Source organism: Nocardia nova, from assembly GCF_002933465.1.
Classification (GTDB): domain Bacteria; phylum Actinomycetota; class Actinomycetes; order Mycobacteriales; family Mycobacteriaceae; genus Nocardia; species Nocardia nova_B.
Genome location: NZ_PSZE01000003.1, coordinates 345,398 through 398,039 on the forward strand (window position 1 = coordinate 345,398; position 52,642 = coordinate 398,039).

Sequence of the window (52,642 nt, forward strand, 5' to 3'; positions counted from 1 at the left end):
GGTGTTTCGGGTCCGCTCGGCGTGATCGGGGTGGTCTCCCGGGCCGACGAGATCGGCGCCGGCCGCATCGATGCCCTGCATTCGGCCCGCGAGGTCTCGGCCCGCTTCGCCACCGAACTGGAGCGAACCGGATTGTGCCAGGCGGTCATTCCGGTGGCCGGCCTGCTCGCCTTCGCCGGCGCGACGCTGCGGCAGCGCGAATTCGATGCCTTCGAGGCGCTGGCGCGGATCTCGGTGGACGACCTGAGCATCGCGCTGCTGTCCGCGGACCGATTCGCGCATCCGGAGTTGCCCCTGCCGGTGCCGGCGGAACTACGGGCCCATCTCGCGGCCCGGTTCGGCCTGTTCGGTATTCGCATGGCGGTGACGCTGATCCGGCTGGGTGTGCGCGACTCCACCACGCTGGCACGCGAACTCGGCGAGCGCAGCGGCGTGGAGGAACTGCGCACGGTGCTCGAGGTGCAGTTCGCCCAGCGAGCCGATCAGCTGAAGGCGCATTCGGCGTTGACAGCGGTGGCGCGGATCGTGGCAGCTCATCCGGGAACGCGCGCCGACGACCTGCTGCCCCATATCAACAGTCTGTTGGCGGATGTGCACGGATTCGCCGAGCTGCGGTTGCTCGGGCGGTTGCGCACCGATGAATTACCCCTGCCCGCAGACGATGCCACCGAGTTGTACCGGCTGGTCGGTGGTTCCGGCGTGGCGCCGCACCTGCGCCTGGGATTGCCCCCGGACGCTCCGGGCGGCGAATTGCAGGCACACGCGGTGGCGGCGGTGCGGAAGTGGCGTGGTCGGGCGCGCCATCCGCTGGCCGACCGATTCACCACCGAGGCCTGCCTGACCGCGGCGCGGAGTGCGGAGGGAATCGTCGACCAGTTGCGAGAACCGGAAACCACCCCGATGAGCCGCGTGCGTCCGCCTCGCGCCCGCTGATCCCTCGGAGCTTATCTGCTGAACCAGCGCCGGCGCAGCCCGCAGGAGTCGGCGCAGCGGGACCTGTACGGCATCTGTTCGACGGGCCGGCCGAACAGCGCTGAACGATCAGACGTGGAGCAGTGAACTCGACGGGTCCACAAGGATTTTCGCGTGGTGTTCGGGGCTGCCCAGAGCGGTGAAGGCGTTGTCGACGCCCGCCAACCCCACGGTTCCGGTGATCAGCGGGGCCGGGTCGACCTTGCCGTCGGCGATCATGTGCAGGGTGTCGCGGAATTCGCCCGGGTCGTAGCCGAAGGCGAAGCGCAGTTCGATCTCCTTGTTGATCGCCATCGCCGGCCGGAAACGGTCGGACTCCATACACACCCCCACCACGACGATGCGCGTCAGAGGCGGTGCGTCGGTGAGCAATTGGTCGATGATGCCCGGCACGCCCACGCATTCGAACACCACCGGCCCGCCCGGCGCCGCGTCCAGGCTGTGCGCGAGGCGGAACAGATACCACCAGGGCAGTTTCGGGATGCTGCGCAGTCGTGTCATGGTGTCGAAACCGAGATTGAGGATATCGGTGACCTCGGCGATGCGGCCCTTCGCGGGGTTGGCCGTCCACGGTGATTCGAGATTCGGATCCACCACCACATTGGCGCCGCACCTGCGCGCCAGGTCGCGGCGGCGCGGTGAGAAGTCGCTGGCGACAATGTTTTTCACGCCGGCGGCGCGCAGCATGCTGATGACCGCCAGGCCGATCGGCCCGCACCCCACCACGAACGCGGGCTGGTTGCGACCCACCCGCCCCTTGCGCACCGCATGCCAGGCGACGGCCATCGGTTCGGTCAGCGCCGCGTGGTCGGTGGCCAGCCCGTTGGGCACCGGGAACGTCATGGATTCCTGCACCACGACCTGTTCGGCGTAGCCGCCGGGCGCCCGCTCCGACAGTCCGGTGAGGTCAGGTGTGCGCCCGTTGCGCACGATCGGCAGTGCCACCACGCGGGTGCCCGGCGGCCAGCGTTTGCGGCAGTCGGGCCCGTATTCGACTATCTCCCCGACGAATTCGTGGCCGAGCACGACACGCTGATGGGAGCGCATGAAATTCCGGTAACCGGTGGCGGCGGCGAGGTCGGCCAGTTCGTCACAGTGCAGACGGGCGTGCAGATCGGAACCGCAGATCCCGCATCGCGACACCGCGATCACCAACTGGCCGGGACCGGGCTCCGGCGCCGGGATATCCGCGACTTCCAGCTTGCCTTGCGAACACACCACGGCCTTCATATCCGCACGGTACCGCGCGGGATGTACCGAATCAGCGGGATTGCGGAGGAACACCCGCGGACAAACTGTCCAAGTTTCCCAGCAGGTCGACCAGCAGGAATTTCACCAGCGGCGAGGTGCAGCCCCGCTCCGACACGCCGAGATGCGGATGCCGAGTCGCTACCATCCAGAGGTGAGCTCATCTAGGTCCGGAATGTCGGGTACGCCCGCGCCCGGCAGCATGCGGGCCCGCGATATGGACCGAGTTCACGCGCGCACCCTGCTCGACGCCGCATTCGACGAGGGCCAACTGGGCGCCGACGAATATCACGACCGGTCCGACCGTGCGGCTACCGCGAAGACCGTCGGCGAACTGCGGAATCTGGTCGACGACCTGCAACCGCCCGCCGGTGGTGCGCAATGGAAACAGCCGCCGGCCCCGCCGCGGCGAGCAGGCCGCTATCCGGCGCATATCCGCGCCCGCGACGCCGACCGAGCCGAAACCTGTCGTGCCCTCGACACCGCCCTGGCCGATGGTCAGCTCTCGGCGGAAGAACATCAGACCCTCACCGATCTGACCACGGCCGCCGAAACCCTGGGCGATCTGGCCGAACTGACCGCGGACCTGCAGCGCCCGGCCGAGGCGCCGATCGATCCGCGGGCGGGGGCGCGGAGCCGGACGGTGTTGTTCGCGGGCGCCGCGGCGGTGGTCGTGCTGGCCGCCGCGGCCGGCGGATATCTGCTGACGCATCGAGCCGCCCCGGAGCCCGCTCCGATCGCTGCCGCGGCGCCGCAGGTGATACAGCCCGCGGTGATCGAGACGCCCGACCTCACCACTGTGGCCGGCTTCGAGAAGTTCCGCAGCGACTATCAGGCGAAATTCGGGGACACCACCGTCGACGACCTGACCCTGTTTCCCGATTTCGCGTCGGTCGACCGCACCTCGGCGCGGCAGCCGAATCGGGTGGCCGCCTACACCTATCGGGGCGGTTTCATGGCCTCGACCGCCGTCACCACCCGCTCGGCCGACAAGCCGATATTCGACCTCGCCGCGGTGAACACGTCCGCGCTGGGTGATCTGATCGCGCGGGCGGTACCACTGCTGAAGGTCCCCGACGGCGCGGTGAGTCAGATCGGCATGGGTATCGACACCATCACCAAGGTGCCCACGATCAGCATCTACGTCGGGAATTCGTTCAACGAGAACGCACACCTCGAGGCTACGCCCGCGGGCGATCCGATTCGCGTCTACCCATTCCACACATAGGTGCAGCCGATGGGAACCTTCGACACATCCCGCCGAACGGGTGCGGCGGCCGGTGCCGCGAACAGCGGTCTGCGCGTGCGTGATTCGGATCGCGTCGACGCCTGCGCACTGCTGGACGCCGCCCGCGACGACGGTCAGCTCTCCGACTCCGAGCACGGGCGGCGCACCGCCGCGGCGATGCGGGCGCGCACCTTCGCCGACCTGGAGAAGGTCATCGGCGATCTGCAGATTCCCGCCAATATGGCCGATGCCCCCGTCGTGCGCCCGGCACGACGACGGCGTGCCAGACGGTGGGTACTCGCGGGCGGCGCGGTGGCGGCGGCGGTGCTGCTCGGCATGTTCTGCGGCTGGGTGAGTACCGCGGACGGTCCGCTCGCCGACCACACGCCGCCGGATATGACGACCGCCGCCGGTATCGAGGCGTTTCTCTCCGATTACCGTCAGCACTACGGCGATCTGCTCGCCGACGACGTGACGCTGATGCCGGAGAACGCCTCGATCTCCCGGCCCCGGCCGGGGGATCGGTCGACCTCCGAAAGAGCTTCCTACAAAGGCGAATTCGATACCTGGACGACCAGTAGCCGGGATCCGAAACTCGAGCCGGTCGACCTCGGCGCGATCGATGTGCCGAAATTGGCGGCCCTGCTGGCCGGAGCTCCGCGAACCGTCGGGTCGCCGCAGACGAAGGTCAGCCATCTGGTCATCGGTCGCGACAGCTCCGCCCCGGATCACCCGCCGACGATCACGATCTTCACGGAAGGCGCTCGCAGCGGGCATGTGGTGGTCGCGCCGTCCGGGGAACCGCTGGTGGTCTACAAATCCCAGCCGTGAGGCAGGCGACGTCGGCCGTCCGCTCCGGCGGGTTTGACCTGCGCGTCTCGGGTTAGCCGGGGAGTGAATCGCCGGGTCGACGAAAGTGGGGTGTCGTAGTTGAGCGCGAACGAAGATCGGATCGCCCGGGAACTGCTCGACCGAGCGGGGACCACCTATGCGGCCGAGGCGGGAATCACCCTCGCCGACAAACCCGCTCCGCTGTTCCAGCTCCTGGTGCTGGCCCAACTCATGAGCACCCGGATCACCGCCGATATCGCGGTCGCCGCCGCGCGCGAACTGAGATCGAGCGGCTACCGCACCCCGCGGCACGTCGCCGAGGCCGACTGGCAGGACCTCGTCGACGCGCTGGGGCGCGGTCACTACCGCCGCTACGACGAATCCACCGCCACCCGGCTCGGCGAAAACGCCGGGATTCTGCTCGACCGCTACCACGGCGATCTGCGGAAACTGGCCGCCGAAGCAGATCGGGACCCGGATCGGCTGGCCGAATTACTGCAGCAGTTCAAGGGTATCGGCCCGACCGGCGCCGAGATCTTCCTGCGCGAAGTTCAGGATGTCTGGACCTGGGTGCGCCCGCATTTCGACGACCGGGCTCGCAAGGGCGCCGATCTGCTGCATCTGTCGACCGATCCACAGCGCCTCGACCGCCTCGGCCGTTCCGGCCACGACGCGGAACTGGCCGCCGCGCTGGTCCGGGTGAGTCTCGACAAGGAGCTCGCCGACCAGGTACTCGCGGCCGCCGGCTGAACCTCGAATGGTCGAAACGACTGGTCAGCCGCGTATGGCGGGTCCAGGCCCGGCGAGCGCCGCGTGCTCGCCGCCGGGCCGGGAAAATTTTTCGTCCGGCCGGGAATGAACCGTCCGCCCCGCTCGTTGAGCTGATCGACGCAAGGTTGAGTGAAAGCGACTCAAGTCTCTGGTTGACTCCGATGGGATCGGGGTGCAGGATTGAGCCGACCACGCTCAGTGTTGCTGAGGACCGTGCTCCGTGCGGTGTCAGGGGCGAGGTCCGACCGGCACGAACAGTGCCGCGCGCAGGGTCGCCCCTGCACCACACACAGTTACATCACCTAGGAGGAACCACTATGGCTCGTGCGGTCGGTATCGACCTCGGGACCACGAACTCGGTCATCGCTGTTCTCGAAGGCGGTGAGCCGGTCGTCGTCGCCAACTCGGAAGGTTCGCGCACCACCCCGTCGGTCGTCGCGTTCGCCAAGAACGGAGAGGTTCTCGTCGGGCAGCCGGCGAAGAACCAGGCGGTGACCAACGTCGATCGCACCATCAAGTCCGTCAAGCGCCACATGGGCGAGGACTGGACCGTGGAGATCGATGACAAGAAGTACACGGCGCAGGAGATCAGCGCCCGTACCCTCATGAAGCTCAAGCGCGACGCCGAGGCATATCTGGGCGAGGAGATCACCGACGCGGTGATCACCGTGCCCGCCTACTTCGAGGACGCGCAGCGCCAGGCCACCAAGGAGGCCGGTCAGATCGCGGGTCTGAACGTCCTGCGCATCGTCAACGAGCCGACCGCCGCCGCGCTGGCCTACGGCCTGGACAAGGGCGACAAAGAGCAGACCATCCTGGTCTTCGACCTCGGTGGCGGCACCTTCGACGTCTCGCTGCTGGAAATCGGCGAGGGCGTCGTCGAGGTTCGTGCCACCTCCGGCGACAACCACCTCGGTGGCGACGACTGGGACAACCGGATCGTCACCTGGCTGGTCGACAAGTTCAAGGCCAGCTCGGGCATCGACCTGACCAAGGACAAGATGGCCCTGCAGCGTCTGCGTGAGGCCGCGGAGAAGGCCAAGATCGAGCTGAGCTCCTCGCAGAGCACCTCGATCAACCTGCCCTACATCACCGTGGACGCGGAGAAGAACCCGCTGTTCCTCGACGAGCAGCTGACCCGCGCCGAGTTCCAGAAGATCACCTCCGATCTGCTGGACCGCACCCGCGCGCCGTTCCAGTCGGTGATCAAGGACGCCGGAATCTCGGTCAAGGACATCGACCACGTCGTGCTCGTCGGTGGTTCCACCCGTATGCCCGCGGTCTCCGAGCTGGTCAAGGAACTGACCGGCGGCAAGGAGCCCAACAAGGGCGTGAACCCGGACGAGGTCGTCGCCGTCGGCGCCGCCCTGCAGGCCGGTGTGCTCAAGGGTGAGGTCAAGGACGTCCTGCTGCTCGATGTCACCCCGCTGTCGCTGGGTATCGAGACCAAGGGTGGCGTGATGACCAAGCTCATCGAGCGCAACACCACCATCCCGACCAAGCGGTCGGAGACCTTCACCACGGCCGACGACAACCAGCCGTCCGTGCAGATCCAGGTCTTCCAGGGTGAGCGCGAAATCGCCTCGCACAACAAGCTGCTCGGTTCCTTCGAGCTGACCGGCATCCCGCCGGCCCCGCGCGGCGTGCCGCAGATCGAGGTCACCTTCGACATCGACGCCAACGGCATCGTCCACGTCACCGCGAAGGACAAGGGCACCGGTAAGGAGAACACGATCAAGATCCAGGACGGCTCCGGCCTGTCCAAGGAGGAGATCGACCGGATGATCAAGGACGCCGAAGCGCACGCGGCCGAGGACAAGGCGCGTCGCGAGGAGGCGGAGACCCGCAACCAGGCGGAGTCGCTGGTCCACCAGACCGAGAAGTTCATCGCGGACAACTCCGACAAGGTGCCGGCCGAGACCAAGGAGAAGGTCGAAGCTGCCATCTCCGAGGCCAAGGAAGCGCTGAAGGGCACCGATATCGCCGCGGTGAAGTCCGCGGTGGAGAAGCTGGCCACCGAATCGCAAGCCCTGGGCCAGGCGATCTACGAGGCTTCGGCCGCCGAGGGTGGCGCCGCCGCCGACGGTGCGGGCAACGCCTCCGCCGGTGACGACACCGTGGTCGACGCAGAGGTCGTGGAAGAGCCGGAGAAGAAGTGACGGAACACAGCGGCGGGCCGCTCGACAACCACGGCCCGAAAGAGGAGCCGGTCACCATCGTCGACAACCGAAAGATCGACCAGGACGGGAAACCGTCCGCTCCGCGGGGTGATGTGAGCGAGGCCGCAGCCGAAAAAGACACAGCTTCGGCCTCCGCTTCGGCCGCCGAGGGCGACGCCCTCGCCGACAGCATCAGCGCTGAATTGTCGGAGCGCACTGCGGATCTGCAGCGGCTGACCGCGGAGTACGCGAACTACCGCCGCCGGGTCGACCGCGACCGCAAGGCCGCCATCGATTCGGCCAAGGCGGCGGTGGTCTCCGAATTGCTCGGTGTGCTCGACGATCTGGATCGTGCCCGTGCGCACGGCGATCTCGAGTCCGGACCGCTGAAGTCGGTCGCGGACAAGCTCTCCGACGCGCTGCAGAAGCAGGGCCTCGAGGAATTCGGTATCGAGGGTGAACCTTTCGACCCGACCCTGCACGAGGCCGTGCAGCACGAGGGTGAGGGCCACAACCCGGTGATCGGGGTGGTCATGCGTAAGGGTTACCGCTTCGGTGACCGCGTCCTGCGCCACGCGCTGGTCGGGGTCACCGATGGGGTAGCGGATCTGTCCGATTCGTCGGACACTGCGAATGCCGGCCGAGATGCCGACGGTGCCGAGTAACACACAGTCGCGCAACGTGACGGAAGGAGGAGATGCCCGGTGAATCGGGAGTGGCTGGAAAAGGACTTCTACAAAGAGCTGGGTATTTCCTCCAGCGCGACCCAGGACGAGATCAAGAAGGCCTACCGGAAACTGGCCCGGGATCTGCATCCGGACAAGAATCCGGGAGACACCAAGGCCGAGGAGCGCTTCAAAGCGGTCAGCGAGGCGCATGCCGTGCTGGCCGATCCGGAGAAGCGCAAGGAGTACGACGAGGCCCGGCGGTTGTTCGCCAGCGGCGGTTTCGGCCGCGGCGGCTACGCGCCGGGTGGCGGCTACGCCGGCGGTGGCGGCTTCTCCAACGAATTCAACCTGGGTGACATCTTCGGCGGCGCGGCCGCCGGCGCGGGTGACGGCGGTCTGGGGGATATCCTCGGCGGCCTGTTCAACCGCGGCGGCACACGGACCACGTCGCGCCCGCGACGGGGCAGCGATGTGGAGACCGAGACGACTCTCGGGTTCCGCGAGGCGGCTCAGGGCGTGACCGTTCCGCTGCGGATGACCAGTCCGTCGCCGTGTACGACCTGTCACGGCAGCGGCGCCAAGCCGGGCACCAGCCCGCGAGTGTGCCCGCACTGCAACGGAACCGGCGTGATCAGCCGCAATCAGGGCGCGTTCGGTTTCAGTGAACCCTGCGACGACTGCCGTGGCACCGGCTCGATCATCGACGACCCGTGCACCGACTGTCACGGCACCGGTATCCAGAACCGGACCCGCACCATCACCGTGCGCATCCCGCCCGGAGTGCGCGACGGGCAGCGGATCCGGCTGGCCGGCCAAGGCGAGGCGGGCCTGCGCGGCGCGCCCGCGGGCGACCTGTACGTCACCGTACATGTCAGCCAGGACAAGGTCTTCGGCCGCAACGGCGACGATCTGACCCTGGTGCTGCCGGTCAGCTACAGCGAATTGGTGCTGGGTACAACGGTTTCCGTGCCTACACTGGAAGGCAGAGTCGGAGTGAAGGTGCCACCCGGCACCGCCGACGGCCGGACGCTGCGAGTGCGCGGGCGCGGTGTGCCCAAGCGCGGCGGCGGCGCCGGTGACCTGCTGGTCACGGTGAAGGTCGCGGTACCGCAGAAGCTGGACGACGAAGCCACCGAGGCGCTGCGGCGCTACGCGGAGGCGGAGAAGGCCGGCGGGTTCGACCCGCGCGCAGGTTGGGCAGGTGCGTAATGAACGGTGATCCGAAGAATCGGGCAACCGGCACCGAGTACTTCATGATCTCGGTGGCGGCTCAGCTGGCGGGAATGCACGCGCAGACGCTGCGGACCTATGACAGGCTGGGATTGGTTACGCCGCAACGCACTTCCGGCGGCGGCCGACGTTATTCGTCCCGGGATGTGGAACTGCTCCGCGAGGTGCAGCGCCTGTCCCAGGACGAGGGCGTCAACCTGGCCGGGATCAAGCGGATCATCGAACTCACCAATCAGGTCGAGGCGCTGCAGCAGCGGGTGGGTGAATTGACCGCCGAGGTCGAACGCCTGCGCGCTGGGCACCGGCCCGATATGGCTCCGCCACAACGCAGTACCGCACTGGTGGTGTGGCAGCCGCGCAACAAACGGCGGTAGGCGGGTTCGGCTCCACATCGTTCGGCTCCACATCGTTAGACTCCGGGGCGTTCCACTACCGAAAACCCCGTGCGACAGCGCCCCCGAATCGGGGGCGCTGTTCGCGTATCCGGACCTCACTCCGGCGCTCAGCATGCACCCGGCAAATGTGCAAATCGCATATCGAGTCGTGCGCGACCACTCCCGAACACACCGAAATACATGGCGTGTCACGGTCTTTGAGTCGGTTTTCAGGGGGCTACACACTCCGGGATCTCGGTTCGGCCGAATTACCTCCCTGTTGTTCCATCAGTGTGGCCCGCGCCCGGCAAACCTCGCCTACACTCGATTTCCATCGGCTGCGCCGCGTGTCCGGCGGCACCGCGCTCACCGGACCGGCCCGTGTTCGACGTGCGAAATGGGGTTGTGGACAGATGGATTCGCGGACCGTCGCGCTGATCAGAACGACGTTCAAGGCGGTTGCCGCGGAGGAAGGCGGCCCGGAACAGCTCGCGCGCTCCTTCTACGCCATTCTGTTCACCGAACATCCCCATATTCGCGACTTCTTTCCCGCCGCCCTGGAGGCGCAGCGCGACCGGCTGGTCAAGGCCATCGGTTATGCCGTGGATCAGCTGGAAGAACCCGAACGTCTCCTGCCCTTCCTCGCTCAACTCGGCCGCGATCACCGTAAATACGGTGTCGTCGCCGAACATTATGCGGCGGTGGGCCATTCGCTCAAACGCGCGTTGCGGGCGCACACCGGCACCGAAATGTGGACCGACGAGGTCGATCAGGCCTGGGATGCCGGGCTGGCGCTCATCGCCGAGACGATGATCGGCGCGGCGGAACAGGAGACCACACCCCCGGTCTGGACCGGAACCGTGGTCGAACATCGCGAGGTGCTCTGCAACCTGGTGGTGGTCCGATTGCAGTTGGATCAGCCGATGGCCTATGCCGCCGGCCAGTATCTCAGCGTGCAGATACCGGCACGCCCACGGATGTGGCGCTATCTGTCGCCGGCGATACCGTCCAATCCGCAGGGCGAGATCGAATTCCACATTCGTAGCGTGAGCGGCGGCTGGGTGAGCCCCGCGATGGTGTCACGCACCGTGGTCGGCGATCAGTGGTTGCTGGGCGCGCCGCTGGGCGGGCTCGGAGTGCCGCGCAATACTCGCCGCACGATGCTGATGGTTGGCTGCGGCACCGGCATCGCCCCGCTGCGCGCGCAACTGCTCGCGATGAGCCGGCGCCGGTCGAATCCGAAGGTGCACCTGTTCGTCGGCGGCCACCACCCGTGCGACCTCTACGACCTACCGACGCTGAGCACCCTCGCCGTCGGCAACCGCTGGCTGACCGTCACCCCGGTTACCGAGAGCGACGACAACCCATGGTGGCACTACAACCCCGACGAGCCCCCCGTGGATCTCCCGGCCATCGAACCCCGCCGAACCGGGCAGATCGGCAGAATCGTCGCCGAGAGCGGAGACTGGTCGGACTGCGACGTGCAGCTCGCCGGCTCCCCGAGCACGGTGCAGACCACCAAGTTCCGCCTGATGGCAGCCGGCACCCCCGGCGAGAACATTCGCCACGACCCGCTGTTCTGAACCTCGGCGAGCGTCCGGCCGCACGAGGCGGCAGGTATCAGGCGAACTCGCCGCCGGTGATACCGGCGGTGAAGGCATCCCACTCGGCTGCCGAGAACATCAGGGCGGGGCCGGTGGGATTCTTCGAGTCACGGACTCCCACAACGTTGTTCGGCAGGAAGGCGACCTCGACGCAGTTCCGGGAGCCGTCACTGCGCCCACTCTTGAACCATCGCGCATTCGATAGATCGGCTGTCATAACGCGTACTCCTTCGCGATCTGCCGAAGCAACGCCCGGCTGGCCACGGCATCCAGAACGCTTCGCCGTAGATCCTCGTATGCCTGATTGTAGCGTTGCACTGCATCTGGTTTTTCGAGATACAACTCCCCCATGAACCCCTCGACGTACACCACCGGCGGCTCAACATAATCGCCTTGTCGAGACGATCCGAATTCCATGATGACGAATGGACCAACCGCTTGGCCGAGCGGGAAACCTGCACTGGCAGGCAAGATGTGGACGCCGACGTTGGAGCGGGTGCCCATGTCGGCCAGGTGTTTGAGCTGAGCGGCCATCACCTTCGGTCCGCCAACAACACGCCGCAGCGCGGACTCGCCGAGAATCACGTCCAGCCCTGCCGGTTGATACTTGCGCGTAATCCTGGTCTGCCTGCGCATACGCAAACGCACCCTCCGGTCGTGCTCCTCCGAACGCTCATCCGGGTGGGCTGCGTAGCAGATGGCGCTGGCATACCCCGGCGTCTGCAACAGACCCGGTACAAGTTCGGGCTCATAGGTCTTGAGCCGCTGCGCCGAAGCTTCGAGTCCTACATAGAATTCGAAACCTTGCGGGATTACATCGCCGTACTCGCACCACCAATTCTGCTCATTGCCCTGCACTGCAAGGGCTTTCATGGCATCGGTATGGTCATCGTCGAATCCGTAGATCTTGCACAGCGCCTCGACGTCCACCTCGCGCAGATGAGCCACCATGCCCTGCTCGATCCGCTGGACGGTGCTCGCACTGCGCTGAATCATCTGCGCGGCCTCGTGCAGTGTCAGCCCGCACTCCTCACGCCACTTGCGCAGGTACCGCCCGAGTCGCCGCCGGCAATGTAGATCCGTTCTCCGGCATGCCTGCCTCCCGTCAGGTCCGATGGTCCCGCCAGCACATCATTGGGCAAACCTGCACTGCCCCAACCATTTTCGGATCCCATAGGATCCCCGCATAACACCAGGAAGTGTTGCATCTTTCGGCACGTCTGCATCGCAGATGGAGCGACAGAAGGAACCAACCGACCCGACCGAGCGTCCAGTAAGGTAGGTGAATCGCACGTAGGGAGGGCTGGCGTGGACGTAGGAATGTCGACGGCGAACGGGCTGTGGCAGCAGGCGGTCTCGGGGACGTTCCGGCTCGAAGCGGATGCCGCACAGCGCTGCGCCCGTGTGTACACACGATTCGTGGAGGAGACGTTGGAGCCGCAGATCGACAGGGTCAAGCGCTCGGTGCAGATCGAAGGATTCGGAGGCTTCGACTCGGCACGTCAGCTCCAAGGCGGTTTCGTCGCGAAGTCCGAAAACATGATCGAAGCTCTCAACGGGATGCGGGACGCTGCGGTGAAAATGGCAGCGGCCTATCTGCGGGCCGGGAATCTGATCGCGGACACCGATGCTGATAATAAGAGCGCAATCAAAGCGGCTGTCGAGCGAGGAAAGCGATGATCAGAATGCGTACAGCGCTCATTGTGAGTGCGGCATGTTTATCATTTGTCGTCTTGACGAGCGGATGCTCACTCGGAACCGGCGGATCAATATCGGAGAAATCCATTTCTCCGCAGAGTGTCGCTCCATCACGCCCGACCTTGACTGCCAGCAAACTTCAACCACCGCCGCAACATAATAAGTACACAACACAGGGACGTCCTGAAGTCGTCTTCGATCCCTGCACCTGGATCAGCGATGACACAATCAGGGAATCAGGGTTCGATCCGGCCACGCGGAAGCGTGGCGACGACATGATCGCTGAGTACAGCTTCCTCACCTGCGACTTTTCGTCAGATTCCGAGCGGTTGATGTTGAATTCAGGAAATGCGACTTGGGATGAGGATTTACAAAAGGTCGGCGCCTACAGCGATCCGATAATTGTTAATGGTCGAGAAGCGCTGCGGGTGCACGATCCAAAGCTTTCGGATGATTGTCAGGTCGACCTCAGGACCAGAGTAGGTTTCGTCCAGATCACCGTGTCGCCGGGTACGTGGAGTTCTGACCCTGTCGATTGCAATAGGGCGATGACCATCGCCTCCAATATCGAGAAAGAAATCGGCAAGGACAACTGATCATGGCCGATCCGAAATCCATCGATATCAACTGGAACGCGCCGGCCCTGTCCGTATTGCGCCCCGATGACAAGCGTGGTGAGCAAGACACCCGAACTCCGGCGATTCAGGCGCGGGATCAGCAGCAGGGCGCGCAGTTCATGCAGTCCGGTATGCAGGGGCGGAGTACGGACCCGGACTACATCAATCGGTTGGAGCGGTTCGAGGGTGTGCCGCATGCGGAGATCTACCAGCATGCGCAGGAGATGAATCCCGGTGCGATGCATACTCTGGCGGATTCCTGGATCAAGATGTCCACCGAAATCAGTGGTGGCCTGATGGGGATGCACATGTCGATCCAGAAGGAACTCGCGCAGGGGATCGACGGGCAGATGGCCGACGCGGCGCTGGCCGCCGCGCAGAAGTTCTACACACAGGCGCACGATGTGCAGGATGTCATCGCGAGCTGTGGTCATCGAGTGAAAGCTGCGGCGCACGCGGCGGAGGTCGTCAAGATGACGGTGCCGCCACCGGCAGGGCCGTTGCACAGCGGCGATGTGCCCGACGTCATCCAGGGAATGCAGGTGGCCATCGCCGCCCAGATATCGGGCATTGCCTCCGACAGCGACAGTATCGACGTCGCCTACAAGAAGGGTGCCGAAGCGCTGCGCCAGGCGGCCGTGGATGCGATGAACAACCATTACAAGCCGTCGTATCCGCCTGCGGGGGCGGGAATTCCGACCTTCGTGCCGGTGAGTGCGCCCGGCGACGGCGGTAACGACAACACCAACAGCGGTGGTAACAACCCCGGCATCAACCGGCCGGGCACGATGGGGGACGGTACCAACACAACCGGCCCGGGCAAGGACGAAAATCCGAGCGGTACAACGGAATCGAGCGATTCCGGTAATCCGGCCGATTCACCGCGCACCGACCCCTCAGCGGCAGCCGCCGACGGCGGGGCGCAGAATCCGGCGGGCAGCCGGCTCCCGGACGCCACCAGCGCGGCCTCCGCGACCGGCACCCGTCCGGCAGGATTCGAAGCGGCCGGGTCGGGCTACAGCCCGGGAACCGGCTTCTCCTCCGGATTCGGTCGCCCCGGAAGTGCTTCGGGGGTCGGTGGGCGCGGCGGATCCATCGCGGGAATGCTGGGCAGCACCACCTCGCCTACTTCTCCCATCGGTGCTGCGGCCGCCGCATCGGGCAGGCCGGGAATGAGCGGCATGCCGGGCATGGGCGGTGCCGGGGCGAAAAGGTCCGACGATGCCGAGCGGGAGCACAAAACTCCCGATTACCTGATCATGGATCGCGAAGAAGAATTGATCGGGCCCATCGACCCCGCCGCTCCGGGCGCGATCGGTGGGGACGTCCCCGCGGCGCAACCGGCACCGGGCACAGGCAGTGGCCCGCGGTGACATGGGAATTCACCCCCGATGAGTTCATGCATGTCTGGACGGAGACCGGACAGGACCGGTATCCATTTCCGCTGCAATTGATGTCGTCGGTGCGGTGGGAAGACGAATTCGAGCGGCTGCATTCCGACCTGCGCGACCGTCTGCCGCTGGGTGGTGACCCGGATCTGTCGGCCGCGCTACGGGTGGCCGCCACACCGGAGTCGACCCTGGCGCTGACCGGAACCCGCAAGCGCCCGCTCCGAGCATTCGGCGCTATAGCGTCCGGCGTCGGAATCACCGTGGTCCAACGCCCTGGGCCGACAGCCGAGTTCGGCGGCAACGTGGTGGTCGAGGTCGGAACCCCGGCGATCGTGGTGAAGGTGTTCGCGGCCGTGCTCGGCAACGTCCCCGGCGGGCAGCGACCGGCGCTGGTCGAAAGCATCGACCGCCTGCGCCTGAGCCTCGAATCCTGGACCGGATCGCAGGAGACCACCACGGACCGCATGCGTGCGCTACTACGCGCACCACGCACAGGCTCCGGACATGTGGAGCTATGCCGCGCTCTCCGCAGCCCCCGCCCCCAACCCGCGCAACATCTGAGCTGGTTCGACGTCGAAAACGACGGCCGCTACCTCCACCGCCAACGCTTCAACGATTTCCACATCGAACCCTGCCCAGCGGACCGATTACGTCGCGAACTCACCGCCATGATCCAAGCGACCCAAGACTTTCCGGACTGATCATGCCGCGCCCGGCCAACCGGGGATCGGTCTGGTTTGTTCCTGCGTACTCACGAAAGTGCTACGAAGATCCTGGCATGCGTCGCGATCACGTTCCGGCTCGTCGGCAATGCCCCAATACTCGGTGTACCAGTCGCCGAACACGTCACCGACAGGACGTCGACCGGCACCGAACTGACTTTCCGGTGGCCTCTTGCCCGTGCGCACATAGCGCAGTTCCATCGGCAGGACGCCGTCGCAAATGACAGCACTCGTCGAACCGTCTTGCCCGGCAGTCGATCTCACGATCTTCAACGGATATATCTTGATCCGATAATCCTGCATATAATCATCTTCTCGCGATAGATCGTATGAACCTCGATCCGCTCGTGTGAATCCCGGATATACAGCGCCGGCTCGGTGTGTATGAGTAAAGGAGCGCGTTGAGACGTCAGTACTGCCTGGCTTCCGGATACTCACAGAACCACCCGGAAATCATTTCACGATTCGACACCAGCCCTCCGGGGCAACTAGGGCCATATCCCAATCAGCTACTCAGCTGGGATGCTGCTGCTGACGATCCTGGCCGCTTCTTCAACACCTATGCAAGTATCAACGATCCTCAACTCGACAACTTCGACAGCTATTACGAACATGGGCTAGGCGATCCGTACATCCATGATCACAAGACGTCTCCCCGCCCTGGAGTTCCGCGGTGAACACGCTGATCAAGTTTCTTGCGTCTAGCCTGGTCCTGAGCTCGACGGTGACGGTCCTATCTGGATGTGGTGGTCGGGGGCACGGTTCCGAGGGCGACACCTCGACTACTCCTGTCGACATTCCGAAGGTCAACATCGCGTTTCAGTGGGTAGATCCCATCGACAACCTGCGCAGCTCCGATGCGACATTCAATCGGGCATACGTCGAATCGGCTCTCGGTGATCTTGTCGGCGTCGGTGGCGATATCGGAGAAGGCCTGCAGATTCCATCCCAGGACTTGGGTTTTGGTGACAGCCACCGCTATCCCTCAATATCCGTGCCGCATTGCCCAGCGATGTCGGATCGATCTTGAAAGTCATATACCCCCGCGCCCCCTTCTCGAACATCGGCGCCGACCGTGCGCCGAATGGATTATCACCGGCCGGAGCATCTCGCGCCATATCGGTCCCGCACTGCTGCACAGCTCGGCGAAACCGACGCGCCGACCCGCCGAACGATGAGTGGACAGCGACAGCCGCGGCACCACCCCTCAGTACCCGTCGAAGCGGATAGCCTCCGGTGGTGTGCCGGTGTTGACCAGGCGTTCCAGCGTGGCTTGGGTCATTCCGGGCGAGCCGCACACCAGGACCTGGTGGTGCAGCAGCGGGCCCATATCGCCCACCACATCGGCCAGCGTGCCCTCCATCATCTCGTCGAGATCGAATCCGACATCGACGCGGCAACTCTCGTACCACTGGTCGACCCAATTTGGGTCCTCGGCCTTCTCGACTACGGGAATCACTGTGAGCCAAGGCATTTCGCCAGCGAGCAGGTAGAGCATATCGGAGGCGTAGAGGTCGCGCGGGCTGCGTCCGCCGATGAACAGATGGGTGCGCGGCGGTTCCGGACGGCGGGACAGATCCAGCAGGAGCGAGCGCATCGGCGCCAAACCCGTTCCGCCGGCGATCATCACGAGATCGGTGGTGTCGGGCTCGACACTCAGCCACCCGGCGGGAGCGCTGATCCGCCACTCGTCGCCGGGAGCCGTTTCGGTGACGATCGATCCGCTGCACCATCCGCCCGGGACGGTGCGGACGTGGAATTCGAGCTTGCCGTCCAGCGAGGGCGGAAGCGCGGGCGACAACCGCCGTCGCATACCCGGATGCTGCGGAATCTGGACCTCGACCGATTGGCCCGGTTCGAACGGGACGAATTCGCCGATCAACCGGACCACCGCGAGATCGTGGCGCAGCCGATGATGTCCGACGACGGTCGACGACCATTCCGTCGGCGCATCCAGCCGAATCTCCCCGGTCTCGTCCGGACCCAACGTCACCGTTCCTCCTGTGATCCGAGGGACGGCTGCCGCCCCCGAAAAGTCTTGTGCCGGGCGCAGTCCCGTGCGCTCACGCCCGCCCACCAAGGTACGCCGTGGACGCCCGGTTGCCTACCGATTGCCGCTCACACCGGGTCGGCGCTGATGATGTGTTCGGGCGTGCCCACCGCCAGCAGCGCGCGCTTGGTATCGGCGATCATCCGCGCCGATCCGGCGATCTGGATCTGCCGATCCGACCACGAGCCGAAGCTGGCCACGACCGCGCCCAGATTGCCGATCAGCCGCCGATGCATGCCGTACGGCGGGTCCGCGGGCGGATGCGGATGCCACCACGGATTCGAGTCGCTCTCACAGACCGGCACGACCGTCAGCCACGGATTGCTCAGCGACAGCTGCCACATGTTCTCCACGTCGTACAGATCGCACGGATAGCGGCCGCCGATAAAGAAGTGCACGCGCGGGTTCACGCCGCGCCGGCCCATCTCGATCAGCTGGGCCCGCAGCGGGGCGATTCCGGTACCGGAGCCGATCATCAGCACGTCGCGCTGGGATTCGGTGTCGATGTGCAGGCCGCCCAGCGGCCCGGCGATCAACCAGGTGTCGCCGACCTCGGTTTCGCCGACGATCGCGGGGCTGACCCAGCCGGTGCGGATCTTGCGGACGTGGAACTCGATCTCGCCGTACGGGTTCGTGGGAATGGCCGGGGACAGATACCGCCACATCTTCGGCCGCTGCGGGATCGAGACCGGTACGTATTGCCCCGCCTGATAGGGGATCGGCTCGTCGGACTGCAGGCGCACGATCGCCAGGTCGTCGAGTACGCGCCGATGTCCGACCACCGTCGCCTCCCAGTACGGTCGCGACGTGTCGGAATTGGCGCCGATGGCCATCGAGGCCGAGATCAGGATGGCGATATCGCGCCAGCCGTCCTCCAGATCGGGTGTCCAGAGCGGACCGTTGTAGGTCACGAAGGCAGCGAGCAACGCGCGTCCGGCGGCATCGTAATGTGCCGCCTCGACACCGTATTTGCGGTGGTCGAGAGCCAACTGTTCGAGGAACCGCTGCGCGCGGTCCCAGTTCTCCAGATGATCCAGCACGAACTGGATGGCGGTGACAACCCGCTTGGGCTGCATATCCATCGTGTGCGGGAACAATTCGCGCAGGCGGGGAGCCTCCGCGAACAGGTGCCTGTAAAACGCGCCGACCAATCGTTCGGGCCCTTGCGGCGCCTCGACGATCGACCGGAAGTTGGCGCGGACCAGCGCTGCCGAACGCGCATCCACGACGTCGAGTTTCCTTTCCTCCGGTGTGATCCGACAACAGCTGCCGTGTCGTCGGCCTCCGCGCACCAGTATCCCCGAAAAATCCGTGGTCGTGCGGTGACGAGCGGATCACTTTACCCAGATCCAACAAGGGTGAAACGATTGGCGGGAGATTCCTGAAATATGTCAAACTTGAGCGGAACAGACTCAACTCCTACCGCGTTGAACTGTCCAGAAGCGTCGGCCCGCCCGGACCCGACCGACAACAACGCGAGACGACCGTAGGAAGGTGATCGTGGACTCGTTCAACCCCACCACCAAGACTCAGGCTGCCCTGACGGCTGCCCTGCAGGCGGCTTCGGCCGCCGGAAATCCGGAGATTCGCCCGGCGCACTTGCTGGTGGCGCTGCTGGATCAAACCGACGGCATCGCCGCCCCGCTGCTCAAGGCTGTCGCGGTCGACCCGGCAACGGTGCGACGCGAGGCACAGGACATCGTCGACCGGCTGCCCCGCGCGACCGGCGCCACCACGCAACCGCAGCTCGGCCGGGAAGCGCTCGCCGCGCTCACCGCCGGCCAGCGCCTCGCCACCGAACTCGGCGACGAGTACGTCTCCACCGAGCATGTCGTGGTGGGTCTCGCCGAAGGCGACTCCGATGTCTCTCAGCTGCTGTTGAAGTACGGCGCCACCGCGGACGCGCTGCGGGAGGCATTCACGGCCGTCCGTGGCAACACCCGCGTGACCAGCGCCGACCCCGAGGGCACCTATCAGGCGCTGGAGAAGTACTCCACCGACCTGACCGCCGCCGCGCGCGAGGGCAAACTCGATCCGGTCATCGGCCGCGACACCGAGATCCGGCGCGTGGTGCAGGTGCTGAGCCGGCGCACCAAGAACAACCCGGTCCTCATCGGTGAGCCCGGTGTCGGTAAGACCGCCATCGTCGAGGGGCTGGCCCAGCGCATCGTCGCCGGGGACGTTCCGGAATCGCTGCGCGGCAAGACGCTGGTCTCGCTCGACCTCGGTGCGATGGTGGCCGGTGCGAAGTACCGCGGTGAGTTCGAAGAACGGCTCAAGGCGGTGCTGGAGGAGATCAAATCCAGTGCCGGACAGATCATTACGTTCATCGACGAGCTGCACACCATCGTCGGCGCCGGCGCGACCGGCGAATCGGCGATGGACGCCGGCAATATGATCAAGCCGATGCTGGCGCGCGGTGAACTGCGCCTGGTCGGTGCGACCACGCTCGACGAATATCGTCAGCACATCGAGAAGGACGCCGCCCTGGAGCGCCGCTTCCAGCAGGTGCTGGTCGGCGAGCCGTCGGTGGAGGACACCATCGGCATCCTGCGCGGCCTCAAGGAGCGCTACGAGGTGCACCACGGTGTGCGGATCACCGACTCCGCACTGGTGGCCGCCGCGACCCTCAGCGATCGCTACATCACCTCGCGGTTCCTGCCCGACAAGGCGATCGACCTGGTCGACGAGTCGGCCTCGCGGCTGCGCATGGAGATCGACTCGCGGCCGGTCGAGATCGACGAGGTCGAACGGGCGGTGCGCCGCCTCGAGATCGAGGAGGTCGCCCTTGCCAAGGAAACCGACGAGGCGTCCAAGCAGCGACTCGAGAAGTTGCGCCAGGAACTGGCCGACGACCGCGAGAAGCTGAACCAGCTGATGGCGCGCTGGCAGAACGAGAAGCAGGCCATCGACTCGGTCCGCACCATCAAGGAGCAGCTGGAGTCGCTGCGCGGTGAATCCGAGCGCGCCGAACGCGACGGTGATCTCGGCAAGGCCGCCGAACTGCGGTACGGCCGCATCCCGCAGCTCGAGAAGCAGCTCGCGGAGGCCGAGAAGAACGCAGGCAAGGCCGGCAGCGGCAGTCTCGAGGACGAGGTGATGCTCAAGGAGGAGGTCGGTCCGGACGACATCGCCGAAGTGGTCTCCTCGTGGACCGGCATCCCGGTCGGCCGCATGCTCGAGGGTGAAACCCAGAAGCTGCTGCGGATGGAGGAGGAACTCGGTCATCGGGTGGTCGGACAGGCCGAGGCCGTCACCGCGGTCTCCGACGCGGTGCGCCGCGCCCGGGCCGGGGTCGCCGACCCCAACCGGCCCACGGGCTCGTTCATGTTCGTCGGACCCACCGGTGTCGGTAAGACCGAGCTGGCGAAGGCCCTGGCGGATTTCCTGTTCGACGACGAGCGCGCCATGACCCGCATCGATATGAGCGAGTACTCCGAAAAGCATTCGGTGGCTCGCCTCGTCGGCGCCCCGCCCGGATATGTCGGCTACGACCAGGGCGGCCAGCTCACCGAGGCGGTCCGGCGACGGCCGTACACGGTGGTGCTGTTCGACGAGATCGAGAAGGCGCATCCCGACGTCTTCGACATCCTGCTGCAGGTACTGGACGAGGGGCGGCTCACCGACGGCCAAGGCCGCACGGTGGACTTCCGCAACACCATCCTCATCCTCACCTCGAACCTGGGTGCCGGTGGCGACAAGGAGTTCGTGATGAACGCCGTGCGTTCGGCGTTCAAACCGGAATTCCTCAACCGCCTCGACGACGTGGTGATGTTCTCCACGCTCAACGAGGAGCAGCTCGAGAACATCGTCGACATCCAGTTGGCGCAGCTGCAGAAGCGGCTCTCGCAGCGGCGGCTGAAGCTGGACGTCAGCGATTCGGCGCGGTTCTGGCTGGCCGTGCGCGGCTACGACCCGGTCTACGGCGCCCGGCCGCTGCGCCGGCTGATCCAGCAGGCCATCGGCGATTCGCTGGCCAAGGAACTGCTGGCCGGTGAGGTCACCGACGGCGACCTGGTGAAGGTCAACGTCGCACCCGACGGCGACGGGCTGATCGTCGGACGGTGACGACCGAGCCGTCCGGGGCTCGACTATCGGGCTCGACTATCGGGCTCGATTTTCCGGGCGCGGTGTGTGAGTGAATCGCACACCGCGCCCCGGCGTATCCGCCGGATTCCGCCCGCCCCGATTCCGAGGTTGTCGCGGGGTTGTCGCGGGGTTGTCGCGAGGTTGTCGCGAGGTTGTCGCGAGGTTGTCGCGGGGTTGCCGCACTTCGCTGATGCAACGCCGATCTGCACCTACCCTGGTGAGCATGACGAATCCGAGCGACCCGTGGGCGCAGCGTCCGGATTCACCCGATACGCCGACCGAGAAGCTCGGCGCGTCGGGCCGGCATCCGGACGACGGCGCTACCCACACGACGGAATACTCGGAAGCGTACGGTCAGAGCCCTGAGCCGTACGAGAGCACTCGTCCCTACGGACATCCCGGGCCCTACGAACACACCGCGCCCTACGAATTCCCGTCCCATCCCGAATATCAGGGCCGGTACTTCGAACAAGCGCCCGGCCCGAACGCGACCCGCGAACTTCCGCCCTATGACAGCCAATGGGGCGGCTACGAATCCGGGTACAGCGAACCCGGTGAATATCCCCCTTACGGTTCCGGCGCACCCGGCGGCACCGGCCCGCAGGGAGCGGTCGGGCCGACCGGACTGCCCGTCGAACCGCCGCGCCGCCGCCGCACCGGCCTGTGGATCGCGCTGACCGCGGCCGTCTTCGTCCTGGTGGTCCTCGGCGGCATCGCCGCGGGCCTGCTGCTCGCCGGCAACGACTCCTCGTCCTCCGATGCGGCCGCTACCGGCCGGCCCGCGCCGACGCGCGTACCGGTCGTCCCGCCGAACCCGTCCGGCGGCGCGCAACCCAGCCTTCCGCAGCTACCGGGCCTCGGCGACATCGACGGTCTCGGGGCGACCATGGGGACGGTGAACAGCAACGACGGGACGACCATCATGCTGCAGTCGCTGCTGGGCAACTCGGTCACCGTGCACACGGATGCGCAGACCCAGGTGATCTCGATGGGATCCGGGAAGGTGTCCGATTTGAAAGAGGGCGACATGGTGGTCGTGCAGGGGGACAAGAACCCGGACGGGTCCATCAAGGCGAAGATCATCATCAGCACCCAGCTGCCGAGGTAGTCGCCGCCGCATCGCCGCGGCGGGTTGCGTCGTCACTGCCGCGCCCGCTCGGGGGTGTGACGTCGGCAGGCAGGCGCGAACCGCGGGACGAACGAGCGCGAGCAATTGCACCCGAACCCACTAGACTCAGGTGCGATGACAGCAGCAATCTGGTTCGGCCTCGCGGCGATCGCACTGGTAGGTGCGATCGTACTGCTGTATTTCGATCGCGTGCAGCGGCAGCGGACCGGACACGTACGGCAGGTCTGGGCCAAATCCCAGGGATACACCTACGTTTCGGTCGAACCGTCGCTGGCATCGACATGGCGGCGGGGCGCGATGGCCAAACTAGGGTATCTGTCCCCGATCGATGTGGTTTCCGGTAATCGCAAGGGCGAGAAGTTCGTTCTGTTCGATCTGGAGGATGCCGCGACGTTGGTCGCCGTGCGCCGCCAGATCGGCTCGGACATCGATATCGACCTGCGCCTCAAGACCGCCTCCCCGCCCAAGGACGCCGATCTGGAACTGCTCGGTGCGATCGGCGACCGCGTGGTCTTCGCGACCAATCCGGACGTCGCTCGCCACGCCGTCGACCAGCGGATGGTCCACTTCATCGAAACGCTGCCCCACACCGTGCAGCAGTTGTGGAGTGAGGGCAACTGGACGCTGGGCATGTTGCCGGTCGGCACCGCGGCCAAGGATTGGGAGGCCGCGATCGATGCCGTGCTGCGGCTCTCGGGTCTGCTGCATGTGCTGCCGCCGGTGGCCGGAGGCGACCGCGGCCGGCTGGAATCCGATCAGCACGATCCCGGTCGTCCTCGCCCGGCTACCGACGACGAAACCGGTGAAGCCGCCCAGGGCTACCGCGATCAGGACTACGGGGACCAGAGCTACGGGGACCAGGACTACGGGGACCAGAGCTATGGGGACCAGGACTACGGGGACCAGGACTACCCGGACCGGAGCTACGACGACCGGGCCGACCGGGGCTACCGCGATCAGGATTACGACGACCGGTTCGAGCGCTTCGACGACGACGAATTCGACGACGAGTTCGACGGCGAATTCGACGACGAATTCGACGACGAGCACGGTCGAGACGACCGGAGCGACGACGACCACGATGTCCGCGACGAGCGGGCATCCGGTCCCCGGGACGGCGAAGGGCACGGCGGCCGGAGCCGGTTCGCACACGAGGACGTGGACGGCAGCGACCGCGGAAGCATCGCTCGCGGCGGCACCGAAGCACCGGCCGGCCCCCGCCCCGGCGACGCCCGTAACTCCGGCGAACGCCCGGCATCCGATTCGGTGGAGCGGGAGTCCGGCGTGATCGCCCCGCCGGTCGGTGATCTCGCGGGCGAGGCCGAGCAGCAGCCGCCGCGCCGCCCGGCGCTCGCGGTGGTACCGGACCCCCGCAACCGGGTCCGCCGTAACTGGCCGCCCGCCGAGGAATTCTTCGAGGGCGAGGAAAACGATTCGGCCGCAGAGGATTTCGACGAACAGCAGGCCGAGAGCGAGCTGCCGCAGCGGCCGGGCGGTCCGTTCCATCCGGGGTTCCGTCCCTATCAGGGCCCCGCACCGCGGTGACCGGTCCGGTTCGCGAACCGGTGTCCGGGCACCGGGATTATCCGCCCGACACTAGGTGGTTGACGACCCATGACCGATAGCCCCGCACACCCGGGGGCCGCACGCCTCCCCGGTGCCACCCGTCCGGTCGCCCTGGTGACCGGACCAACCTCCGGCATCGGCCAGGGCTACGCCACCCGGCTGGCCTCCCTCGGCTACGACCTCGTGCTGGTGGCGCGCGACGAGCAACGCCTGACCGCCCTCGCCGCGGAATTGCGGCACCGCTTCGATACCCGCAGCGAGATCCTGGCCGCGGACTTGGCGCGCGAGCAGGACCGCGACACCGTCGCCGAGCGGCTCGGCGAGGGCGTGGACTTCCTGGTCAACAATGCCGGATTCGGTATCTCGGGTGAGTTCTGGACCGTGGAACCGCGGCAATTGCAGGCCCAATTGGATGTCAATGTCACCGCGGTGCTGCAATTGACGCGTGCCGCACTGCCGCCGATGATCGCCGCCGCCAAGGGTTCGGTGGTCAATGTCGCCAGTGTGGCCGGGCTGGTACCGGGCCGCGGCTCGACCTATTCGGCCTCCAAGGCCTACGTCATATCCTTGACCGAGGGTCTGGCCGGCGGACTGGCCGGGACCGGGGTCCGGGTGCAGGCGCTGTGCCCGGGATTCGTGCACACGGAATTTCACGAGCGCGCCGGAATCGAGATGTCGTCGCTACCGAAGCCCCTGTGGCTCGAGGTCGATCAGGTGGTGTCCGGTTCGCTGCAGGATTTGGAGAAGAATCGGGTGATCAGTGTGCCCGGGGTGCAGTACAAGGCGCTCACCACCGTCGCCGGGCTTATCCCGCGGAATCTGGTGACCCGGCTCAACCGAGGCATGTTCAACGCACGGGGAAGGACATAACCCACATGATCGAATCCACCACCGACCGCGACAGATTGGCCGAGCTGGTCCGGGAACTCGCCGTCGTGCACGGCCGGGTGACCCTGTCCTCCGGTAAGGAGGCCGACTACTACGTCGATCTGCGCCGGGCGACCCTGCACCATCAGGCGGCGCCGCTGATCGGCACCCTGCTACGAGAGCTGGTGTCGGACTGGGAATTCGACGCCGTCGGCGGGCTCACCATGGGTGCGGATCCGGTGGCGCTGGCGATGCTGCACGCCCCCGGCCGCCCGCTGGACGCGTTCGTGGTGCGCAAGGCCGCCAAGACGCACGGTATGCAGCGCCAGATCGAGGGGCCGGAGATCTCCGGTAAGCGCGTGCTCGTCGTCGAGGACACCACGACCACCGGCAATTCGCCGCTGACCGCGGTCCGGGCTCTGCGCGAGGCCGGCGCGACCGTGGTCGGCGTCGCCACCGTGGTCGATCGCGAGACCGGGGCCGACCAGGTGATTGCCGAGGAGGGGCTGGAGTACCGTTCCATTCTGGGCCTGAAGGATCTGGCTCTGGGGTGACATTCGAGCCTGGGCTAGCCTGGACGCTGGTCTTATGTACGACAGCGTGAAGGGTCGAGTGAGTCTCCTGTGGTGAGCATTGCAGTCAACGAGGGTCGCGAGAATGTTGCGATGCTCGGCATCGGGGCATACCGGCCGAAGCGTATCGTCAGCAACGCCGACGTCTGCGAGGTTCTCGATTCCACCCCGGAGTGGATCTTCGAGCGAACCGGCATCCGCAATCGTCGCTGGATCAGCGGTGACGAGACCCTGCGATCCATGTCGGCGGCCGCCGGGGAGCGGGCCATCATCAACAGCGGTATCGATCGCAGCAAGATCAGCGCGCTGATTCTGGCTACTTCCAGCTGGCTCAAGCTCACCCCGCACGGCGCACCCTCGGTCGCCTGCGATCTCGGGATGAACGGTATCCCGGCTTTCGACCTCACCTCCGGTTGCGGCGGATTCGGCTATGCCCTCGGTGTGGCGGCCGATTTGATCCGGGCCGGTTCCGTCGAATATGTGCTGGTGATCGGTGCGGAAACCATGACGGTCGGACTCGACCCGACCGACCGTGGGACCGCCATGATTTTCGGCGACGGCGCCGGTGCGGTCGTGGTCGGCCCCAGCGACGTCAACGGCATCTCCCCGACGGTGTGGGGCAGCGACGGGGAGAGCGCCGAGGCGATCTCCCAGGACGTCAACTTCTTCGACTACATGGACAGGGCGGAGAGGCTGCAGGGCACCGATCCCGAGGTGGAGCCGGTGGGCCGGATGGCGCTGCGGATGGAGGGACCGCGCGTATTCCGTTGGGCCGCAGTTACTTTGCCCCGCGCCCTGTCGACCGCGCTGGAGGTGTCGGGCGTGGCCAAGGAGGATATCGAGGTCTTCGTGCCGCATCAGGCCAACGCGCGCATCAACGAGCTGATGAAGAAGAATCTCGGCCTCGCCGACGACATCCCGATGGCCAACGACATCGAGAACACCGGCAACACCTCCGCCGCGTCCATCCCGCTGGCCATGGAGGAGATGTTGGTGACCGGTAAGGCCAAGGGCGGGCAGCTGGCCCTGCTGCTCGGCTTCGGCGCCGGGCTGAGCTACGCCGGCCAGGTTGTCACTCTCCCGCCTAAGCCGATCGAAGCCAGCTTCTGACCCGCGACCGGCGTGTCCGCCTGCGCCCGGCACATACTTCGACGAGCGGATGGCGACACGGGCCCCCGGCCGACGCGGACGAGTGAGAAGGATAGATTCCGAATGGCGCGACCGTTCCGCGCGGCATATGTGGGCGCCGCGGTGATCACCGTTCTGGGTGCCGCCACCGGGCGGGATCGGTGGCAGTGGGCCACCAAGCCGCTGCTCATGCCGCTGCTGGCCGCCGATGCGGTGCAGGCCGGGCGCGCCCCGAGCGTGCCGAGCGCTGGTGAGCTCTCCGCTGGTGCCGAGGCGGACGGACGAGGGGGCGAGCGCGGCTTCGAATTCGCCGGCCCTGGTCACGCCGAGCCCGCTCGCGCGACGGGTGACCGGGGGCTATCGCAGTCCGACCGGGCTCTCCTGATCGGGTCTCTGGCGGCGGCCACCGTCGGCGACCTACTCCTGATAGATCCCGACGACGACCGCCGTCTGGTCGCGGGCGCTTCCGCCTTCGCGGTCATGCAGTGCGGATACTCGGCGCTCTGGTGGCGGCGCGGTGCGCGGCCGCAGCCGATGGTCGCGGCGCCCCGGGTCTTCGCGTGGCTGGGTGCCGCCATGCTGTTGCGGGCGCGCGCGCCTCGCATCGCCGCGCCGTTGACCGCCTACGGTGCGACGCTGGGCACGGCGGCGACACTCGCCTCCGATTCGGCCTTGGCTCCCGGTGCGAAAGTCGTTGCGGGAACCGTGGTTCCGGGAAGCGACCCGCGCAGCCGCCTGGCCCTGGGCGCCCTGCTGTTCACCCTCTCCGACGGCCTGATCGTGCTGCGCCGCCTGTTCGCGCGGACGACACGGTCCCGCCGCGCGGGCGAGGCCGTCATCCTCGCGACCTATGCCGGTGCGCAGTACCTGCTGACCGCGCCGACCCACTTCGACTGAACCCCATCGCCGTTGCACGCCCGCGCGGGCGCTGCTCACAGGCAGAGCATGATCCGGTCGCGGTCGGCCGGGTCCACCCGGATCGAAATCGTCTCACCCACATGCATTCTCGGCCGGTCGATCGGTGCGACGTCGAAAACGACCGTGCCCCGATAGGTCTCCGAACCGGGAACGGTCAGCTCCAGATCGAGTTCGGTCAGTTCCGTGTGGTGATCGGTGTACTGCAGCGGATGCACCCGCTCGATGGTCGCCCACCCCTCCAGCCCGTGCCGCAACAACCGCCGATCCGACCGCGTCGGCCGCTGCGCCAGCAACATCCCGATCCCCACACACGATCCGAACGCCCCCACCAACGCCATGATCTGATACGGCTCGGTCCCCGGCGGCGTGTGCTGATGCACCCACCCCAACCAGACCCCGAGCACAATCACATACCCGACCGTCACCCCGAGCACGGTCCGAAGAATGCGTACGTGGTCCATAACCGCCTCCACCACCCCGCGGATACCACAAGAATAAGCCCCGACCGCCACTCGTAGGTCTCCCCGCACGCACCGATACCGATCCGATTCGTCCGAAACGATGAAGGACAAAAATCGTTGCGAGCGTTCTACGGATGTGTCGGACTATTCGCAGCGCTATCCGGTCAGCGCGTGCAGATCGATGGCAACCGCGGTCCCGGACAGATCGAGCCGGACCTCCGATCGGTTGTCCGCGACCAGTTCGTAATAGTCGTCGACGAACCGGTAGGCGGTGAGCGTCGGCGGTGTGTCCAGGTCGACGAGCCAGTAGTGCGCTATTCCGACCTCGGCGTATTCGGCGAATTTGGTGACGGGATCGATACGCCGGGAGCCTGGTGACAAGATCTCGACCGCCGGCCCGCCGTGGCCGACAACCTTCCGCGTGCGCGCCCCGAAGATGTCACGTCACCCCCGCAGGCGCAGCACCGCCATGACCCGGCGGTGGTGGGTGTCCGACGGAGGGAGATCCAACTTCAGGAAGATGTTGCCGATGTGTTTTTCCACCGCGCGTTCGGTCACGGTGAGGGTGGTGGCGATGGAGGCGTTGGTGAGACCCTGGGCCATCAGCTCCAGGACTTCGCGTTCGCGCGGGGTGAGGCGGGCGAGCGAATCCTGTTGCCGGGCAGCGCCGAACAGCTGGCTCACCACCTCGGGGTCGAGGGCGGTGCCGCCGGTGGCGACGCGCTGCAGGGCGTCGACGAATTCGCGGACGTCGGCTACCCGGTCCTTGAGGAGGTAGCCGACACCGCCCGCGCCGCCAGCGAGAAGTTCGGTGGCATAACGGGTTTCGACCCACTGGGAGAACACGAGGACTCCGGTGCCGGGGAACTTCCGGCGCAGTTCGATGGCGGCGAGCAGACCTTCGTCGGTGTACGAGGGCGGCATCCGCACGTCGACCACGGCGACGTCGGGGCGGGTCTCGGCCACGATCTCGCTCAGCCGCATCGCATCGCCGACCATCGCCACGATCTCGTGCCCGCGATCGGTGAGCAGCCCGGCCAGACCGTCGCCGACCAGCCGGTCGGTCGGCCCATCGGCGTCGGCCTGGGACTCGCCTCCCACCGGACCGGGCCGGCGCACCCCACCCTGACCATTGTCACGCACACTCACCATCATCGTCGCGGCGCTCGCCGGCGCGACGGACACCCAAGCCGCGGTCGCCCCCGAATGTTTCACCACATTGGTGAGCAGTTCCGCGACCGAGAAGTACGCGATGGCCTCGATCGCCGGACTGGGCCGCTGTGGCAGGTGAACGCGCAGTTCGAGCGCGGCTACGATGACCGGCGTGAATCACCCGCTCCAGCCACTGCCCGACCCATCGGACGGCGATGTGCCGGGCCCGACCGAATGGGGTGAGCATCCGCACGGCGTGGGCCCGTGGCGCGACGAATTCGGCACCGAACCGCCCGACGATCCGCGTCTGGACCCGGAACTGGTCGCGCACGGCGACCGCCGCAACGTGGTCGACGCCTACCGGTACTGGTCGCGCGAGGCGATCGTCGCCGATATCGATACCCGTCGCCATCCGTTCCACATCGCGATCGAGAATTTCGGGCACGACGCCAATATCGGCACGGTGGTGCGCACCGCGAATGCCTTCGCCGCCGCCGCGGTGCATATCGTCGGACGCCGCCGCTGGAATCGCCGCGGCGCCATGGTGACCGACCGGTATCAGCACATCGTGCACCACAGCGATATCGCCGAACTGCTGGAGTTCGCCGAGCGCGAGAATCTCACCGTGGTGGCCGTCGACAACGTGCCGGGATCGGTGCCGCTGGAAACGGCTGCGCTGCCGCGTGATTGCCTGCTCCTGTTCGGCCAGGAGGGTCCGGGCGTCACCGAGGCCGCCAAACGGGCCGCGGTCATGACGGTGTCGATCGCGCAGTTCGGCTCGACCCGCAGTATCAACGCGGGTGTCGCCGCCGGAATTGCCATGCATGCGTGGATAACCCAGCACGCGGACCTCGAACGTTCCTGGTGATCACCGGGAATCACGCAGTGCCGCGGCCGTCGATTACCCGGTCGGCCGCGCGCATGACGTCGAGATTGTGTTCGATGACGACCACGGTGTTGCCCCGGTCGATCAGATGGTCGAACAGCTCGCCTTCCTCGACGCCGATTTCGTGATCGAGGAGCCGCCCGCGTTCCGCGACCGCTGCCGCGCTCTCGCGGCACGTATGGACCGCGCGTCCGTGGCCGTGAAGCCGGACTGACACGCCGCGCGTACCGGCCCGACCTGGCACGTCGCGGACACGAGTCGATCGCGTAACAAATCGGGCGCGAAATCGGGGCTCGGACTGGCACGATGTACCCATGAACTCGCGGAGCGACGACGTGCAACCGCGTCCGCATCTGCGGCGGGGGCGCGCACGAGTCGATTCCGCTGCCGAGCCGGGCGCCGATATCTGGGCACAGCGTGCCGATGCGGCCGAATCGGCCGTCGTGTCCCGGCATCTGCGGCGGCTGTGGCTGCTGCCGGAGGCCGTGCTGGGCGTGGTGGGCTGGCCCGCCACCACCGCGGAACGGTTGTTCTTCAGCTGGAACTACTGGTGGCAGGCCCATCTGGTCGACTGTGCGATCGATGCCGCCGACCGGGAGGCCACCCCGGCCCGCACCGAACGTATCGTCGCGATCGCGCATGCCCACCGGCTGCGCAACATCACCGGGTGGACCAACAACTACTACGACGATATGGCTTGGCTCGCAATCGCTTTGGAGCGGGCCGAACGCAGTCGGGGCATCACCGAGATGCGCGGCGGGCTGATCGCGCTGGAGCAGCAGCTCATGGCGGGATGGCAGCCGGGGATCGGCGCGGTGCCGTGGCGTAAGGGCTCCGACTACTTCAACGCCCCCGCCAACGGCCCGGCCGCCATCGCGCTCGCGCGTCTGGGGCATCACGAGCGCGCCGCGCAGATCGCCGACTGGATCGATGCCACCCTGCGCGATCCGGAAACGGGACTGATCCTCGACGGCATCCACCTGCCTTCGGGCCGGATCGAACGGCCGACGTTCAGCTACTGCCAGGGCGTGGTGCTCGGGCTGGAAACCGAACTGGCGGTCCGGACCGGAGAGGCTCGTCACCTCGATCGAGTACAGCGATTGCTCCGCGCGGTCGAGGACCGGATGACGGAACGCAATGTCGTCACCGGCGGGGGCGGCGGGGACGGTGGTCTGTTCAACGGGATCCTGGCCCGCTATCTCGCGCTGGTGGCGATCATGCTGCCCGGCGACGAGGTTGCGCAACGCTCGGCCCGTCGCTCGGCCGCCGCGATCGTGAAGGCCTCGGCCCGCGCTGCCTGGGACCACCGGCTCGAGGTCGAGGGCGATCCGCTGTTCGGCCACGCTTGGAACGAACCGGCACGGCTGCCGGGCGGCACCGCCGGGGCCGCACGATCGACCGCGAGTGGTTCGGTCACCTCGTCGCGGACGCCGGAACGAGATCTGTCGGTGCAGCTGTCGGGCTGGATGTTGATGGAGGCCGCGCAGGTGGTGACGGCCGCCGGACTCTAGCGTGCGCCGGCGGCCCCCAGGCCCGGCAGATCAGTGCCGGGGATCGGTCCACATGATGCGCGCGGGCGCAGCGGTGGCCGTGCGCTCGGGGTGGACGGTGCGCAGCGGCACGGTGTCCGGATAGTCGGTGGTCCGGATGTCGAGGGGCAGCGTGTCGAGGGCGTCCGAATCGAAAGCCTCTCGGTCGAAGCCCTGGGACTCGAAGCCCTGGGAGTCGAAGGCTGGGGAGTCGAAGGCTGGGGACTCGAAGGTTGGGGACTCGAAGGTTGGGCCGGTGGGTTCGAGTTCGACATCGAAGTCCTCGGCCGGACGCGACATCTCCGCGCGGTACTGCCGCAGACCGATGATCGTGCCGATGATCAGCACCACGACCAGCGAGCCACTCACCGTCGGCATCAGCCAGGACACCTTGTTCAGATATCCGCCGGTGTAGTAGCCGAGCAGCAGCAGAATCGGCGCCCAGACCACCGCGCCGATCGAACTGGCCACGGTGTAGCGGCGATGATCCATTCCGGCGGCCCCGGCGACCAGCGGGCACAGCGTGCGCACCCACGGAATCCAGCGTGCGATAAGCACCGCCGCGAACCCGTGCCGGTGCAGCAGATCCGATACCCGGGCCAGATTATCGGCGTTGACGTATTTGCCGTTCTTGCGGGCGATCAAGCGATGGCCGGTGCGCGCGCCGATCACGTACCCCACCTGGTTACCGGCGATGGCGGCCAGCATGGTCGCCACCACCAGCGCCCACACCTGCGTATGCCCGGTCTCGTGTGAGGCGAAGATGATGCCGGCGGTCAGCAGCATCGAATCGCCGGGCAGGAACAGGCCGATGATCACCGCGCACTCGAGGAAGACGAAGACCAGAACGACGGTCCAGACGAGTGCCGGCCCGGCGGACTGCAGCGGATCGAATCCGCCCAGTGCAAGGGGTAACGGCGTAGCAGGCAATGGTGTCAGTGCGTGGGTTCGTTCGTCGGTACGGACATCGTGGGCTCCTCGATCTCGAGCACCGGCTCGTGGTTACGCAGCTTCTTCGCCACGGAGATGATGGCGGGCAGGATCGAGACGAACACGATCAGCAGGAAGATGGCTTCGACGTGATCGCGAATGAACCCGACGTTCCCCAGGAAGTACCCGAGGACCGTGATGCCGCCAGCCCACAGAATGCCACCAATGATGTCGAATGTGAGGAATTTGCGGTAATCCATTTTCGACACGCCCGCGAGCACCGGCATGAAGGTCCGCACCACCGGCACGAACCGCGCCAGGATGATGGTCTTCGGGCCGTACTTTTCGAAGAACGCGTGTGTCTCGGTGATGTAGCGCTGTTTGAAGAAGCGCCCGTCCTCCTTGTGGAACAGCGCCGGCCCGATGGCCCGGCCGATCCAGTAGGCGCACTGATCGCCGGCGATCGCGGTCACCGCCACCGCCGGAACGAGCACCCAAATCGATACCGGCGGATGTTCGACCGCCGCGAGCAGGCCGCCGGTGAACAGCAGCGAATCGCCCGGCAGAATCGGGAACAGTAGCCCTGTCTCGATGAAGACGATGACCAGAATGGCCGGCAGCACCGCGCTCTTGAGCGGTGATTCGGTCAGCAAATACATGGGGTCGAGCAGCTGCTTGACGGAGAATCCGTCGGCGAGAGCGTTCGTGATGGCCAGCGTGGTCACGGCCCCACAGTACCGGTCACCGCGCGATCTCACCGAACCTCACGGGAACCTCTCAGGCGTTGGCGAATTTCGGTCAACCGAGTTTCGGACCGCTCCCGGCGGTCGACGCGGGTGCGTGCCCGGCCCGGCAAGTCCGCCGCAAGCGCTCCCGATCCCGGCCCGCCTTTCGCAACAACGGGCCGTGAACTTAGGGTATGAACTGACAGAATTGTTGTTCGCAGCACACATACGGAGGTCACTCAGTGCCCATCGCGACTCCGGAGGTCTACGCCGAGATGCTCGGTCGGGCCAAAGAGAACTCCTTCGCCTTCCCCGCGATCAACTGCACCTCCTCGGAGACCATCAACGCGGCCATCCGCGGGTTCGCCGAGGCCGGCAGTGACGGCATCATCCAGTTCTCCACCGGCGGCGCCGAATTCGGTTCCGGCCAGGGTGTGAAGGATATGGTCACCGGTGCGGTCGCGCTGGCGGAGTTCGCTCATGTGGTGGCGGCCAAGTACGACGTCACGATCGCGCTGCACACCGACCACTGCCCCAAGGACAAGCTGGACGGATTCGTCCGTCCGCTGCTGGCCATCTCCCAGGAGCGGGTCAAGGCCGGGCAGAACCCGCTGTTCCAGTCCCACATGTGGGATGGCTCGGCCATCCCGATCGACGAGAACCTCGAGATCGCCAAGGAACTGCTGAAGCAGGCCACCGCGGCGAACATCATTCTCGAGGTCGAGATCGGTGTAGTCGGCGGTGAAGAGGACGGTGTCGAGGCCGAGATCAACGAGAAGCTCTACACCTCGTCCGAGGACTTCGCCAAGACCATCGACGCCCTGGGCGCCGGTGAGAACGGCAAGTATCTGCTCGCCGCCACGTTCGGTAACGTGCACGGGGTCTACAAGCCGGGCAACGTGGTGCTCAAGCCCGAGGTGCTGGCCGAAGGGCAGCGCGTGGCCGCGGCCAAGCTCGGCCTGGGTGACGGTGCGAAGCCGTTCGACTTCGTCTTCCACGGCGGCTCGGGCTCGCTGAAGTCGGAGATCGACGACTCGCTGAGGTACGGCGTGGTGAAGATGAACGTCGACACCGACACCCAGTACGCCTTCACCCGTCCGATCGCGGCGCACATGTTCACCAACTACGACGGTGTGCTGAAGATCGACGGCGAGGTCGGCAACAAGAAGACCTACGACCCGCGCAGCTACCTCAAGAAGGCCGAGACCTCGATGGCCGAGCGGGTCATCGAGGCCTGCAACGACCTGCGTTCGGCCGGTAAGTCGGTCAGCGCGAAGTAGTAGTTCCCGCAGCGGAACGGATCGAGGGTGCGTCGCCCGATGAGCGGCGCACCCTCGGCGTTCGCGGCCGACACCGTGACGGTGGGTTGTCCCAGCCGGAAGGGCACGAGATGATCTTCTCCGTGAGCAGATGGACACTGTGCCGAGAATCCGGACGACACGAGGCGCTGGTCCGGTGAGCAATCCGACCGGCCCCCAATCCATTCCGCCCACCGGCCTCGACGTTCGCGTGCTCGGGCCCGTACAACTCTCGGTCGGCGGCACGGCCGTTCCTGTGGGCGGACCCAAGCCGCGGGCGCTGCTGGCCGCGCTGGCGGTCAACCGGCGGCGTGCGGTCTCGTCGCAGGCCCTGGCCGATATCGTCTGGAACGAGGAGCCGCCGGATTCCTATCAGGCGAGCCTGCAGGTATTCGTCTCCAATATCCGTAAAGCGCTGCGTAATTCGGGAGTCGACCCGGCCGCGGTGCTGCGCACCGAGTCCTCCGGCTATCGGCTCGACATCACCGACGACGAATGCGATCTGGGCCGCTTCGAGGCCACCCACAAGGCCGCGATCGAGGCCGCCGCGGCGGGTGACCACGAGAGCGCGTCGCGGTGGTACGGCGCGGCGCTGGAACAGTGGAGCGGTAAGGCCCTCGACGATCTGTCCGGCACCCGCTTCGCCGACACCTTCGCCACCGCGATGGACGAGGAACGCCTGCTCGTCGCCTCCGCCCGCATCGATGCCGAAATCGCCTGCGGTCGAGCCTCTTCGGTGGTCGGCGAACTGGTGGCGATGACGAACGAGCATCCCATGCGGGAACCGCTGTGGGTGCAGCTCATCACCGCGCTGTATTTGTCCGGCCGCCAGGCCGACGCACTGGAGGCCTGCCGCCGGGTCCGGGCGGTGCTCGCCGACGAACTCGGGATCGATCCCGGGCCGGCGCTGGCCGAACTGGAGAAGCGCGTCCTGCGGCAGGAACCGCTCAATACGATGGCCATCGCCCAGGTCGAGCGGATGGCCAAGGCGATGACCGAAACCGTCACCGAAACCCCCCGCAGCGCCCGTGCCGGACGGCTGCGGCTGGCGGACGGCCGGGTGATACCGATCGCCAAGGGCGGCTTGACGATCGGCCGCATGACCGACAACGATCTGATCCTCGACGATCCGAAGGTCAGCCGCTATCACGCGCACGTCCTGCCGAGCCGGGCCGGGATGCTGATCAAGGATCTCGCCTCGGCCAACGGCATCTACGTCGACGACGAGGTGGTCGACAGCGGCACCATGCTGTTCGGCGGGGAACTCATCCGGATCGGTTCGACGGTGCTGAGTTTCGAAGCGGATACCGAGTAGGTCCTGCTGGACACACCCGGGTGTGCGCGATAACCGCCGTTCCAGGGCGTTTTCCGGGTAGGGTCGCGCGGGTGCTGTCCGCGCGACGACGTCGCGGGTAGGGGAAATCGATCGGTCCGCGAGGGGTTGCTGATGCGTGTGCGCGTACCGGCTTCGGCCGCAGTGGTGTTTCTCGGTGCCGGCCTGCTGGTCGGGCTACCCGGATCTGTCGCCGCCGAACCCGGGACAGGTTCGGCGGTAACGGTTCCCGGCACGGGACCGTGCGCCACCGACCCCGTCCCCGTGCACGAGCCGGTGGTGCCGAAGACACTCGAGGTGCCGATTCCGTATCCGGTGGTGACCGTCGATCAACCACCGCCACCCGCGATACCGAAGCGTACGAGCGTGCAACTGCCGGTCGATCCGTGCGTCAGCCCGTGTCCGGATCTCACCGACGGTCCGCCGCCCGCGCCCAGTCTGCTGAACCGGCTCGGCGTGCCGGAGGTGCTGCTGAAGCCGAAGCCGTTCTATTTCGCGCTGCCGCCCGGGCCCTCGCCCGAACCAGGGCCGCCTCCGCCGCCGCGAGCCGAACCGCCGACCGAACCGGGGCCGGTGGTGGCTCCGCGACCGGCGCCGGCAGTGAGTCAGGTCCGCGAGGTGGCCAAGGAGACCGGCGCGAATTCGGTGAACCGCACTGATAAGCGCTGGCAGGTCAACGGGACCGACCTGGGCATCATGTGGGAGAGCGCGCCGGGGGAGATCGCGACGGCCTTCGGCGACACCGTCGGGCACGGGTTCCACCCGCCGGGCGGGATGGGCGAGGACTGGCGCAGCAATCTGCTCGCCTTCAGCACGAATCGCGACCTCGGCAACGGCATGATCATCGACCGCATGGTCACCGACGACCGCTGTCACGCCGCCGAGGTGCTCGCCAGTCGCAAGAAGGACAATATCGAGATCACCACGATCCCGACCTCCGGTTTCGCTCTGCCACATCGAGGTTCGGCCGACGGCGCCCGGCAGTTCATGAGCTACATGTCGATTCGGACCTGGAACAGCCTGCCGGGCACCTTCTATACCAACTACGGCGGTATCGCGTACTCCGACGACCACGGGCAGACCTGGACCAAGGATCCGCACGCGCACTGGGACAACATCTTCGGCCTCGCGAATTTCCAAGTGTCGGCGATGGTTCCGCAGGGCGACTACGTCTACCTGTTCGGCACACCGAATACGCGGCTCGGCTCGGTCGGCCTTGCCCGGGTGCCCACGGAGCACGTACTCGACACCTCCGCCTACCAGTACTGGCGCGACGGCACCTGGACTCCGGTCGGCGGAGCCGCTTCGGCCACACCGATCGTCGACGGACCGGCCGGCGAACTGTCGGTGCGCTACGACAGCGCTCGCGGGGTCTGGCAGATGAGCTATCTCGACACCGCGAAGGCGGCGGTCGTCGTGCGCGAATCGAACGCACCGCAGGGGGTGTGGTCACCGAGTTCGCCGCTCGTGCACGTCTCGGCCGAATATCCCGAACTCTACGGCGGATTCATCCACCCGTGGTCGACGTCCTCGGATCTCTACTTCACCGTCAGCACCTGGAGCGACTACAACGTCTACCTGATGCACGCCCGGCTGGACTGACGCTCGAGCTTGCGGCTCAGGACAACTGAACCTCGGCCAGCGCGCGGCCGAACAGCTTTTTTCCCGCCGAGGTGGCGCTCAACAGAACCGTCGCGACCCGACGCTCCGGATTCAGCGACTTGATCTTGGCGGAGAATTCGATATGTGCTGGCGAATCGCGTTCCACCGGAACGTATCCGGAGAAGCGCACACTGTAGCTTTCGATCGCGCCCGGATCCCCGAGCCACGAGGTCAGATACTGCGCACCGAGACCCATGGTGAGCATGCCGTGCGCGACCACGGTGGGCAGGCCGGCCAGTTCGGCGGCGCGGTCGCTGAAGTGGATCGGGTTGGGGTCACCCGCCACACCGGCGTAGTTGACCAGATCGCCGCGGGTGAGTCGCATCGTGGCCGGGGGCAGTTGGTCGCCCACCGCGAGATCGTCGAAATTCGGCTGGGTCTCGACGGTGACGTCCTTGCGCGATTCGGCGCGCGCGGGTTCGGGGGTGGCCTCCGCGGCGGCGATCGGGATCAGCACCTCGGGGGTGGTCGCGCCGACCTCCCGGCGATGCATGACCACACCTCCTACCAGCCGCACGATCTCGGCATCGACCTCGGCGCCCAGGCGCGCCACGATGGTGGTGAGACCCACCTGGACGACGGTGTCCTCAGCGTCGAGGACGGTAGCCTTCACGGTGATGAAATCGTTTCCGCGCAGGTGGCGGATCGATTCGATCTCCGCCTCGCTGCGCAGGACGTCGCCGGCCAGGATCGGGCGGTGAATGTGGAAAATCTGGTCGGTCTGCAGAATTTGCGAGAGGTCGTATTCGCTGAGCACGCTGTCGAGCAGGGCCTGCGTGGTCGCCATGCCGAGCACCGAGGCGAAGGTCGGCGGCGCCACGACGGCCTCCCAGCCGAGCTTGGCGGCGTCGGCCTCGAAGTGATGGGCGGGGTGATGATTCTGCACGGCCCGCGCGAATTCGCGGACCTTTTCCCTGCCCACCTCGTAGCGGTCCCGAATCCGGTAATGCCGACCGGCCAGTGCCGTGGATGCCGGCGCGGCGGGTGCCAGCTCAGGCATGTCCCTCGCTCCCTGCTCGATTCGTACTGCGTAAACGACAGCACCGGTCGACCGCCCCGGAACAGATCAGCGGAGGGTCGGCGGCGTGACAATCCGGGCCATGCTAGCGGCGTACCGGCCCGCTGACCAGGTGTCTGTGAGGTGCATCGCCGGGAAGCGGCGCGATGTGACACCAAGGTGACGCACGTCATCGACTCCGGGGCGTCTACTGCGCGGCACCGGCGGGATCGCATACCTTCCAGCCGCCGTCGGTCTGCTGCAAATCGAAGGTGCGGGCGGTGGAGCGGCTCGGATCGGCATCGGTGTAGATGTCGACCTGAGCGACGGCCTTGTCCCCGGTGATCTGGATGCCGTCTACGCCCGCGACCTTCGGGATCTTCTTCTGATCCACCGCCAGTTTGTGCACGCCGGCGTACTGATCGGGCGCGATGTTCTGGTAGAAGTCGTGCAGTTTGCCGCACGTCGCCGATTGCAGCTGCCTCAGGTTTCCGGACGCCAGTGCGTTGGTGTAGCCGTTGACCGCGCCCTTGACCTGTGCCTCCGGTGAATTGTCGGAACCGCCGGTGATGAGTGCGACCACCGCCACGATCGCGACGATCACCACCACGACCGCACCGCCGGCGAGCAGCAGCCAGCGCTTGCTGCGCGCGGGCTGTCCCGGCGCGGCGTCCGGTCCCGGTTCCGGCGCCGGTACTCGCTGTGGCTGTGCCACTGGGCGCGGTGTACCCGGCCCGCTCGGCTGCGTGGACAGTGTCGGCGCAGTCATCTTGGTGTCGGCGGGTGACGATGCGCCGCCGGGGCGCTGGCCTTGTTCACCTTGCGCCGCCGGACCTTTCAGGCCCTGCGCGCCGAGTGCCGCCGCCGCACCCAGCTGCCCCGGCCCACCGGGACCCTGCTGACCCGGCCGCCCGGCCCCCTGCGCACCTGGGCCCTGCGGGTTCTGCCCGCCGGGACGCTGGGGGCCGTGTCCGCGCCCTTGCGCGCCGGGGCCACCGGGGCCACCGGGGCCTTGCTGAGCCGGTCCGTTCGGACCGGCTCCGGGTGCCTGTCCCGGCCCAGCCGGACCCTGCTGTCCCGGGGCGTTCGGCCCGCTTGCAGCCGATTGCGGTCCCGGTCGACCCGGACCTTGCTGCCCTGGTCCACCGGGCCCGCCCGCCGGAGTCTGTCCCGGTGCGCCGCCCGCGGGGCCGCGCTGGGAACCGGCGGCGGCAGCGGCGACACCGAGACCCGCGGCACCGGCCGCGGCGGCCGCGCCGCCGATGCGGCCCTTCGGTCCTCCGGCTGCCGGTCCGCCCGGGCTCCGCGATCCCGGAGCGCCGGGTGCGCCCGTGCCCTGCTCACCGCCCGGACCGCCCTGTGCCCCAGAACGCTTCGGGCCGCTCTGCCCGGCTCCCGGCCGCGCGGCGCGAAGCTTCTCGGTGGCCGCCTGATCGGGTTTCTGAATCGGGAGGATCGTGGTGGCGTCGTCGGACGGGTTCGATATCGCGGGAACATCCTGTGGCGCTTCGGTTTTCGCGCCGTCGGACTGCTGCGCGGGGCCGGACTTCGCGGTCTTCTGACCACTTTCGCCGGACGAAACCCTGGGCAAGGCAACGGTTTTCGAGTCGTCGGCGCCGTCGCCGGACCCGCTCTCGTTCGCGGCAGCGCTCGGCGCATTCGAGCCCGGCGTGGCGGCACGGGCGGAATCGGCGGCGCTCTGGCCGGTCGCGGCACTCCCGGCGTCCGCAGCCCGCGCGGTATTCGCGCCCTTGGCACCCTTCGCGGTGCGCTCGGCATCGGGTGCGGCGGCCGGGCCGTTCGTTTTCGCCGGGCCGTTCACGGCGGCAGATCCGGCAGTGCCGGCGGAGTCGGGCGCGGCGTCGGATTTGCCGGAGTTCTCGGAGGTGGGAGCCGTGCCTGTGTCCTCGGGTTTCTTGCCGGATTCCTCGCGCCTGGGGATGGCGACCGTCTCCGCGTCCCCCGCCGCCCCACCGCTCGGTGCGGTGCCCGCCTGGTCGGCATCGGCCGCCTCGCCACCGCTCGGTTTCGAGCCGGGCGCACCGGCGGGCGACTTGCCGGAGCCGGGGCCGCCGGACTTCGCGCCGGGAGCGTTCGCGCCGGACTTGTCGCCGGGCGCGGAATTCGCCTGTCCCGGAGCGCCTTTCGCCCCCGGCGTGCGAATGACCTGGGTTTGCGCCGACGGTGACGGCATGGGAGCGGTGGGGGCGGCGCCGGGAAGTTGATCCCGGGAGATGCGCTGGGTGCGGTCCGGGGCGCCGGTGTCCGGTTCGCGACCGGGGGCAGGCCCGCCCTGGGCGCCGGGCTTCGCCGGTCCGTCCGGACCCGCACCGGATGCAGCCTGCCGCGGGCGGTCGTCGGAGGCGCCCTGGTGCGGCTTCTGGACGTCGTTCGGGTCGGACACGCGCTACCCCTTGCTCAGTATCGGCTGTCGGTCGTCGACTGTCGGTCTCAGACGGCCAGCCTAATGGGGTCGGGGCGCGGAGGAGGCGGCAGACGCGCAACCATATAAGGCCTCGCCTTCAGGAAGAGGCCTCGGCATGGGACCCGCGCACCCGCTGCCCGGCGAGCCGTCGCGGTGGCGGTGCACAATGAAGCCCATGACCTCCTTCGGTGATCTGCTCGGACCGCAGCCGGTATTGCTTCCCGAAAACACGGAAGCCGAACAGGCCCTGCTGGACAACCAGGACCCGGTCCAGGTTGCCGCCGCGCATCCGACGGCCTCCGTGGCGTGGGCGCAGCTGGCCGAGGACGCGCTCGACCGCGCCGGCGTCGTGGGCGCACCCGAGGGCCAGGCCGAGGTGAGCCTCGATGTGGTGGCGGCCTACGCCTTCGCCCGCACGGGCTACCACCGCGGGCTGGACCTGTTGCGCCGCAACGGGTGGAAGGGCTTCGGCCCGGTGCCGTGGAGCCACGAACCCAACCAGGGCTTCCTCCGCGCGGTCGGCGCCCTCGCCCGCGCCGCCCAGGCCATCGGCGAGAGCGACGAATACGCCCGCTGCCTGGATCTGCTCGAGGATTGCGATCCCCGCGCCGCCGCCGAACTCGGATTGGACTGAGACTGGCCGGCACGGAACGGTTCGCGACCGCCATCACCGTCGATGCGGTTCGTGACAGCGGTAAGAAGCGCATGCGCAGTGGATGGGTGCGCCTGCGCCGGTCCGCGCTTCCGATCTTCCAGTGTGCGGTGGGCGCGGCACTGTCCTGGTTCATCGCCCACCGGTTGGTGGGGCATCCACAACCGTTCTTCGCGCCGATGGCCGCGGTCATTTCGATCGGGGTCTCGTTCGGTGCCCGGCTGCGCCGATCGGTGGAACTCGTCGGCGGTGTGGCCGTCGGGATCGGGATCGGCGACTTCTTCATCGGGCAGGTCGGAACCGGTGCGTGGCAGATCGCGCTCGTCGTCGGGGTGGCGATGGCGATCGCGGTATTCCTCGACCGGGGCGCGGTCATCCCGATGCAGGCCGCCAGTTCGGCGGTGCTGGTCGCCACGTTGATGCCGCCGCATACCGGCGGAGGTCTCAATCGCATGGTCGACGCGCTGGTCGGCGGGTTGGTCGGCGTCGTGGTGGTGGCCGCGATTCCGCTGCATCCCGTGCGCCGGGCCCGGCAGCAGGCCGCCGACATCCTCACCGTCCTGGGTGCGGCGCTGTCCGAATGCGCCGACGGCCTCCATGAGCAGAATGCGGAGAAGGTCCGCGCCGCACTGCATTCCGTGCGCGGTACCCAACCGCAGATCGACGGTCTGCGCAATGCGGTCGAAGGCGGCCGCGAGGTCAGCCGGATCTCGCCGCTGTACTGGAATTCCCGGCCGCGGCTCGAGGCGATCCGCGCGGCGGTCGACCCGCTCGACAATGCCGTGCGCAACACCCGAGTGCTGTTGCGTCGCGCGCTGACTCTGGTGCGCGACGACGAAATCCTCGATCCCCGAATGATCGCCGAGGTCGAAGAACTGGGGCAGGCGGTGGAAGTGGTGCGCCGCTACATGGTTGCCGAACCCGGTGAACAGCCCGATGCCGCCGAGGCGACGCGCGTCCTGCGGCGGGTGGCGAAGGGCGCCACCAAGGATCTGGTCGAGGGCGCCGGTCTGTCCTCCCACGTGGTCTTCGCCCAATTGCGTTCCATCGTGGTCGATCTGATGCAGGTCTGCGGAATCAAACGCCTGTCGGCGATCGCGTTGCTGCCGCCCACCGTGCAGAACCCCTATGTGGCGCCCGAGGATTGACCGGCCGTGACGCCACTCGCGGGAACCCTTGCGGCAGGGCGTGTTCGGGTAGCCTCGCCGGGCCGGAGGTTGCCCGAGAGAACGCTCCCGTACCAGTAGTCGCCGAGCGGTCCGCGAGGTCGCCGGGTCCGGCTGCGCACGGCCACCGCGGACGAATCGGGTAGTCGACTACTCGTGTCGCGGGTCGGCGCGGATCGTACGTTTGTCTCGACCGCGTCGACGAGGGGTGGCGCGGTCGGAAACTTCGCGACGGATGCGACGTGCGGCCGATTGGTGTGCGGCCGACCGCGTAGGGGGCGGGCGCGCCGTCGCGAAGAGGGCCGCCCGGTTCCTGTTCGCCGGCGAATCGAACGGGGATCGGGCGTGCCCGCCGAAACGCGCGTCAGGTCCAGAAACGGGTCAGATAGCTGCCGATGGCCGCCCAGTCCGACGGCACGCCGGATAGTTCGAACACCCAGTAGACGGCATCGAAGAACACGCGATTGAGCTCCGGCACCCACAGAATCGCGAGCAACAGCAGCAGCCCGAACGGCTTCACCTGATCCAGCGACCGCCGGGTCTGATAACTCAGCGACGGCTCCACGATCGCGTAGCCGTCGGTTCCCGGAATCGGCAGCAGATTCAGAATCGTCGCGGTGATCTGTAGAAATGCCAGGAAACTCAGGCCGAACCAGAAGGCGGCGTGGTCATGGGTGGAGCCGGCGAATCGGACGATCACCAGCAGCACCACCGCGCAGAACGCATTGACCGCCGGACCGGCCGCGCTGATCGCACGCTGGGTGCGCGTGGAGAAGTTCTGGGTATTCAGATAGACCGCGCCACCGGGCAGTGCGAATCCGCCCAGGGCGATGAAGAAGATCGGCAGCGCGATCGACAGCAGGGGATGGCTGTATTTCACCGGATTCAGCGTCAGGTAACCGCGCATCTGCACTTCGCGGTCCCCGGCTCGATACGCCGTGTAGGCGTGGCCGAATTCGTGCAGGCACACGCTGAGAATCCAGCCCGCGACCACGAAGACGAACACTCCGGCCTTGGCCCGGGTGGACAGCGGATCGGCATCCCAGGCCAGCGCCCCGCCCACAGCGGTGATCACCACGATCAGCAGAAAGATCGGACTCGGGCTGATCCCTCGGCGGTACTCCCGGGCCCCTACGTGGTTACGCACGCTGCCGCCTCCGGGGCCGTCGTACGTACCGCTCCACCCGCCGAGCCGGAAAGGGGTAAGTCATCGCACCAGCAGCCAGGGCTCGTGATGACAGTAGAAACTCGACCGCGGCACCGTCCGATCGGCGGCGATGCCGTCGCGAGTCACCAGGGCCCCCGGTGACCCCAGCTGTACAGCGCGCCCGGCCACCCAGCGCTTCTTACCCCAGCCGCGCTGCACCGTGGCGCGTAGGCCCGGCATCTCGAGGGTCGGTGAAACATGCAGCGCCGCAACCTTTCCGGTGAACAACCGGACTTCGTCGACGTAGGCCTCGCCCTCGAGTTTGCCGCCGTCGCGGCCGGTGATCGTGGCCCGGCCGACCAGCACGGTGCCGGTCTCGTCGCGGATCAGCGGGGTCGGCTCGGCGCGGCCCTCCAGCGCGCGTTTGGCGGCGTGCGAGCCCGTCCCGGTCTGATATGCCCGGGAACCGTAGGTGCGATCCACCGGCACGTAGCCGATTTCGACAGCCAGCCGTTCGGTGCGCAGCAGATGAGTGAGAACCGCGGCCAGACCGGCATCCTCACCCAGCACGATCAGCCGCGGCTGGTTGTCGGCAGCCAGCACCGGAAGCAGTTCGTCCAGTTCGGCGGTGTCGGGAATCGCCGTGGTCTGGGTGGTGGGCAGCGACGCGAGCGCGATGGGCACGGGAGCGCCGTTGCAGCGGAGAACATGAGTACTCAACTGCCGAACACCCTCCTCGGACCTGCCAACGCCATCGCCCTCGCTGCCTACCGGGCGCACCCCTGCCGGGACGCCTCCGCAGGCCACTGTAATCGGCTCGGGCGGTCGGCGCGCTCTCCGCTGCGCCACGCGGGGGAGGAGGTGGCTGGTTACGGCACGAATTGTGTCCACTAGACTATCCCTCCGGCCACCGCCACTTGGCGCGAGCGACGGGCCTCGGGAGCGCCGTCATCGGGCTCTGCAACGGCAGGTAGCTGCAGCGTCGCCGATGCTGCGTGTCGAAACCGTAGGAGACTCCCATGCCGGCAATCGTGCTGATCGGCGCCCAGTGGGGCGACGAGGGTAAGGGCAAAGCTACCGATCTGCTCGGTGGCCGCGTCCAGTGGGTGGTCCGCTACCAGGGTGGCAACAACGCAGGTCACACCGTGGTCCTGCCGAACGGCGACAATTTCGCGCTGCACCTCATCCCGTCCGGCATCCTGACGCCGGGCGTCACCAATGTCATCGGCAACGGTGTCGTCATCGACCCGGGTGTGCTGCTCGACGAACTCGCCGGACTGGAACAGCGCTCCGTGGACACCTCCCGGCTGCTGCTGTCGGCGGACGCGCACCTGATCATGCCGTACCACGTGGCCATCGATAAGGTCACCGAACGCTTCCTCGGCAACAAGAAGATCGGCACCACCGGACGCGGCATCGGCCCCTGCTATCAGGACAAGGTCGCCCGCGTGGGCGTGCGCGTCGCCGATGTGCTGGACGAGAAGATCCTCACCCAGAAGGTCGAAGCCGCACTGGAATTCAAGAACCAGGTGCTGGTGAAGATCTACAACCGGCGCGCACTCGACCCGCAGCAGGTGGTCGACGAGGTGCTGAATCAGGCCGAGGGCTTCAAGCACCGCATCAGCGATACCCGGCTGCTGCTCAACCAGGCGCTGGAGAACGGCGAGACCGTCCTGCTGGAGGGTTCGCAGGGCACCCTGCTCGACGTCGACCACGGCACCTATCCCTATGTGACGTCGTCGAATCCGACCTCCGGCGGCGCCGCGGTGGGCGCGGGCGTGGGACCCAACAAGATCACCACGGTGCTCGGCATCCTCAAGGCCTACACCACGCGCGTCGGCTCCGGCCCGTTCCCGACCGAACTGTTCGACCAGTCCGGCGAGTATCTCGCCAAGACCGGCGGTGAGGTCGGCGTGACCACCGGCCGCGCCCGCCGAACCGGCTGGTTCGACGCGGTGATCGCCCGCTACGCCACCCGGGTCAACGGCATCACCGACTACTTCCTCACCAAGCTGGATGTGCTCTCCAGCCTGGACCGCGTGCCGATCTGCGTGGCCTACGAGATCGACGGCGAGCGGGTGGAGCAGATGCCCACCACCCAAACCGAATTCCACCACGCCAAGCCCATCTACGAGGAGATGCCGGGCTGGTGGGAGGACATCTCCGGGGCGCGCAGCTTCGACGACCTGCCGGCCAACGCGCGCGCGTACGTCGAACGGTTGGAGGAGCTTTCCGGCGCCCGCGTGTCCTGCATCGGCGTCGGGCCCGGCCGCGACGAGACGATCGTGCGTCACGACATCCTGAACGAGCAGCTCAGTAGCAGGTGAGCGGCGCCAGGGGTTCGGTGGCGTGCGGAGTCAGCGACGCGTAGGTCGCCGCGATCGACTTCACCGCTACGCGCAGATCGGATTCGGTGTGGGTGAACGGGATTCGCAGGAACCGCTCGAATGCGCCCTGGACCCCGAAACGCGGTCCGGCGGCCAGCAGTACGCCGTGATTGGGCGCGGTGGCGGCGAGGGCGGTCGAGACGGGAGCCGGAAGTTGCACCCAGATCGACATACCGCCGCGACCGGGACTCACCTGCCAGTCGGGCAGGTCCTCGGACAGGGTGTCCAAGAGGGTCGCACGCCGGCTGCGTAGCTGTTCGCGGCGTTGTTCGAGGATGACGCCGGCATGATCGAGCAGATAGCCGGTGGCCAGCTGATCCATCACCGGCGTGCCGAGGTCCACCGTGGACCGGGTGCCGAGGAGTTTCGTGATGAGCGACTGGTTGGCCCGAATCCAGCCCACACGCAGGCCGCCCCAGAACGACTTGGACGCCGACCCGATCGTCACGATCTCCGATCCACGCGCGAAAGCTGCGGCCGGAGGAGGGGTTTCGCCGTCTAGCTGCTGATCGACCATGGACTCGTCGACGATCACCGTCATGCGGGTCTCGCGGGCGATCGCGGCCAGTTCCGCCCGAGCGTCGGCACTCATCAGCAGGCCGGTCGGATTGTTGAAGTCCGGCACCAGGTAGGCGGTACTGGCAGCGGTTTGCCGTGCGGCACTGCGGATTCCGTCGAGATCCCAGGCGGCATCCGGTTGTTCGGGGCGCAGCGGCACCGGGACCGGCCGGGCGCCGACGTCGCGGATCGCCTCGATCGCATTGGGATAGGTCGGGTGGTCGATCAGGACGCGCTCGGCGGGTGCGGTGAGCACATTGAGCAACAGCCGAAGTCCGTGCTGCGCACCGAGAGTCACCAGAATCTGATCCGGCTCGGTGGGCAGGCCGCGCTCGGTGTAGCGGCGCGCGAGCATCTCCCGCAGCGGCAGCACTCCCACCGGGTCCATGCCGTGGGTGCCAAGATAGATCGGAAGCCCCTGCAGCGCAGCGGAATACGCGTCGTTCATCTGCGGCGGCGCCGACATCGCGGCATAGGTGAGGTCGATGGTGGGCTGGGTCGTCGGTGACATCACCGCCAGAATGCCGCGGGCCGGTTTGGTGCCGTCGTGTGCGACGTCGGAGGGCAGGGCGACCGTGCTGCGCGAGCCCTGCCGGCTGATCAGATAGCCGTGCTCCCGCAGCAGCGCGTAGGCGGAGGTGATCGTGGTGCGGCTGACGCCCAGCGCGGTCGCCAGATCGCGTTCGCTCGGCAGGGCGATACCCAGCGGGGCGCGGCCGTCGTGGATCAGCAGGCGAATGCTCTCCGCGAGTGCCAGATATGCCGGGCGCGTACCCCGGCGGGCGGCGCCGGATTCGTCGTGCCGCCAGCGGCCCAGGTCGCGGGTGAGGGTGGCCGCACTGATTACGCGTATCGCCATAGAGGCCAGTATCCGGATAGTGGCTATTTTATTCAAGTCCAGATGCGGGCAGGGTGGACCTCATGTTCTCCGGTCTCGCCGCTCTGCTGGTCGTCGCGGTCGTTCTCGTGGCCCTCTATGGTTATGCCACCGGACCCGGCCGCCGGGTCGTTGCACTCTTCGATCGGTATCGCCCGCATGCGCCGATGGCGGATTGGTCGCTGGGAGCGGCGGATCGCCCCGGTCGGACCCGGGATCTCGCGATCGTGCGCGACCGCCAGGCCTGTGGGGCACGGGATCGGTCGGCGCCGGGACCGACTGCGGCTCCCTGACCTTCGGCGACGCATCAGTCCAGTCGGGTGGTACTGGACTGCGGCCGCCGGGAATGTCGGACCCTCGGTGCACACTGTGGGGTATGTCTGCGGGCAAGTTGTCCTCGGTCGAGGTGACCGAATTCGATACCGTCATCGGCCGTTGCGCCATGGGATGGACCGATGACGGCGTTGTGCGGTTCCAACTGCCCGAAGTCGTCGGCGTGCGCGCCCCGCGCCCGGCCGGATCTCCGGAGCGTGTCGAAGCCGCGCCGCCCGCCGACTCCCCGGACGCTTCCGCCCTTGTGTCCGGCATGCTGCGCCGCGGAATGGACGGGCTCGCGGTCGCGAGGGTTCGCACCGTCGAGCCGTCCGGTGCGATCGCCGAGGCGATCCGGGCCATCCGTGCGCATCTGACCGGGGAACTCGACGATCTACGGTGGATTCCGGTGGACTACCGCACGCAACCGGAATTCCCTCGCGCGGTCTACGACATCACTCGCACCATCGCCCCGGGCCACACCCTCACCTACGGCGAGGTCGCCGCCCGGGCCGGAGCGCCCGGCGCGGCCCAGGCCGTCGGACAAGCCTTGGGCCGCAATCCCGTTCCGCTGATCGTGCCCTGCCATCGCGTACTGGCGGCCGATCACGGACTGCACGGTTTCTCCGCGCCCGGCGGCATCGCGACCAAGGCCCGCCTGCTCGAAATCGAACGTACCTCGGGATTCGGCGAACCGACCCTGTTCTAGGTGCCGGTGAACTGGTTCGGCGACCGCACCGAGTCGCCGGCGGCTGCTACTTGTGTTCGGGATTCGGGTTGATCGCGCCTTGGACGCCGTCGTTGGCGCGGTTGACGCCGTCGACCACCGCATCGGGCACGGCATCCGGCACCGGCGCGGTGAAGCCGCCCACGCGCACTTCGCGAGGAGCGGGCGGTTCGCTCGGCTTCGGTTCCGGCTTCGGCGCGGCACGGGGCGCGGACTGTGGAGCCGGTACGTGTTGCGGTGAGGCGGAACGCAATTCGACAGGCTCGTCGGAAGGAGCCGGAGCATCGGGGGTGGTGACACCGGGCTGAACCGGACCGGTCGCCGCGGCCGTACCGGCGAAACCGAGGGCCACCGCGAGCGGCACCGCCGCCATCGCGACCCGAATACCCGTCCTCAGATACCGATTTCGACGGATCACGCCGAGCACCACCCTCATCAGCAGCCTGCCTGTGTGGCGACCACGGCCGCCGCCAGCATCGTAATCGACAGGCGGCGGCGACGCAGTGTCGAATTCCGCACAGCGACGGCCTCCTACCGTGGTCGGACACGCGGCGTATCCCGACGAACGATGTGTTCCCGGATCAGGCGCCTACCGTAGATGTCATGACCAGGGGGGGAGTACCGGGCGAGACAGCATCGGGCGCGGTCCTGCTCGACGACGACGATGCGCGGGCGCGTCTGCGTAAGCTGAACCGCGTCAACAGTTCGGTCGTGCGCGCCGTCGGCTCGAACCTGCTGACGATTCGCATCGACCTGGAGTGACCCGGACCGGCCGGGGCGAACAGTTCAGCGCTGTTTGCCTCGCGGTGGCTCGCCGCGCATCAGATCGGCGAGCGCCTCACGATCGGTGACATCGAGCTTCATGCAGGCCCGATAGAGATGTCCCTCGACGGTCCGCACCGACACCGTCAGCCGATCCGCGATCTGCCGATTGCTGAGTCCGGCCGCGACCAGATTGGCGATCTCGCGTTCGCGCGCGGTGAGCGGAAGTGGTTGTGCCGATTGCCGAAGCGCCGGTGTGCTCGCGCCGCCGCAGGTTGCGGCCAGGCGATTGGCTGTCGCGGCGGATTCGAGCAATCGACGCCGATCGCCGTGCCGCTCGTGCACCGAGGCGGCCTGCGCGGCGGCGTCGGCGGCCGAGAGCAGGGCGCCCATCCGCTCGAATTCCGCTGCGGCATTGTCCAATCCGGGGCCGTCCTGGGAGGCGACCGCCACCGCGTGGCGAGCTTGCACCTGCACCAGCGCACCGTCGATCTGCGCGGCGATATCGGCGAGCCGCCCGGCCACGGTGCGGTCGCCGAAGCGGGCCGCGGTGTGCAAGGCCATGGCCTCGATCGCGTGCTGATGGGACCGGGCCGCGGCGTCGGCGGCGCCGATGGCCAGCCGCACGGCCGGGGCGACGGTGCCTTCGGCGGCGGCCTGCCACGCGCGCGCGATCTCGAGCTGCGGTTCGTAGACCGCGCTGTGCCGGCCACCGCGCAGCCGGGCCTCGGCGATCGTCTCGGCGGCCTCCGCGGCCCGGCCCAAAGCCGAGTAGGCTTCGGCGAGACGGATTCTCGCCGGGAACATCCACGCGGCGGCGCCCTCGGCGGTCAGCGCCGCGAGCGCCTGTTCGAGGTTCTCGACCCCCTCCGGGAAGTGCCCCTGTGCCACGTCGACGGTGCCCTGCAAAATCTTCGAGAGGCCCCAGGCCAGGTACTGTCCCGGCGCCGAATATCCGAAATAGCCGGAGGCACAGCGACGTGCGGCCTCCAGCTCACCGGTGAAGGTGAGCGCCAGCACTTCCGCGTGCGCGGACATGAAGCGCGTCGGCCCGTCGACCTGCTCCTCGACCTGATGGCCGCGCAGGGTGTATTCGCGCGCGGCCGCACTGCGGCCCATCAGCGCCAGCGCCAGACCGCCGCCGAACGATGCCCACCACACTGCCCAGGCCGGTGCGTCCGGTGTGGACATCACCGCCTCGGCGTCGGTGAAGGCCTCCTCCAAGCGGTTTTCGTTCACCTCGCACGCGGAAGCCAAGCCCTGCAACGTCAAGGCGATCTTCGGATGCCGGACCCGGCTGCGCACCAGGGACAGCACCTCGTCGGCGTGGTCGGCATCGCCCATGGCCCACAACAGATTCGAGACGCGGGTGCTGCCCCAGCGGGCCAACTGCACCTCGTTCAACTGATCGGGATCGAAACTGGCCAGGGTGCGTTCGGCCTCGATGCGATGCCCCTGCCACAGCAGTGCGCGCGCCAGCAGATCCGCGGACTCGACACCGCCTCGGCGCTCCACGGCCGCCCGCGCGAACCGTTCACCGAGGGGGATGTTCGCCAGCCCGATGGCATCGGCCGCGGCCGCCTCGAACAACTCCAGATCGGCGGATTTGTCACTGTCCAAAGCCAATTCGGCCAGTCGGATGCGATCGGAGGCGGATTTGATGGGCCGCTCCCGCAGCGACGAATACAGCCGGCCCCGGAGCCGGCGGGCCGAGGCGATTCCGAGCCGCCGCCGGATCACCTCGCCGAACAGCGGATGGTTGTAGCGAACCAGCAACTGGTGACCGTTCTCGACGATCCGGATCACGCCGCGAGTTTCGGCCTGTTCGACCGCATCCTCACCGGCCAGTTCGGCCAGCACGTCGAGATCGATGGGCTCGCAGAAGGTGAGCAGTTCCAGGACGCGCAGCACCGACTCCGGCAACTGCTCGACGCGATCCTCCAGCAGTGCCGCCAGTTCCGAGGTCACCGCCGCCCGTCCGCGCAGCTGCCACACTCCGTTGACCTGTCGCAGTGTGCCCGCCTCCAGCGCGCCCTCCACGAGATGGCGCAGAAACAGGGCATTGCCGCCCGAGGACTCCCACATCAGATTGGCGGTGAACCCCTCCAACTGCCCACCGAGCATGGATTCGACCAGTTCGACGCTCTGCGGTTCGGTGAACGGCCTGAGGTCGATCCGCAGCAGATGCCCGTCCTTCCACAGCGAGGTCACGGCGTCCGGCACCTGCACACCGCTGCGTACCGTGCAGACGATCCGCGCGGCCTTGTCGATGGCCAACTGCAGCAGCAATGTTGCCGAGAGCTGATCGAGCAGGTGGGCATCGTCGACGCCGATGATGGTGTCGCCGTCGGCCAGCAGCGCCTCCCGCGCGGCGGCCATGAACGTGACCGGATCGTGCGCGGTGTACACACCGACCATATGCGCGAACACGCCGAGCGGAATGCTGCGTGCGGACTCGGTGCCCGCCACCCAGCGCACATTCCCGCCCACCGCGGCCGTCGCCTGCCGCGCCAGGGTCGTCTTGCCCACCCCCGCGTCGCCGGTCAGGATCGCACCGACCAATTCGGTGCCGGTCAACGCGGCGCGAATCGACTCCAATTCGCTACCGCGCTCGATCATCGGCCAGTTCCGAGCCATGAAATTACTGTAGTGCCTTGGTGAATGTGCGCTGTATGAACGAACCGCGAACGGCCGCAGCCCTATCCAGCGCAAATGCCGGCGCGCCGGGAACGCCCCGGTGGCGGCGCTCGCCACCGGGGTGCCGGCTCAGTTCGCCCAGACCTCGTCGATGGGGGTGGCGGCCGAGGGCGGCGGGGTGGGGGTG

50 protein-coding genes and 2 pseudogenes (1 of these 52 only partly in view) are annotated in these 52,642 nt (G+C 67.3%); 32 read left to right on the top strand and 20 right to left on the bottom strand.

Going from position 1 to position 52,642, the window contains the following annotated elements; genetic code table 11:
• Window positions 1-933, top strand: partial view of a dynamin family protein gene (locus C5E41_RS05850; RefSeq protein WP_258080760.1) — the 3' portion only. 663 nt of this gene lie to the left of the window's left edge; 933 of the gene's 1,596 nt are visible here — the last part of the coding sequence; the start codon falls outside the window, past its left edge; the stop codon is at window positions 931-933.
• A gap of 108 nt (window positions 934-1,041) precedes the next feature.
• Here C5E41_RS05850 and C5E41_RS05855 read toward each other — a convergent pair whose 3' ends face one another.
• Both C5E41_RS05855 and C5E41_RS34795 read right to left on the bottom strand, forming a co-directional pair.
• Window positions 1,042-2,202 (bottom strand): zinc-binding dehydrogenase, encoded by a 1,161-nt coding sequence (locus tag C5E41_RS05855; RefSeq protein ID WP_104374871.1) that lies wholly within the window; start codon window positions 2,200-2,202, stop codon window positions 1,042-1,044.
• 31 nt (window positions 2,203-2,233) lie between these two features.
• Window positions 2,234-2,368 (bottom strand): hypothetical protein, encoded by a 135-nt coding sequence (locus C5E41_RS34795; RefSeq protein WP_258080761.1) that lies wholly within the window; start codon window positions 2,366-2,368, stop codon window positions 2,234-2,236.
• 6 nt (window positions 2,369-2,374) lie between these two features.
• On the opposite strand from C5E41_RS34795, the gene C5E41_RS05860 reads away from it, so the two are divergent.
• The 8 genes from C5E41_RS05860 to C5E41_RS05895 all read left to right on the top strand — a co-directional run bounded on the left by C5E41_RS05860 (window position 2,375) and on the right by C5E41_RS05895 (window position 11,064).
• Window positions 2,375-3,448, top strand: coding sequence for a DUF1707 SHOCT-like domain-containing protein (locus C5E41_RS05860; protein WP_181063109.1), 1,074 nt, complete (start codon window positions 2,375-2,377; stop codon window positions 3,446-3,448).
• A gap of 9 nt (window positions 3,449-3,457) precedes the next feature.
• Window positions 3,458-4,279 carry a DUF1707 domain-containing protein gene (locus C5E41_RS05865; protein WP_146097468.1) on the top strand — a complete coding sequence of 274 codons (822 nt, stop codon included), beginning with the start codon at window positions 3,458-3,460 and terminating at the stop codon, window positions 4,277-4,279.
• A gap of 99 nt (window positions 4,280-4,378) precedes the next feature.
• Window positions 4,379-5,029, top strand: coding sequence for an endonuclease (locus tag C5E41_RS05870; RefSeq protein WP_104374785.1), 651 nt, complete (start codon window positions 4,379-4,381; stop codon window positions 5,027-5,029).
• A 338-nt stretch (window positions 5,030-5,367) separates the two neighbouring features.
• Window positions 5,368-7,209: a molecular chaperone DnaK gene (gene dnaK / locus C5E41_RS05875; protein WP_104374786.1), complete on the top strand. Its 1,842-nt coding sequence runs from the start codon at window positions 5,368-5,370 to the stop codon at window positions 7,207-7,209.
• Window positions 7,206-7,874, top strand: a complete 669-nt coding sequence (gene grpE, locus C5E41_RS05880) for a nucleotide exchange factor GrpE (RefSeq protein ID WP_104374787.1) — start codon at window positions 7,206-7,208, stop codon at window positions 7,872-7,874. The genes dnaK and grpE overlap by 4 nt, the downstream gene beginning before the upstream one ends.
• A 39-nt stretch (window positions 7,875-7,913) precedes the next feature.
• Window positions 7,914-9,086 (top strand): molecular chaperone DnaJ, encoded by a 1,173-nt coding sequence (dnaJ, locus tag C5E41_RS05885; RefSeq protein WP_104374788.1) that lies wholly within the window; start codon window positions 7,914-7,916, stop codon window positions 9,084-9,086.
• The gene (locus tag C5E41_RS05890) at window positions 9,086-9,481 is read left to right on the top strand and encodes a heat shock protein transcriptional repressor HspR (protein WP_063017334.1); all 396 of its coding nucleotides are present in this window, start codon (window positions 9,086-9,088) and stop codon (window positions 9,479-9,481) included. Before dnaJ ends, C5E41_RS05890 begins: the two co-directional genes overlap by 1 nt.
• A 413-nt stretch (window positions 9,482-9,894) precedes the next feature.
• A complete protein-coding gene (locus C5E41_RS05895; protein ID WP_104374789.1) occupies window positions 9,895-11,064 on the top strand; it encodes a globin domain-containing protein in 1,170 nt (389 codons plus the stop codon).
• A 37-nt stretch (window positions 11,065-11,101) separates the two neighbouring features.
• Here the strand turns inward: C5E41_RS05895 and C5E41_RS05900 are convergent, their stop codons facing one another.
• Together C5E41_RS05900 and C5E41_RS05905 are read right to left on the bottom strand one after the other, a co-directional pair.
• A complete protein-coding gene (locus C5E41_RS05900; protein WP_104374790.1) occupies window positions 11,102-11,302 on the bottom strand; it encodes a DUF397 domain-containing protein in 201 nt (66 codons plus the stop codon).
• Window positions 11,299-12,201: a helix-turn-helix domain-containing protein gene (locus C5E41_RS05905; RefSeq protein WP_104374791.1), complete on the bottom strand. Its 903-nt coding sequence runs from the start codon at window positions 12,199-12,201 to the stop codon at window positions 11,299-11,301. The genes C5E41_RS05900 and C5E41_RS05905 overlap by 4 nt, the downstream gene beginning before the upstream one ends.
• 204 nt (window positions 12,202-12,405) lie before the next feature.
• Between C5E41_RS05905 and C5E41_RS05910 the strand changes: the two genes are divergently transcribed.
• From C5E41_RS05910 to C5E41_RS05925, 4 genes are read left to right on the top strand one after another with little or no spacing between them, the layout of a single operon-like run.
• A complete protein-coding gene (locus C5E41_RS05910) occupies window positions 12,406-12,765 on the top strand; it encodes a hypothetical protein (protein WP_104374792.1) in 360 nt (119 codons plus the stop codon).
• Window positions 12,766-12,770: 5 nt separating this feature from the next.
• On the top strand, window positions 12,771-13,379 hold the full coding sequence (locus tag C5E41_RS05915; RefSeq protein ID WP_258080781.1) for a DUF3558 domain-containing protein: 609 nt from the start codon (window positions 12,771-12,773) through the stop codon (window positions 13,377-13,379).
• 2 nt (window positions 13,380-13,381) lie between these two features.
• Complete coding sequence (locus C5E41_RS05920) at window positions 13,382-14,773, top strand: hypothetical protein (protein ID WP_104374794.1); 1,392 nt, start codon at window positions 13,382-13,384, stop codon at window positions 14,771-14,773.
• Window positions 14,770-15,492, top strand: coding sequence for an ESX secretion-associated protein EspG (locus C5E41_RS05925; RefSeq protein ID WP_104374795.1), 723 nt, complete (start codon window positions 14,770-14,772; stop codon window positions 15,490-15,492). The genes C5E41_RS05920 and C5E41_RS05925 overlap by 4 nt, the downstream gene beginning before the upstream one ends.
• Here C5E41_RS05925 and C5E41_RS05930 read toward each other — a convergent pair whose 3' ends face one another.
• Window positions 15,493-15,816 carry a hypothetical protein gene (locus C5E41_RS05930; protein ID WP_104374796.1) on the bottom strand — a complete coding sequence of 108 codons (324 nt, stop codon included), beginning with the start codon at window positions 15,814-15,816 and terminating at the stop codon, window positions 15,493-15,495.
• Window positions 15,817-16,186: 370 nt separating this feature from the next.
• Here C5E41_RS05930 and C5E41_RS33180 point away from each other — a divergent pair, with 370 nt between their 5' ends.
• A complete protein-coding gene (locus tag C5E41_RS33180; RefSeq protein ID WP_146097469.1) occupies window positions 16,187-16,543 on the top strand; it encodes a hypothetical protein in 357 nt (118 codons plus the stop codon).
• Between the two features lie 177 nt (window positions 16,544-16,720).
• On the opposite strand, the gene C5E41_RS05940 is transcribed toward C5E41_RS33180, so the two are convergent.
• Together C5E41_RS05940 and C5E41_RS05945 are read right to left on the bottom strand one after the other, a co-directional pair.
• Window positions 16,721-17,506 carry an FAD-binding oxidoreductase gene (locus C5E41_RS05940; protein WP_104374798.1) on the bottom strand — a complete coding sequence of 262 codons (786 nt, stop codon included), beginning with the start codon at window positions 17,504-17,506 and terminating at the stop codon, window positions 16,721-16,723.
• A 125-nt stretch (window positions 17,507-17,631) separates the two neighbouring features.
• On the bottom strand, window positions 17,632-18,789 hold the full coding sequence (locus tag C5E41_RS05945; protein ID WP_104374799.1) for an FAD-binding oxidoreductase: 1,158 nt from the start codon (window positions 18,787-18,789) through the stop codon (window positions 17,632-17,634).
• Window positions 18,790-19,063: 274 nt separating this feature from the next.
• On the opposite strand from C5E41_RS05945, the gene clpB reads away from it, so the two are divergent.
• The 7 genes from clpB to C5E41_RS05980 all read left to right on the top strand — a co-directional run bounded on the left by clpB (window position 19,064) and on the right by C5E41_RS05980 (window position 27,811).
• Complete coding sequence (clpB, locus tag C5E41_RS05950; RefSeq protein WP_104374872.1) at window positions 19,064-21,631, top strand: ATP-dependent chaperone ClpB; 2,568 nt, start codon at window positions 19,064-19,066, stop codon at window positions 21,629-21,631.
• Window positions 21,632-21,875: 244 nt separating this feature from the next.
• Window positions 21,876-22,760 (top strand): DUF5666 domain-containing protein, encoded by an 885-nt coding sequence (locus C5E41_RS05955; protein ID WP_104374800.1) that lies wholly within the window; start codon window positions 21,876-21,878, stop codon window positions 22,758-22,760.
• A gap of 135 nt (window positions 22,761-22,895) precedes the next feature.
• On the top strand, window positions 22,896-24,326 hold the full coding sequence (locus C5E41_RS34800) for a hypothetical protein (protein WP_258080762.1): 1,431 nt from the start codon (window positions 22,896-22,898) through the stop codon (window positions 24,324-24,326).
• Between the two features lie 69 nt (window positions 24,327-24,395).
• The gene (locus C5E41_RS05965; protein ID WP_104374801.1) at window positions 24,396-25,217 is read left to right on the top strand and encodes an SDR family NAD(P)-dependent oxidoreductase; all 822 of its coding nucleotides are present in this window, start codon (window positions 24,396-24,398) and stop codon (window positions 25,215-25,217) included.
• A 5-nt stretch (window positions 25,218-25,222) separates the two neighbouring features.
• Window positions 25,223-25,768 (top strand): orotate phosphoribosyltransferase, encoded by a 546-nt coding sequence (gene pyrE / locus C5E41_RS05970; RefSeq protein ID WP_062967784.1) that lies wholly within the window; start codon window positions 25,223-25,225, stop codon window positions 25,766-25,768.
• A 69-nt stretch (window positions 25,769-25,837) separates the two neighbouring features.
• Window positions 25,838-26,896, top strand: a complete 1,059-nt coding sequence (locus tag C5E41_RS05975; protein ID WP_104374802.1) for a beta-ketoacyl-ACP synthase III — start codon at window positions 25,838-25,840, stop codon at window positions 26,894-26,896.
• A gap of 102 nt (window positions 26,897-26,998) precedes the next feature.
• The gene (locus tag C5E41_RS05980; RefSeq protein WP_104374803.1) at window positions 26,999-27,811 is read left to right on the top strand and encodes a lysoplasmalogenase family protein; all 813 of its coding nucleotides are present in this window, start codon (window positions 26,999-27,001) and stop codon (window positions 27,809-27,811) included.
• Between the two features lie 35 nt (window positions 27,812-27,846).
• On the opposite strand, the gene C5E41_RS05985 is transcribed toward C5E41_RS05980, so the two are convergent.
• The 3 genes from C5E41_RS05985 to C5E41_RS05995 all read right to left on the bottom strand — a co-directional run bounded on the left by C5E41_RS05985 (window position 27,847) and on the right by C5E41_RS05995 (window position 29,349).
• Window positions 27,847-28,293: a hypothetical protein gene (locus C5E41_RS05985; protein ID WP_104374804.1), complete on the bottom strand. Its 447-nt coding sequence runs from the start codon at window positions 28,291-28,293 to the stop codon at window positions 27,847-27,849.
• Window positions 28,294-28,449: 156 nt separating this feature from the next.
• Window positions 28,450-28,674 carry a Uma2 family endonuclease gene (locus tag C5E41_RS05990; protein WP_308706069.1) on the bottom strand — a complete coding sequence of 75 codons (225 nt, stop codon included), beginning with the start codon at window positions 28,672-28,674 and terminating at the stop codon, window positions 28,450-28,452.
• 63 nt (window positions 28,675-28,737) lie between these two features.
• Window positions 28,738-29,349: a LuxR C-terminal-related transcriptional regulator gene (locus C5E41_RS05995; RefSeq protein ID WP_439956436.1), complete on the bottom strand. Its 612-nt coding sequence runs from the start codon at window positions 29,347-29,349 to the stop codon at window positions 28,738-28,740.
• 76 nt (window positions 29,350-29,425) lie between these two features.
• Between C5E41_RS05995 and C5E41_RS33685 the strand changes: the two genes are divergently transcribed.
• Both C5E41_RS33685 and C5E41_RS06000 read left to right on the top strand, forming a co-directional pair.
• A complete protein-coding gene (locus C5E41_RS33685) occupies window positions 29,426-29,584 on the top strand; it encodes a hypothetical protein (protein ID WP_181063121.1) in 159 nt (52 codons plus the stop codon).
• A 24-nt stretch (window positions 29,585-29,608) separates the two neighbouring features.
• Complete coding sequence (locus tag C5E41_RS06000; protein ID WP_104374806.1) at window positions 29,609-30,313, top strand: TrmH family RNA methyltransferase; 705 nt, start codon at window positions 29,609-29,611, stop codon at window positions 30,311-30,313.
• Between the two features lie 10 nt (window positions 30,314-30,323).
• Here C5E41_RS06000 and C5E41_RS06005 read toward each other — a convergent pair whose 3' ends face one another.
• Window positions 30,324-30,548, bottom strand: coding sequence for a hypothetical protein (locus tag C5E41_RS06005; RefSeq protein WP_146097470.1), 225 nt, complete (start codon window positions 30,546-30,548; stop codon window positions 30,324-30,326).
• A gap of 97 nt (window positions 30,549-30,645) precedes the next feature.
• On the opposite strand from C5E41_RS06005, the gene C5E41_RS06010 reads away from it, so the two are divergent.
• Window positions 30,646-31,842, top strand: a complete 1,197-nt coding sequence (locus C5E41_RS06010; RefSeq protein WP_104374808.1) for a glycoside hydrolase family 76 protein — start codon at window positions 30,646-30,648, stop codon at window positions 31,840-31,842.
• Window positions 31,843-32,127: 285 nt separating this feature from the next.
• Here C5E41_RS06010 and C5E41_RS06015 read toward each other — a convergent pair.
• Window positions 32,128-32,799 (bottom strand): annotated as a pseudogene (locus C5E41_RS06015) (DedA family protein); the annotation flags it as partial.
• The gene (locus C5E41_RS06020; protein ID WP_104374874.1) at window positions 32,796-33,449 is read right to left on the bottom strand and encodes a DedA family protein; all 654 of its coding nucleotides are present in this window, start codon (window positions 33,447-33,449) and stop codon (window positions 32,796-32,798) included. The gene C5E41_RS06020 and the pseudogene C5E41_RS06015, both read right to left, overlap by 4 nt.
• Before the next feature lie 308 nt (window positions 33,450-33,757).
• Here C5E41_RS06020 and fbaA point away from each other — a divergent pair, with 308 nt between their 5' ends.
• The 3 genes from fbaA (at window position 33,758) to C5E41_RS06035 (ending at window position 37,748) form a co-directional block, all read left to right on the top strand.
• Window positions 33,758-34,795: a class II fructose-bisphosphate aldolase gene (fbaA, locus tag C5E41_RS06025; protein ID WP_104374809.1), complete on the top strand. Its 1,038-nt coding sequence runs from the start codon at window positions 33,758-33,760 to the stop codon at window positions 34,793-34,795.
• Window positions 34,796-34,970: 175 nt separating this feature from the next.
• Window positions 34,971-36,128, top strand: a complete 1,158-nt coding sequence (locus C5E41_RS06030) for a BTAD domain-containing putative transcriptional regulator (RefSeq protein WP_258080764.1) — start codon at window positions 34,971-34,973, stop codon at window positions 36,126-36,128.
• Between the two features lie 132 nt (window positions 36,129-36,260).
• Window positions 36,261-37,748, top strand: coding sequence for a DUF4185 domain-containing protein (locus tag C5E41_RS06035; RefSeq protein ID WP_104374811.1), 1,488 nt, complete (start codon window positions 36,261-36,263; stop codon window positions 37,746-37,748).
• Window positions 37,749-37,764: 16 nt separating this feature from the next.
• On the opposite strand, the gene C5E41_RS06040 is transcribed toward C5E41_RS06035, so the two are convergent.
• Both C5E41_RS06040 and C5E41_RS06045 read right to left on the bottom strand, forming a co-directional pair.
• Complete coding sequence (locus C5E41_RS06040) at window positions 37,765-38,808, bottom strand: fused (3R)-hydroxyacyl-ACP dehydratase subunits HadA/HadB (protein WP_104374812.1); 1,044 nt, start codon at window positions 38,806-38,808, stop codon at window positions 37,765-37,767.
• Window positions 38,809-39,013: 205 nt separating this feature from the next.
• Window positions 39,014-41,209, bottom strand: coding sequence for an Rv0361 family membrane protein (locus tag C5E41_RS06045; RefSeq protein ID WP_104374813.1), 2,196 nt, complete (start codon window positions 41,207-41,209; stop codon window positions 39,014-39,016).
• Window positions 41,210-41,405: 196 nt separating this feature from the next.
• Between C5E41_RS06045 and C5E41_RS06050 the strand changes: the two genes are divergently transcribed.
• Both C5E41_RS06050 and C5E41_RS06055 read left to right on the top strand, forming a co-directional pair.
• On the top strand, window positions 41,406-41,864 hold the full coding sequence (locus C5E41_RS06050) for a DUF3151 domain-containing protein (protein ID WP_030516647.1): 459 nt from the start codon (window positions 41,406-41,408) through the stop codon (window positions 41,862-41,864).
• Window positions 41,865-41,935: 71 nt separating this feature from the next.
• Window positions 41,936-43,030, top strand: a complete 1,095-nt coding sequence (locus tag C5E41_RS06055) for an FUSC family protein (RefSeq protein ID WP_104374814.1) — start codon at window positions 41,936-41,938, stop codon at window positions 43,028-43,030.
• A gap of 382 nt (window positions 43,031-43,412) precedes the next feature.
• On the opposite strand, the gene C5E41_RS06060 is transcribed toward C5E41_RS06055, so the two are convergent.
• Complete coding sequence (locus tag C5E41_RS06060) at window positions 43,413-44,195, bottom strand: site-2 protease family protein (protein WP_104374815.1); 783 nt, start codon at window positions 44,193-44,195, stop codon at window positions 43,413-43,415.
• A 60-nt stretch (window positions 44,196-44,255) separates the two neighbouring features.
• On the bottom strand, window positions 44,256-44,879 hold the full coding sequence (locus C5E41_RS06065; RefSeq protein ID WP_258080765.1) for a hypothetical protein: 624 nt from the start codon (window positions 44,877-44,879) through the stop codon (window positions 44,256-44,258).
• Window positions 44,880-45,214: 335 nt separating this feature from the next.
• Between C5E41_RS06065 and C5E41_RS06070 the strand changes: the two genes are divergently transcribed.
• Complete coding sequence (locus C5E41_RS06070) at window positions 45,215-46,522, top strand: adenylosuccinate synthase (RefSeq protein WP_104374817.1); 1,308 nt, start codon at window positions 45,215-45,217, stop codon at window positions 46,520-46,522.
• On the opposite strand, the gene yczR is transcribed toward C5E41_RS06070, so the two are convergent.
• Entirely contained in the window at window positions 46,509-47,999 is a 1,491-nt protein-coding gene (yczR, locus tag C5E41_RS06075; protein ID WP_104374818.1) for a MocR-like transcription factor YczR, read from the bottom strand. The two genes, C5E41_RS06070 and yczR, sit on opposite strands and share 14 nt — an antisense overlap.
• A 394-nt stretch (window positions 48,000-48,393) precedes the next feature.
• Here yczR and C5E41_RS06085 point away from each other — a divergent pair, with 394 nt between their 5' ends.
• On the top strand, window positions 48,394-49,038 hold the full coding sequence (locus C5E41_RS06085; RefSeq protein ID WP_104374820.1) for a methylated-DNA--[protein]-cysteine S-methyltransferase: 645 nt from the start codon (window positions 48,394-48,396) through the stop codon (window positions 49,036-49,038).
• Between the two features lie 46 nt (window positions 49,039-49,084).
• Here C5E41_RS06085 and C5E41_RS06090 read toward each other — a convergent pair whose 3' ends face one another.
• Window positions 49,085-49,474: a hypothetical protein gene (locus C5E41_RS06090; protein WP_146097471.1), complete on the bottom strand. Its 390-nt coding sequence runs from the start codon at window positions 49,472-49,474 to the stop codon at window positions 49,085-49,087.
• Between the two features lie 212 nt (window positions 49,475-49,686).
• On the opposite strand from C5E41_RS06090, the pseudogene C5E41_RS33690 reads away from it, so the two are divergent.
• Window positions 49,687-49,818: pseudogene (locus C5E41_RS33690) on the top strand (nitroreductase family deazaflavin-dependent oxidoreductase); the annotation flags it as partial.
• A 24-nt stretch (window positions 49,819-49,842) separates the two neighbouring features.
• Here the strand turns inward: C5E41_RS33690 and C5E41_RS06095 are convergent.
• Complete coding sequence (locus C5E41_RS06095; RefSeq protein WP_104374822.1) at window positions 49,843-52,455, bottom strand: LuxR C-terminal-related transcriptional regulator; 2,613 nt, start codon at window positions 52,453-52,455, stop codon at window positions 49,843-49,845.
• Window positions 52,456-52,642 lie beyond the last annotated feature (187 nt).

Coding starts and splice junctions, on each gene's coding strand:
- C5E41_RS05855 (WP_104374871.1), bottom strand. CDS start 2,202: ATGAAGGCCGTGGTGTGTTCGCAAGGCAAGCTGGAAGTCGCGGATATC.
- C5E41_RS05930 (WP_104374796.1), bottom strand. CDS start 15,816: ATGCAGGATTATCGGATCAAGATATATCCGTTGAAGATCGTGAGATCG.
- C5E41_RS05980 (WP_104374803.1), top strand. CDS start 26,999: ATGGCGCGACCGTTCCGCGCGGCATATGTGGGCGCCGCGGTGATCACC.
- C5E41_RS05900 (WP_104374790.1), bottom strand. CDS start 11,302: ATGACAGCCGATCTATCGAATGCGCGATGGTTCAAGAGTGGGCGCAGT.
- C5E41_RS34795 (WP_258080761.1), bottom strand. CDS start 2,368: ATGGTAGCGACTCGGCATCCGCATCTCGGCGTGTCGGAGCGGGGCTGC.
- C5E41_RS05955 (WP_104374800.1), top strand. CDS start 21,876: ATGACGAATCCGAGCGACCCGTGGGCGCAGCGTCCGGATTCACCCGAT.
- C5E41_RS05985 (WP_104374804.1), bottom strand. CDS start 28,293: ATGGACCACGTACGCATTCTTCGGACCGTGCTCGGGGTGACGGTCGGG.
- C5E41_RS06000 (WP_104374806.1), top strand. CDS start 29,609: ATGACCGGCGTGAATCACCCGCTCCAGCCACTGCCCGACCCATCGGAC.
- yczR (WP_104374818.1), bottom strand. CDS start 47,999: ATGGCGATACGCGTAATCAGTGCGGCCACCCTCACCCGCGACCTGGGC.
- C5E41_RS06010 (WP_104374808.1), top strand. CDS start 30,646: ATGAACTCGCGGAGCGACGACGTGCAACCGCGTCCGCATCTGCGGCGG.
- C5E41_RS05865 (WP_146097468.1), top strand. CDS start 3,458: ATGGGAACCTTCGACACATCCCGCCGAACGGGTGCGGCGGCCGGTGCC.
- C5E41_RS05965 (WP_104374801.1), top strand. CDS start 24,396: ATGACCGATAGCCCCGCACACCCGGGGGCCGCACGCCTCCCCGGTGCC.
- C5E41_RS34800 (WP_258080762.1), top strand. CDS start 22,896: ATGACAGCAGCAATCTGGTTCGGCCTCGCGGCGATCGCACTGGTAGGT.
- C5E41_RS05920 (WP_104374794.1), top strand. CDS start 13,382: ATGGCCGATCCGAAATCCATCGATATCAACTGGAACGCGCCGGCCCTG.
- C5E41_RS05910 (WP_104374792.1), top strand. CDS start 12,406: ATGTCGACGGCGAACGGGCTGTGGCAGCAGGCGGTCTCGGGGACGTTC.
- C5E41_RS06050 (WP_030516647.1), top strand. CDS start 41,406: ATGACCTCCTTCGGTGATCTGCTCGGACCGCAGCCGGTATTGCTTCCC.
- C5E41_RS06020 (WP_104374874.1), bottom strand. CDS start 33,449: ATGTATTTGCTGACCGAATCACCGCTCAAGAGCGCGGTGCTGCCGGCC.
- C5E41_RS05890 (WP_063017334.1), top strand. CDS start 9,086: ATGAACGGTGATCCGAAGAATCGGGCAACCGGCACCGAGTACTTCATG.
- C5E41_RS06035 (WP_104374811.1), top strand. CDS start 36,261: ATGCGTGTGCGCGTACCGGCTTCGGCCGCAGTGGTGTTTCTCGGTGCC.
- C5E41_RS06055 (WP_104374814.1), top strand. CDS start 41,936: ATGCGCAGTGGATGGGTGCGCCTGCGCCGGTCCGCGCTTCCGATCTTC.
- C5E41_RS06070 (WP_104374817.1), top strand. CDS start 45,215: ATGCCGGCAATCGTGCTGATCGGCGCCCAGTGGGGCGACGAGGGTAAG.
- dnaK (WP_104374786.1), top strand. CDS start 5,368: ATGGCTCGTGCGGTCGGTATCGACCTCGGGACCACGAACTCGGTCATC.
- C5E41_RS06085 (WP_104374820.1), top strand. CDS start 48,394: ATGTCTGCGGGCAAGTTGTCCTCGGTCGAGGTGACCGAATTCGATACC.
- C5E41_RS06095 (WP_104374822.1), bottom strand. CDS start 52,455: ATGGCTCGGAACTGGCCGATGATCGAGCGCGGTAGCGAATTGGAGTCG.
- pyrE (WP_062967784.1), top strand. CDS start 25,223: ATGATCGAATCCACCACCGACCGCGACAGATTGGCCGAGCTGGTCCGG.
- C5E41_RS05915 (WP_258080781.1), top strand. CDS start 12,771: ATGCGTACAGCGCTCATTGTGAGTGCGGCATGTTTATCATTTGTCGTC.
- C5E41_RS06040 (WP_104374812.1), bottom strand. CDS start 38,808: ATGCCTGAGCTGGCACCCGCCGCGCCGGCATCCACGGCACTGGCCGGT.
- C5E41_RS05895 (WP_104374789.1), top strand. CDS start 9,895: ATGGATTCGCGGACCGTCGCGCTGATCAGAACGACGTTCAAGGCGGTT.